This window comes from Micrococcus sp. KRD026 (assembly GCF_017168445.1).
GTDB classification, from domain to species: domain Bacteria; phylum Actinomycetota; class Actinomycetes; order Actinomycetales; family Micrococcaceae; genus Micrococcus; species Micrococcus luteus.
This window is the reverse complement of sequence record NZ_JABFBA010000009.1, coordinates 95,639-145,858: the sequence shown is the minus strand read 5'-3', so window position 1 is coordinate 145,858 and position 50,220 is coordinate 95,639. Positions and strand designations below refer to the sequence as shown.

The following is a 50,220-nucleotide window of genomic DNA, read 5'->3' as shown; positions in this document are numbered from 1 at the left end:
TCCATGTTCACGGTGTGCCCGGCCAGGGCGTCGTTGCGGCCGTACTCCGGGCCGGCCTCGACGATCTCGCGGGCCAGGGCGCCGGCCGAGGCCGCGTCCCTCACCCTGCTCGACGTCCGCGAGGACTGGGAGCGCCGCCTGCGCCGGGTCGAGGCCCCCGCGACGGTGGCCGATCGGCACGTCCCGCTCGAGGCCGTCCTCGCGGAGCCGGCGGCCCTCGCGCCCGGGCAGGACCGCGTCCTGGTGGTCTACTGCGCCGCCGGAGCCCGGTCGGCCCGGGCGCGGGACGCCGTCGTCGGGGCCGACCCGAGCGCCGGCGGGCGCGTCCTGTCCCTCGCCGGCGGCCTCGCCGCCTGGCCCGCCTGACCCCCACCCCGACGAACCCTGCGAGATGGCCCCCACCGCGGGCCGGAGGGGCCATCTCGCAGGGTTCGTTCGCACGCGCACGGGCGCGGCGGCCCTTCCGTAGACTTGCGCGGGTGAAGCCCGAAGACCTCTCCGCCCTGCTGTCCGCTGTCCTCACCGACGCCGTCGATGCCGGTGACCTCCCCGCCGCGCTGCGGGAGGAGATCACCCCCGCGCGCGTGAAGGTGGAGCGACCCCGCAGCCGCGAGCACGGCGACTGGGCCACCAACGTCGCCCTCCAGCTGGGCAAGAAGGCCGGGATGGCCCCGCGCGACCTCGCCGGGCTCGTAGCCGAGCGCCTGGCCGACAAGCCGGGCATCGCCGCCGTCGACGTCGCCGGCCCCGGCTTTCTCAACGTCACCCTGGACGCGGCCTCGGCCGGCGCCCTGGCCCGCGAGATCGTCGAGGCCGGCCCGGAGTACGGCCGCAACGACGCCCTGGCCGGGCACACCGTGAACATGGAGTTCGTCTCCGCCAACCCCACCGGCCCGCTGCACATCGGACACACCCGCTGGGCCGCGCTGGGCGACGCGATCGCCCGCCTCCTGCGCGCCTCCGGCGCGGACGTCACCGCCGAGTACTACGTCAACGACGCCGGCAACCAGATGAACGTGTTCGCCGACTCGGTCCTCGCCCGCCTGCACGGCCGCGACGTCCCCGCGGGCGGCTACCCGGGCGCGTACGTGCAGGAGCTGGCCGACGCCGTCGCCCTCGAGCACCCGGACGTGCGCGAGCTGACGGACGAGGCCGCCCGCCCGGTGGTCCGCGAGGCCGCGTACCGGCTCCAGATGCAGGACATTAAAAACACGCTCGCCGCCTTCGACGTGCACTTCGACGTGTTCACCTCGGAGCAGACGCTCCACGACTCCGGCGCGATCGAGCAGGCCGTGCAGCGGCTGCGCGCGCAGGGCCACGTCGAGGACCGCGAGGGCGCGGTGTGGCTCAAGACCACGGACTTCGGCGACGACAAGGACCGCGTGCTCATCCGCGCCAACGGCGAGCCCACCTACTTCGCCGCCGACGCCGCGTACTACCTCCACAAGCGCGACCGCGGCTTCGAGGAGAAGGTGTACCTGCTCGGCGCCGACCACCACGGCTACGTGAACCGCCTCAAGGCGATCGCCGCCGCCGCCGGCGACGACCCGGCGACGAACATCGAGATCCTCATCGGCCAGCTCATCTCGGTCAACGGCGCGAAGCTCTCCAAGCGCGCCGGCAACATCATCGAGCTCAAGGACCTCGTGGAGTGGCTCGGCCGCGACGCCCTGCGCTACGACCTGGCCCGCTACCCCGCGGACTCGCCCCTGACGATCGACCCCGAGCTGCTGCGCTCCACCACGAACGACAACCCCGTCTACTACGTGCAGTACGCCCACGCCCGCGCCTCCGGCGCGGCGCGCACCGCGCAGGCCCACGGCGTGGACCGCTCCGAGTTCGACGCCGCCCTGCTCACCCACGCCACCGAGTCGGAGCTGCTGGCCCAGCTGGCGGAGTTCCCGGCCGTCGTCGGCGCGGCGGCGCGCCTGCGCGAGCCCCACCGCGTGGCCCGACACCTCGAGGTGATCGCCGGGGCCTACCACTCGTGGTACGCCGCCTGCCGCATCGTGCCCATGCCCACCGACGACGGGACGCCGCGTCCCGTCGAGACCCTCAACCGCACCCGCCTGTGGCTCAACGACGCCACCGCCCAGGTGCTGGCCAACGGCCTCGGCCTGCTCGGCGTGACCGCCCCGGAGAAGATGTGAGCGCCCGGATGACGACGCCGCAGCCCGCCTGGCTCCCCGCGCCGGGGGACCCGGACGCGCTCGTGCCCGGCCTGTGGGCCGCCGGCGTGGACCGCGCCGCCGACGGCGAGCTCACCGTCCAGGGCCTGCGCGCGAGCGCGCTCGCCGCGGAGTTCGGCACGCCGCTGCTCGTGGTGGACGAGGACGACTTCCGCGCCCGCGCCCGCGCGTTCCGCGAGGGCTTCGACGCCGCGTTCGCCGACCTGTGCGGGGGAGCGGACGTCTACTACGCCGGCAAGTCCATGCTCACCCTCTCCACCGCCCGCTGGGCGGCCGAGGAGGGCCTGCGCGTGGACACCGCCTCCGGCGGCGAGCTGGCAATCGCGCTGGCCGCCGGCGTCGACCCGGCCCACATCGGCCTGCACGGCAACAACAAGTCGGACGCCGAGCTGCGCACCGCCCTCGAGGCGGGCGTGGGCCGGATCATCGTGGACTCGCTCGACGAGCTCACCCACCTGGCCGCGCTCGCGGCCGAGGCCGGCCGCCGCGCCCCCGTGATGCTCCGGCTGACCCCGGGCGTGCACGCGCACACCCACGACTTCATCGCCACCGCGCACGAGGACCAGAAGTTCGGCCTCTCCCTGGCCCCGGCCTCCACCGACCGGGACGGCAACGTGGCCGGCCGCTCGCCGGCCGCCGTCGCCGTGGCCGCGGCCCTGGCGGCCGAGTCGATCGACCTGCTGGGCGTGCACTGCCACATCGGGTCCCAGATCTTCGAGGCCGAGGGCTTCGGGCTGGCGGCCGGACGCGTGCTCGAGTTCCTCGCCGAGGTCAAGGCCGAGCACGGGGTGGAGCTGGCCGAGCTCGACCTCGGTGGCGGCCACGGCATCGCCTACACGGCGGTGGACGAGCCGCGCCCGGCCGCGGAGATCGCCGACGCCCTCGCCGACGACGTCCAGAAGACCGTCGAGCGCCTCGGCCTGACGTGCCCGCGCGTCTCCCTTGAGCCGGGGCGGGCCATCTCGGGCCCCGCGGGGCTGACCCTCTACACGGTCGGGGTGACCAAGACCGTGGACGCGGACGCCCCCGACGGCGGCACCGCGGCCCGCCGCTACGTCGCCGTGGACGGCGGCATGTCCGACAACCCGCGTCCCGTCCTCTACGACGCCGACTACACCGCCGTCTCCGCGCGCCGCACCTCGGAGGCCGAGCCGGTGCTCTCCCGCGTGGTGGGCAAGCACTGCGAGTCCGGCGACATCCTCGTCCGCGACGTGTACCTGCCGGCCGACCTGGGCCGCGGCGACCTGCTGGCCGTGCCGGCCACGGGCGCGTACACGCACGTGATGTCCTCGAACTACAACGCGCTGGCCCGCCCGGCCGTCGTCGCGGTCTCCGGCGGGCAGGCGCGGGTGATCATCCGTCGCGAGACGCAGGAGGACCTGTTCGCCCGCGAGGCCGATCCGCGCCTCGCCCGCTGAGGACGCGGGCGCGGCGCACCCGGCCGCCGGCCTCGAGCCCGGGTGGGTCCGTCCCGCTCTGCGGACACCGAGTGTCGCGCGGTGGGACGGGCCGGGGCGCCGCGCTAGATTCGAGGCCAGCCGGGCCGCGCGGTCGCGCGGGCCCGACCCACCCTGGATCACGGAGGACCATGCCCCAGCACACCGACGCCCCCACCGCACTCAAGGTCGCCCTGCTGGGCGGCGGGACCGTGGGGTCCCAGACCGCCCGGATCCTCACCGAGGACGCCGACATCCTGCGGGACCGCGTGGGCGCCGACCTCGAGCTCACGGGCATCGCGGTGCGGGACACGGGCGCGACGCGCGACTGGCAAGCGGACCCGGCGCTCTACACGACCGACGCCGAGGCGCTCGTGGACGGCGCGGACGTCGTCATCGAGCTGATGGGCGGCATCGAGCCGGCCCGCACCCTGATCCTGCGCGCCCTGGCCGCCGGCACGTCCGTGGTGACGGGCAACAAGGCGCTGCTGGCCCAGCACGGCGAGGAGCTGTACGCCGCGGCCGCCGCCACCGGCGCGCAGCTCAGCTTCGAGGCCGCCGTCGCCGGCGCCATCCCGATCCTGCGCCCGCTGCGCGACTCCCTGGGCGGCGACCGCGTCACCCGCGTGATGGGCATCGCCAACGGCACCACCAACTTCATCCTCGACCGGATGGACTCCGAGGGGGCGGACTTCGACGACGCCCTCGCCGAGGCCCAGCGGCTCGGCTACGCCGAGGCCGACCCGACCGCCGACGTCGAGGGCCACGACGCCGCCGCGAAGGCCGCGATCCTGGCGACCATCGCGTTCGGGGCGCCGTACACACTGGACCAGGTGGCCGTCGCGGGCATCACCGCGATCACGGCCGAGGACAACGCCGCCGCCGCGGAGGCGGGCTACGTCATCAAGCTGCTGGCGATCGCCGAGCGCGGCCGCGCCGCCGACGGCGCCGAGGGCGCGGTCCTGCGCGTGCACCCCACCCTGCTGCCGCGGGAGCACCCGCTGGCCTCCGTGCGCGGGGCGTTCAACGCCGTCTTCGTGGAGGCCGACAACGCCGGCGAGCTCATGTTCTACGGTCCCGGCGCCGGCGGCGCCCCCACCGCCTCCGCGGTGATGGGCGACGTCGTCTCGATCGCCCAGCGCATCGTGCGCGGCGGCCCGGCGCGCCTGCGCACCCCCGTCACCGCCCTGCCCGCCCTGGACCCGGCCGAGGCCCACACCTCCTTCATGGTCGTGCTGCGCGCGGCGGACCAGCCCGGTGTGCTGCGCCGCGTCGCCGGGGTGTTCGAGGAGCACGGCGTCTCCATCGAGACGCTGCGTCAGGTCCCATCTGAGCGCGAGGACGCCCCCGGCGCGTCCCTGCGGCTGATCACCCACCGTGCGCGGCAGCGCGACCTCGACGCCACCGTCGGGGCGCTCGCCGCCCTGGACGTCGTCCACGAGGTCGCGTCCGTCCTCCGAGTCGAAGGGAACTGACCCATGGCCCACCAGTGGCGCGGCGTCGTCCGCGAGTACGCCGACCGCCTGCCCGTCACCGAGGACACGCGCGTGATCACCCTCGGCGAGGGCGGCACCCCGCTCATCCACGCCCCCCACCTCTCCGAGCTGGTGCAGGGCACCGTGCACGTGAAGTTCGAGGGCATGAACCCGACCGGCTCCTTCAAGGACCGCGGCATGACCATGGCGATCACCGCCGCCGTCGCGGACGGCGCGAAGGCCGTCGTCTGCGCGTCCACCGGCAACACCTCCGCCTCGGCGGCGGCCTACGCCGCGCAGGCCGGGATCACGTGCGCCGTGCTCGTGCCCGAGGGGAAGATCTCGATGGGCAAGATGTCCCAGGCCGTGGCCCACGGCGCGGAGATCCTCCAGGTGCAGGGCAACTTCGACGACTGCCTCGAGGTGGCCCGCAAGCTGGCCGAGAACTACCCCGTGTTCCTCGTGAACTCCGTCAACCCGGCCCGCATCGAGGGGCAGAAGACCGGCGCGTTCGAGGTCGTGGACACCCTCGGCGACGCCCCGGACTACCACCTGCTGCCCGTGGGCAACGCGGGCAACATCACCGCGTACTGGAAGGGCTACCGCGAGTACGCCGCCCCCTACGTGAACCCGCACGAGGGCGCCTCGGACGCCGAGCTGCCCGCGGTGGCCACGAAGACCCCCGTGATGTGGGGCTTCCAGGCCGCGGGCGCCGCCCCGATCGTCCAGGGCCACCCCGTGACCGACCCGGACACGATCGCCACCGCCATCCGGATCGGCAACCCGGCCTCGTGGGAGCAGGCCGAGGCCGCCCGCGACGAGTCCGGCGGGATGATCGACTCCGTCACGGACGAGGAGATCCTCGAGGCCCACCGCTGGCTCTCCGCGAAGGAGGGCGTGTTCGTCGAGCCCGCCTCCGCCGCCGGCGTCGCCGGGCTGCTCAAGCACCACGCCGCCGGGAACGTGCCGGCCGGCAAGAGCTGGGTCATCACCGTCACCGGCCACGGCCTCAAGGACCCGCAGTGGGCCCTGCGCGGCGCCGACGGCGCCGACGTGACCCCGCGCTCGGTGCCGTTCGACGTGGTCACCGTCGCCCAGGCCCTCGGCCTGAGCTGAGCCATGGCCGCACCGCAGCCGCTGGCGCCCGGGACCGCCGCGTCCGTCTCCGTCCCCGCCACCTCCGCCAACCTCGGCCCCGGCTTCGACTCGATGGGCCTGGCCCTGGAGCTGCGCGACGAGGTGACGCTCACGGTCGTGGCGGGCCCCGACGTCGCGGAGGTCGTGGGGGAGGGGGAGGCCACCCTGCCGCGGGACGGCGCGCACCTGATCCTGCGCCTGGCGCACGAGCACCTGCGGGACCGCGGGTTCACCGCGCCGGGGCTGCACCTGCGCGCCGTGAACCGGATCCCGCACGCCCGCGGGCTCGGCTCGTCCGCGGCCGCCGTCGTCGCGGCCTACGCCGCGGCCGAGGCCCTGCTGCCGGCCGCGCTGCGCCGGGCGCCCGCGGACCTGCTCGAGGCGGCCACCCGCTTCGAGGGGCACCCGGACAACGTCGCCCCCGCGCTCGTGGGCGGGGCCACCGTCTCCTGGACCCGTGACGACGTCCCCGGCCCGGCCACGGCGCGGCTGCGGCTGCACGAGCGCGTGGTGCCGGTGGTCGCGATCCCGGACACCGAGCTGTCCACCCACGTCGCCCGGGGCGTGCTGCCCGCCGAGGTGCCCCACGCCGTGGCGGCGGCCCAGGCCGGCCGTGCCGCGCTGCTCGTCCACGCGCTGGCGGAGGACCCCGCGCTGCTGCCGGCCGCCACACGGGACTGGCTGCACCAGGAGCCGCGCGCCGTGACCATGCCGGCCAGCGCCGCACTGGTCGCGGGGCTGCGCGAGCGCGGCCACGCCGCCGTCGTCTCCGGCGCGGGTCCCACGGTGCTCGCGCTGTGCGACGGCGTCCAGGCGGCCGAGCACGCCGCGGAGGCGGCGCGTGCTCTGACGGCGGACGGGGCGGCCGCCTGGCGCGTGCTGGTGCCGTGCGTGGCCGTGGACGGTGTTAGGGTGGAATCACTCCACCACGGCTGACCCCACCGCCTCGCGCGGCCCGGGTCTCCGGTGCCCGGGCCTGCGACGGCCGGACGCACCGTGCGCCGTCGGCCGGAACCCCGCCGCGATCCATCCCGTGCTGCGCACGGCCGAATGCGGGACCCCCTCCGGCTCGGTCGAGTCCGGACGCCTCCGCCCCGTCACGCAGCGACTGCGCACGATCAGGGGAGGCGCCACTGCTGAGTTCACACCATGAAACCCGGTTTTCTGGGGCGCCGCTGCGCGGCCCGACCGGATGCACACCGCAGCCCGACGCGCCACGCGCCGCCGGGCCGCATTCGAGGGAGAAGGAACCTTCGTGACCGAATCCACGGAACAGACCACGCCGACGAACGGCGGTGGCCTGGCCTCGCTCAAGCTCGCCCAGCTCCAGGCCCTGGCCTCCCAGCTCGGCATCGCCGGCGGCTCGCGCATGCGCAAGGCCGACCTGGTGACCGCGATCTCCGACCACCAGCGCGGCGGCTCCGTGGCGGACCGCGACGCCGCCGAGCGCGCGGCCCAGGCCCCCGCGGCCCCCGCCGCCGAGGCCGTCCCGGCGGCCGCGTCCTCTCAGGACGCCGCCCCGGCCGCCGAGCGCCCGGCCCGCCGCCGCTCGCGCCGCGCCGACGCCGACACCTCCGCTCCGGCCGCCGTCGCCCAGGACGGGCAGCCCCAGGCCGAGGCCCGCGAGGCCCAGACCGAGCAGGGCCCCCGGGAGACCGCCTCGGACCAGGATCGGTCCGGGGGGTCCGAGACCCGCGACGAGGGCGAGGACCGCCCGCAGTCCGAGCGCCGTTCCCGCGGCCGCCGCCGCGCCGGCGACGACGACGCCCAGCAGGGTCAGGACCGTCGCTCCGACGGCGCCCAGGGCGAGGACGGCGCCGACGCGGACCGCCGCGGCGACCGGGAGGACCGTGATGACAACGGGCGCGAGAACGGCCGCGGCCGCAACGGCCGCAACGGGCGGGACCGCGACAACGGCCGCGACCGCGACAACGGCCGCGACCGCGAGAACGGCCGTGACGGCTCCCGCGAGCAGCGCGGCGACAAGTCCGAGGACGGCGGCCGGGGCGACGGCGGACGCGGGGACCGCAGCCGCCGCGACGACCGCGACGACGAGGGCGGCCGCAACCGTCGCAACCGCCGCAACCGCAACGAGCGCGGCCGCAACCGCCGTGGCCGCGGCGGCCCCGAGGTCGACGAGACCGAGCTGACCGAGGACGACGTCCTGCAGCCCGTGGCCGGCATCCTCGACGTGCTGGACAACTACGCGTTCGTCCGCACCTCCGGCTACCTGCCGGGCCCGAACGACGTCTACGTCTCCCTGGCCATGGTGAAGAAGTACGGTCTGCGCAAGGGCGACGCCGTCGTCGGCGCGATCCGCGCCCCGCGCGACGGCGAGAAGCAGCAGCACCACGGTGGCGGCTCCAACCGCCAGAAGTTCAACGCCCTGGTGAAGATCTCCTCGGTCAACGGTCAGCCCGCCGTCGAGCACCCGCAGCGCGTGGAGTTCGGCAAGCTCGTGCCCCTGTACCCGCAGGAGCGCCTGCGCCTGGAGACCGATCCCAAGCTGATCGGCCCCCGCGTGATCGATCTGGTCAGCCCCATCGGCAAGGGCCAGCGCGGCCTCATCGTCTCCCCGCCCAAGGCCGGCAAGACGATGATCCTGCAGTCGATCGCCAACGCGATCAAGACGAACAACCCCGAGGTCCACCTCATGATGGTGCTCGTCGACGAGCGCCCCGAGGAGGTCACCGACATGCAGCGGTCGGTGGACGGCGAGGTCATCGCCTCCACGTTCGACCGCCCGGCGGACGACCACACCACTCTCGCCGAGCTGGCCATCGAGCGCGCCAAGCGCCTCGTGGAGATGGGCCGCGACGTCGTCGTGCTGCTCGACTCCATGACCCGCCTGGGCCGCGCCTACAACCTGGCCGCCCCGGCCTCGGGCCGCATCCTCTCCGGCGGTGTGGACTCCTCGGCGCTGTACCCGCCGAAGAAGTTCTTCGGCGCCGCCCGCAACATCGAGAACGGCGGCTCGCTGACCATCCTGGCCACCGCGCTGGTCGAGACCGGCTCGCGCATGGACGAGGTGATCTTCGAGGAGTTCAAGGGCACCGGCAACATGGAGCTGCGCCTGTCCCGCCACCTCGCGGAGCGCCGCATCTTCCCGGCGGTGGACGTCAACGCGTCCGGCACCCGCCGCGAGGAGGCCCTGCTCTCGCAGGAGGAGGTCAAGATCATGTGGAAGCTGCGCCGGGTGCTCTCCGGCCTCGAGCAGCAGCAGGCCCTCGACCTGCTCACCAACAAGATCAAGGACACCGCGTCCAACGCCGAGTTCCTCATGCTGGTCTCCAAGACCACGCTGGGGTCCAAGGGCGACGACTGACCGTCCCGTCGCACGGCCCCGTCCCGCCCGGGGGAGCTCGTCTCCGCCGGACGGGGCGGGGCCGTCCGCGTCGGACAGCCCGGCCCCCTGAGGCCGGAGGAGGAGAGGCACGCACGTGTTCGATTCGGACCAGCGGCGCGAGGCCGTGGATCGGCTCCTGGCGGAGCATCGCGAGCTGACGGCGCGCCTGTCCGACCCGGCGGTGCACCAGGACCCGGCACTCGCCCGGCGGCTGAACCGGCGGTTCGCCGAGCTCGGCGCCGTGGTGACGGCCCACCGCGCCTGGTCGGCGGCCGCGGAGGAGCTGGCCGACGCGCGGGAGCTGGCCGCGGCCGGCGACGACGACGCGGCGGCCTTCGCGGCCGAGGTGCCCGGTCTGGAGGCGGCCGAGGCGGAGGCCGCCGAACGGCTGCGCCGGCTGCTGATCCCGCGCGACCCCGACGACGCCCGCGACGTGATCCTCGAGATCAAGGGCGGCGAGGGCGGCGAGGAGGCGGCCCTGTTCGCCGGCGACCTGCTGCGCATGTACCTGCGCTACGCCGAGTCCCGGGGCTGGAAGACGGAGATCCTCTCCGCCACGCACTCCGACCTGGGCGGCTACAAGGACGTCCACGTGGCGGTGCGGGGGAGCGCGGCCGACCCGGCCGACGGCGTCTACGCCCGGCTCAAGTTCGAGGGCGGCGTGCACCGCGTGCAGCGCGTGCCCGTCACCGAGTCCCAGGGCCGCATCCACACCTCCGCCGCCGGCGTGCTCGTGCTGCCCGAGGTGGACGCCCCGGACGAGGTCCACCTCGATCCGAACGACCTCAAAGTGGACGTCTTCCGCTCCTCCGGGCCGGGCGGCCAGTCCGTCAACACGACCGACTCCGCGGTGCGCCTGACGCACCTGCCCACGGGGATCGTCGTCTCCATGCAGAACGAGAAGTCCCAGATCCAGAACCGCGAGGCCGCGCTGCGCGTGCTGCGGTCGCGGCTGCTCGAGCGGCAGCGGGCGGAACAGGACGCCGAGAACTCCGCGGCGCGCGCCGCGCAGGTGCGCACCATGGACCGCTCGGAACGCATCCGCACCTACAACTTCCCGGAGAACCGGATCGCGGACCACCGCACCGGCTACAAGGCGCACAACCTCGACGCGGTCCTCGACGGCGACCTCGAGGCCGTGATCGCCTCCTGCCTCGCCCTCGACGAGGAGCGGCGGCTCGCCGCGCTGGGCGGGGACGCGTGAGCGCACCGGCCTGGTCCGCGCTGCTGCGCGACGCCGCCGCCCGCCTGACCGCGGTGGGCATCGACTCGCCGCGCGTGGACGCCGAGCTGCTGCTGGCCCACGTGCTCGGCCTCGACCGCGGCGCGCTGCTGGCCCGGGTGTTCGCCGGTGCCGTGGCCGAGCCCGCGCAGGCGGCGGCGTTCGAGGCGCTCGTGGGACGCCGCGCCGCCCGCGAGCCCGTCCAGCACCTGACCGGCGTCGCGCACTTCCACGGGCTCGACCTGGCGGTCGGCCCGGGCGTCTTCATCCCGCGGCCGGAGACCGAGCTGCTCGTGGAGACCGTCGTGGCCGACCTGGCCGCGCGGCCGGCGGCGGGCGTCGTGGTGGACCTGTGCACCGGCTCCGGCGCGATCGCTGCGGCCGTCGCGGCGTGGGGCGAGGCGCGGGGCCGCGCGCTCGCCGTCACCGCCGTCGAGCTCGACCCGGCGGCGGCCGACTGGGCCCGGCGGAACCTCGCCCCGCGCGGGGTCGACCTGCGACAAGGTGATGCCCTTGTCGCGTGCCCCGACCTCGAGGGCCGCGTGGACGTCGTCGTGAGCAACCCGCCCTATGTGCCCGAGGCCGAGGTGCCCGCCCAACCGGAGGCCCGACTGGACCCGGCGCGGGCGCTCTACGGCGGGGACACGCCCGGGCTGCGGATCCCGCGCGCCATCGCGCACCGGGCGGCGGACCTGCTCGCCCCGGGCGGCCTGTTCGCCATGGAGCACCACGAGACGCAGGGCCCGGCCCTCCTGTCCGCCCTCGGCGCGGACCGGCGGTTCACGGGCGAACGAGTCCACCAGGACCTCACCGGGCGAGATCGGTTCTTGACGGCGCGCCGGTCCGGCGAAGCCGCGGCGGGCGCGGAGGTGGAAGAATGACCGACGTGAGTGACTTCATCGACGTCTCGGATCCGGCCGCCCTCGAGAATGCCGTGGCCCGCGCCCGCGAGGTCCTCGCGGACCGCCGCTGCGTGGTCCTGCCCACGGACACCGTCTACGGCATCGGAGCGGACGCGTTCTCCCCGCTGGCCGTGGCCGTGCTGCTGGCCGCCAAGGGCCGTGGCCGCACCATGCCGCCGCCCGTGCTCATCGCGGACCGCCGCGTCATGGCCGGCCTCGCGTACGACGTGCCGGAGGAGGCCGAGGCCCTCGCCGAGCGCTTCTGGCCCGGCGCCCTCACGCTCATCCTCAAGTCCCAGCCCACGCTGACCTGGGACCTCGGCGAGACCCGCGGCACCGTCGCCCTGCGCGTGCCCGACGACGCGGTGGCCCGCGAACTGCTCTACGCCGTCGGCCCCATGGCCGTCTCCAGCGCGAACCGCACCGGCATGGACGCCGCCACCACCGCCGACGCCGCCCGCTCGATGCTGGGGGAGTCCGTGGCCCTCTACCTCGACGCCGGCCCCCGGGAGAGCCGGGATCCCTCGACGATCGTGGACTGCACCGTCACCCCGTTCCGCGTGGCCCGGCAGGGCTCCGTGCCCCTGGAGGAGCTGCGCGCGGTGGTGCCGGACCTGCTCGCCGAGGGCGAGGAGCCGCCGGTCGCCGCCGAGCGGATCGCGGCCGCCGACGACGCCGCCGCGGCGCGTCCCGCCGACCCGGAGGCCTGACCGGCCCCCATGCGCGCGTATCTCGTCCTGGTCGTGGTCACGGCCGTCGCCTGCGGGGCCCTGACGCCCCTCATGCGCCGGCTGGGGCTGCGCGCGCGCGTGTTCACCCCGCTGCGCCAGCGGGACGTGCACCGGCACCCCGTGCCGAAGCTGGGCGGCGTGGCCATGGCCGCAGCCGTGTTGGTGGGATTCGCCGTCGGGGGAGTCGTGCCGTTCCTCCAGGGGATCTACGCGGACGACGCCGCGATGCGCGGGCTCCTGGTCGCCGTCGCCGTCGTGCTCGTCGTGGGCATCGCCGACGACATGTGGGACCTGCGCTGGTGGGTGAAGATGGCCGGCCAGGTGCTGGCCGGACTCGCGGTGGCCCTGGGCGGGATCCGCATCGAGGCGATGCCGGTGGGCTGGATCCCGGTGGGGAACGAGACCACGCAGGTCATCCTCACGGTGTTCGCCGTGGTGCTGACGATGAACGCGATCAACTTCGTGGACGGCCTGGACGGCCTGGCGGCGGGCGTCGCGCTGATCGGCGGCTCGGCCTTCTTCGTCTACTCGTATCTGCTGACGCGGACCATCAACCAGTTCGACTACGCCAACCTCGCCACCCTGCTCATGGCCCTGCTCGTCGGCGCGTGCGTGGGCTTCCTGCCGTGGAACCTGGCCCCGGCCCGCATCTTCATGGGCGAGGTGGGGGCCATGCTCATCGGCCTGCTGATGGCCGCGGCCGCGGTCGCCGTGACCGCCGACGTCAACGCCCTGGACGGGATGCGCTTCCGCAACGTCCCCGCCTACATGCCGATCCTGCTGCCCGTAGCCGTCCTCGCCCTGCCGCTCGCGGACCTCGCCCTGGCCGTGCTGCGACGGACGGCCAAGGGCACCAGCCCCTTCTCGGCGGACCGCGGGCACCTGCACCACAAGCTCGTGGACGGCGGCTACACCCAGGCGCAGGCCGTCGCGCTGCTCTGGCTCTGGGCGTTCCTCGTGGCATGGGGTGCGGTGTCCCTGAACTTCGTGGACCCCATGATCGTCCTGCCCGTGCTCGCCGTGGCCCTGGCCGGAGCCGGCTACCTCACCCTGCATCCGATCGTGGAGCGCCGTCGCGCGGTCCGGAACGACGCCGCGGCCCACCCGGACGAGCGGGGGGACGCGTGACCGGGGCGGGAGGTCGCCGACGCCGGCGCCGCTGGGAGAACCGCCGCGGCTGGTGGGGGATCCTCGGGTGGTCCCTGGCCGCGGCGGGGGTTGCCCTGGCGATCACGTGCGCCGCGTGGCTGCTCTCCGTCGGCGGGGAGGCAGCCGGGAGCGCCCTGCTGGGCGGTGGCGCGGTGCTTGCGCTCTCGGCGCTCACCGGGGTGACGACGGCACTCGTCTGGGACCGGGCGCGCGAGGCGGCGCTGCCGGTCAGCGTGGGGCTGTTCGTGCTCAAGATCGCGGTGTTCGCGGTGCTGCTGGGGGTCCTGCCCCGCCCCGGCTGGGTCCGGGCGGACGCGGCGGCGATCGCCGCCCTCGTGACGATCCTCGTCTGGCAGGCCGCGGAGGTCCTCGTCTTCGCCCGGACCCGCCGCGGGATCTACGCCGACTGACCCGCCCGAGGGGCGAAGACACGGAGCCGCGGGCCATGCCGTGGGCCCCTTCTGCGGTACGGAGCACGGGTCACCGTTTGGTATCGTTGGCGGCGAACACTTCGACGGCGCCCATCTGCCGCCATCCGTGTCTCGCATCGCACCGGTACCCCCGCAATGTCGCGGCGCCCGCCTGTGGTCCGGGGACGAGGCTGCGGTCCCGTCGACTGCATCACTTCGGAGAGGAACCGCGTGCTGACCCTCGTGCTGGCCAACGCATCATTCGTGCCCCCCACCATCTCTGATGGTCACCTCCCGGAGATCTTCCCCTGGGGTGCGGAGTACGGCACCGGCTTCGGCAAGCAGATGCTGCTCGTCCTGCTCTCCGTGGTGCTCATCACCGCCTTCTTCGCGTGGGCCATGCGCCGTCCCCGGCTCGTGCCCGGCAAGGCCCAGTGGCTCGCCGAGTCCGGCTACTCCTTCGTCCGGAACGACATTGCGAAGGACATCCTGGGCGAGAAGAACTTCAAGCAGTGGGTCCCGCTGCTCTTCGCCATCTTCTTCTTCGTGCTGCTGAACAACCTGTTCGGCGCCATCCCGGTGCTGCAGCTGCCGACCTTCTCCCACGCGGGCGCCGCCTACGGCCTGGCCCTCATCGTCTACGCGATCTGGATCGGCGTCGGCATCAAGCGCCACGGCGTGCGCTACCTGAAGCTGGCCGTCGTGCCCTCCGGTGTGCCCGGTTGGATCCTGCCGCTGCTCGTGCCGCTGGAGATCATCTCCAACTTCATCGTGCGCCCGCTGACCCACTCCCTGCGTCTGATGGCCACCATGCTCTCCGGCCACATGATCGTGATGCTCGCCGGCGCCGGCGCCGCCTACCTGATCACGCAGACCGGCAGCCTGGCCCTGCAGGGCACCGGCATCCTGGTCATCCTCGGCTCGGTGGCCCTGTACTTCCTCGAGCTGCTGATCATGTACCTGCAGGCCTTCGTCTTCACGCTGCTGACCGCGATCTACATCCAGGGCGCGATCGACGCGAACGACCACTGATCTTCCGGGGCCGCCTCGGGCACGACCCAGGCGGCTGCGGTACGGCGGGAGAGCCCGCCACCAGTCTTCCCGGCCCTCCGCAGGAGGACCACCCGGGAGGCCGACCCTCCACAACCCGGCCGGACACCTCGGCCTCGTGAAAGGAACACCATGGAACTGCACGGTTCGCTCAACATGATCGGCTACGGCCTCGCCGCCATCGGCTCCGCCATCGGCGTGGGCCTGATCTTCGCCGCCTACATCAACGGCGTCGCCCGTCAGCCGGAGGCCCAGCGCATCCTGCAGCCGATCGCCCTCCTGGGCTTCGCGCTCGCCGAGGCCCTCGCCATCCTGGGCCTCGTCTTCGCCTTCGTCATCGGCGCCTGACGCGCCGCGTCCACGGAGCGCCCGCACGGTGAGACCGTCGGTGCTCCATCTCCACAGGACTCTTGACCGAAGGATGGTTGAAACATGATCAGCAACGGACTGATCCTCGCGGCGGCTGAGGGGGCCAACCCCCTGATCCCCAACCCGTGGGAGATCCTCGTCGTCGTGGTGGGCTTCGCCCTGCTCATGTTCATCGTCATCAAGTTCATCGTCCCGACCCTCGAGAAGTCCTACCAGGACCGTGTCGAGGCGATCGAGGGCGGTCTGGCCAAGGCTGAGAAGGCCCAGGCCGAGGCGAACGCGATGATGGCGGACTACGAGTCGCAGCTGGCGGACGCCCGCACCGAGGCGAACCGCATCCGCGAGGATGCCCGCACCGAGGCCGCCGAGATCGTGGCCGAGGCGCGCGAGCGCGCGACCGCCGAGGCGACGCGCATCTCCGAGCAGGCGCAGGCGCAGATCGCCGCCGAGCGTCAGCAGGCCGCCGCGCAGCTCAAGGGCGAGGTCGGTTCGCTGGCCACGACCCTGGCCAGCAAGATCGTGGGCGAGTCCCTCGAGGACGACGCCCGCTCGCAGCGCGTGGTCGACCGCTTCCTGGCTGACCTGGACCGTCACCAGAGCGCAGGTGTCGCCGAATGATGACGGGCGCATCGAGGGACTCCCTGGCCGCCTCCCTGGAGGCCGTCGGTCCGGTGCTGGACGAGGGCGGCGTGGCCCTGGCACGCGAGCTGTTCGGCGCGCTGGACGTGGTGGACGAGCACGGCGCCCTGCGCCGCGCCCTGACCGACCCCGCCTGGACCACCGAGCGCCGTCACGGCCTCGTCGACTCGCTGTTCGGCGCCCGGGTGACCCCCGGTGCACTGCAGGTCCTCAAGGACCTGGCCGGCCGCCGCTGGTCGGCGGAGCGCGATCTCGGGGACGCCCTCGAGACGGTGGCTGTGCACGCGGCCGCCGCGGAGGCCGCACGCGGCGGACACGCGGGCCTGGCCGCCCTCTTGGGCGAGCTGTTGGCCTTCAACCGCACGGTGGAGGACTCGCACGAGGTGCAGCGGGCGCTCACCGATCAGCACGCACCCCTCGAGGCACGGGCCGCTCTGGCCGGTCGTCTCCTGGGCGCGTCGGCCAGTCCGGCCGGCCGACTGCTGGTCGAGCGCGCCGTCTCGGCCCCGCGCGGCCTGAAGCCGTCCGCCGCTATCTGCAAGGCCGCGGACGTCGTCGCCGAGCGGCAGCGCCAGTGGATCGCCGAGGTGACCGTGGCCCGGCCGCTCGAGGCCGAGCAGCAGGAGCGGCTGGCCCTGGGCCTGCGCCGCGCCTTCGGCCGCGATCTCGTCATGGACGTGACGGTGGACCCCCACGTGGTGGGCGGCGTCCGCGTCCAGGTCGGCGACGACGTCGTCGACGGGTCCATGGCCTCGCGCCTCCACGACCTCCAGCGGCGGATGGCCGGCTGACGCCGGCTCCCGCCCGCATCCGGAACACCCACGAACGTAAGCATCATCGTCACGTCGATGATCACCAAGCACAGAGAGCAGGGACTGCAGATGGCCGAATTGACCATCAACGCTGACGATGTCCGCAATGCCTTGAACGATTTCGCGGCATCGTACGAACCGTCGGGCACCGATCGCACCGAGGTCGGCCGTGTCATCTCCGCGGCGGACGGCATCGCTCGTGTGGAGGGTCTGCCCTCCGTCATGGCGAACGAGCTGCTGCGCTTCGAGAACGGCATCCAGGGCCTGGCCCAGAACCTCGACACCCGCGAGATCGGTGTCGTCGTCCTCGGCGAGTTCCAGGAGATCCGCGAGGGCATGGAGGTGCAGCGCACCGGCGAGATCCTCTCCGTCCCGGTGGGCGACGCCTTCCTGGGCCGCGTGGTGGACCCGCTGGGCCAGCCCATCGACGACCTGGGCCCGATCGAGGCCGAGGGCCGCCGTGCCCTCGAGCTGCAGGCGCCGACCGTGACCGAGCGCAAGTCGGTCCACGAGCCGCTGCAGACCGGCATGAAGGCCATCGACGCCATGATCCCGATCGGCCGTGGCCAGCGTCAGCTGATCATCGGTGACCGCCAGACCGGCAAGACCGCGATCGCCGTCGACACGATCCTCAACCAGAAGGCCAACTGGGAGTCGGGCGACGTCGAGAAGCAGGTCCGCTGCGTCTACGTGGCCGTGGGCCAGAAGGCCTCCACCATCGCCGGCGTCCGCGCCACGCTGGAGGAGCACGGCGCCCTGGAGTACACCACCATCGTGGCCTCCCCGGCGTCCGACCCGGCCGGCTTCAAGTACCTCGCCCCCTACGCCGGCTCGGCCATCGGCCAGCACTGGATGTACGGCGGCAAGCACGTGCTGATCATCTTCGACGACCTGTCGAAGCAGGCCGAGGCCTACCGTGCCGTCTCCCTGCTGCTGCGCCGCCCGCCGGGCCGCGAGGCCTACCCGGGCGACGTCTTCTACCTGCACTCCCGGCTCCTCGAGCGCTGCGCCAAGCTCTCGGACGAGATGGGCGCGGGCTCGATGACCGGCCTGCCGATCATCGAGACCAAGGCGAACGACGTCTCGGCCTACATCCCGACCAACGTCATCTCCATCACCGACGGCCAGATCTTCCTGCAGTCGGACCTGTTCAACGCCAACCAGCGTCCCGCCGTGGACGTGGGCATCTCGGTGTCCCGCGTGGGCGGCGCCGCCCAGGTCAAGGCCATGAAGAAGGTCTCCGGCACGTTGAAGCTGGACCTGGCGCAGTACCGCGACCAGCAGGCGTTCTCCATGTTCGCCTCGGACCTGGACCCGGCCACCCGCCGCCAGCTCGCCCGCGGTGAGCGTCTCATGGAGCTGCTCAAGCAGCCGCAGTACTCGCCCTACCCGGTCGAGGAGCAGGTCGTGTCCATCTGGGCCGGCTCCAAGGGCCACCTCGACGAGGTGCCGGTGCAGGACGTGCTGCGCTTCGAGCGCGAGTTCATCGACCACCTGCGTCGCCACACCTCCGTCCTGACCGACATCGCCTCCACCGGCAAGCTCGAGGACGGCACCGTGTCCGCGCTCGAGTCGGCCGTCGCCGAGTTCTCCAAGGGCTTCCAGTCCTCCGAGGACGGCGGCGTGCAGGCCGGCCACGAGGAGCACCGCGCGATCGAGCAGGACCAGGTCGCGCAGGAGCAGATCACCAAGCAGAAGCGCTGACCGCCGGTCGGTGAGGGAGCGGTCCGGCGTCGGACCCCACGGGGACGACGCCGGGCCGCCCTCCCGCCAGGGAAAGGACCACCATGGGAGCCCAGATCCGGGTCTACCGTCAGAAGATCGCGTCGACGTCGTCGATGAAGAAGATCTTCAAGGCGATGGAGCTGATCGCCACGTCTCGCATCACCAAGGCACGTGAGCGCGTCAGCGCGTCGCTGCCCTACGCGAACGCGATCACCCGCGCCGTCTCGGCCGTGTCGAGCCAGCACGACATCGATCATGTCCTCACCACGGAGCCCGAGAACCCGACCCGGGCGGCCGTGCTCATCATGTCCTCGGACCGCGGCCTCGCCGGCGCGTACTCCGCGAACGTGCTGCGCAAGGCCGAGCAGCTCCTCACCCGCCTCGGCGAGGAGGGCAAGGACGTGGACGTGTACGTCGTCGGCCGCAAGGCGCAGACGTACTTCGACTTCCGCGGCCGCGGCTACAAGCAGCTGTGGACCGGTCAGACGGACGCCCCCGTCGCCGAGCGCGCCACCGAGATCGGCGAGGTGCTCGTGGACGCGTTCCTCACGGACACGGCGGACGGCGGCGTGGACGAGATCCACGTCGTGTTCACCGAGTTCGTCTCGCTCGTGAAGCAGAACCCCCACGTGGTGCGCCTGCTGCCCCTCGAGGTCGTCGAGGAGGAGGCCGCCACCGCCGAGGATGTGCTGCCGCTCTACGAGTACGAGCCGGACGCGGAGGAGGTCCTCGACGCGCTGCTGCCCAAGTACATCGAGTCGCGCATCTTCAACGCGATGCTGCAGTCGGCGGCCTCGGAGCTCGCCAACCGTCAGCGCGCCATGAAGTCGGCGGGCGACAACGCCACGAGCCTCATCAAGGACTACACGCTCCTGATGAACAACGCCCGTCAGGCCGAGATCACCCAGGAGCTCACCGAGCTCATCGCGGGCGCGGACGCGCTCAACAACTCCTGAGCCCGTTCGGGACTCACCAGACTCGCCATCCACACACGATAGAAGTGAGAGAGATGACTGCCACCATCACTGACCAGGGCACCGGGACCCCCACCGGCGGTGCCACCGGACGCGTGTCCCGCGTCATCGGCCCCGTGATCGACGCCGAGTTCCCGGCCAACGCGATGCCGGAGATCTACAACGCGCTGACCACCGAGATCGACCTCAACGGCCAGCGCCGCACGGTCACCTTCGAGGTCGCCCAGCACCTCGGCGACAACATGGTCCGCGCCATCTCCCTGCAGTCCACCGACGGCCTGGTGCGCGGCACCGACGTCGTGGACACCGGTGCCCCCATCTCGGTGCCGGTCGGTGACGCCGTGAAGGGCCACATCTTCAACGTGCTCGGCGAGACCCTGGACATGCCGACCTCGCAGCTGCAGGCCGAGGACCGCTGGCCGATCCACCGCCCGGCCCCGAACTTCGCGTCCCTCGAGGGCTCCACCGAGATGCTGGAGACCGGCATCAAGGTCATCGACCTGCTGACCCCCTACATCAAGGGCGGCAAGATCGGCCTGTTCGGCGGCGCCGGCGTGGGCAAGACCGTGCTCATCCAGGAGATGATCACCCGTGTGGCCCGCAACTTCGGCGGCACCTCCGTGTTCGCCGGCGTCGGCGAGCGCACCCGTGAGGGCAACGACCTCTGGGTCGAGATGGAGGAGGCGGACGTCCTCAAGGACACCGCCCTCGTGTTCGGCCAGATGGACGAGCCGCCGGGCACGCGTCTGCGCGTGGCCCTGTCCGCGCTGACCATGGCGGAGTACTTCCGCGATGTGCAGAACCAGGACGTGCTGCTGTTCATCGACAACATCTTCCGCTTCTCGCAGGCCGGTTCCGAGGTCTCCACGCTGCTGGGCCGCATGCCCTCCGCCGTGGGCTACCAGCCGAACCTGGCGGACGAGATGGGTGTGCTCCAGGAGCGCATCACCTCGACCCGCGGCCACTCCATCACCTCGATGCAGGCCGTGTACGTCCCCGCGGACGACTACACCGACCCGGCCCCGGCCAACGTGTTCGCGCACCTGGACGCGACCACCAACCTGACCCGTGACCTCGCGTCCCGTGGCCTGTACCCGGCCGTGGACCCGCTGGCCTCGACCTCGCGCATCCTCGACCCGCAGTACGTGGGCCAGGACCACTACGACGTGGCCATCCGCGTGAAGCAGATCCTGCAGAAGAACAAGGAGCTGCAGGACATCATCGCGATCCTCGGTGTGGACGAGCTCTCCGAGGAGGACAAGATCACCGTGGGCCGCGCCCGCAAGATCGAGCAGTTCCTCTCGCAGAACACCTACACCGCCAAGCAGTTCACCGGCGTCGAGGGCTCCACCGTGCCGGTCAAGGACACCGTCGAGGGCTTCAAGGCCATCGCCGACGGCGACCTGGACCACGTCGCGGAGCAGGCCTTCTACAACGTGGGCGGCCTGGACGACGTCGAGCGCGAGTGGGCCAAGATCCAGGCCGAGGGCTGATCGATCATGGCTGAGCTCAACGTCGAGATCGTCTCCGAGGAGCGGTCCATCTGGTCGGGCGCCGCGTCGGCCGTGTCGGCGCGCACCGTCAACGGTGAGATCGGCATCCTCCCGGGCCACACCCCGATGCTGGCCGTCCTCGGCGACGGCGAGGTCGTGGTGCGGACCACGGACGGCGGCACCGTGACCGCGCAGGCCCGCGGCGGCTTCTTCTCCGTGGACCACGACCGTGTCGTGATCGCCGCGACGTCCGCCCGGCTGGGCGACGCCGCGGCGGCCTGACGCGGCGCGGCAGGACCTGACGGTGGAGGGCCCGGTGCTCATCGCCTCGGCGACCGTGGTGGCAGTCATCGTGCTGTCGGCACTCGCCCTGGTGATGCGGCGCCGGGCCCTCGCCCGTGTCACGGCCGCCTTCCCGGCGGTCCTGGAGCGGGAGGGCCCGGGGCGTGAGCGCGTGATCGGCGTCTACGACGAGTCCCGCCTGCGCCTCACCGGGGGCTGGCGCCTCTCGCGGGAGCGCTGGAGCGCGGACCGGAGCCGCCTGCAGATCGACCGCCTCCCGGCGGACGAGGCCGGCCGGGCCGTCCTGGAGCTGAGCGCCGGCGCACGTCCGGTGCGCGTCGTCGTCGACCCCGACGACGCCGGCGCCCTGCGCGCCTGGAGCGAGGCGGGGCCGTCCGCGGCGTCGTCCTTCTGGCGTCGCTGAGCCCGCCCGGCGCCTCAGAACAGGCGGGACTCGGCGTCGTCCACGCCGCGCATCGCGTCGTAGTCGAGGGTGACGCAGCGGATGCCGCGGTCCTCGGCGAGGGTGCGGGCCTGGGGCTTGATCTGCTGGGCCGCGAACACGCCGCGCACGGGCGCCAGGAGCGGGTCCCGGTTCATCAGCTCGAGGTAGCGGGTGAGCTGCTCGACCCCGTCGATGTCCCCGCGGCGCTTGAGCTCGACCGCCACGGTGCCGCCGTCGGCGTCGCGGGCCAGGATGTCGACGGGGCCGATCGCCGTCATGTACTCGCGGCGCACGAGGGTGTGGCCGTCGCCGAGCAGGCTGATCTGCTCGGCCAGCAGACGCTGCAGATCCGCCTCCACGCCGTCCTTGACGAGGCCGGGGTCCACGCCGAGCTCGTGGGAGTCGTCCGCCAGGACCTCCTCGATGAGCACGATGAGTCGGTCGTCGGACTTCTTGGCCTGTACGCGCCAGACCTGCGTCACCCCCTGGTCGGCCTGATCGGGGGAGGGCTCCTCCACGTGCAGGGTCGCGGGCGGCGACATCCAGTTGAGGGGCTTGTAGGAACCGCCGTCGGAGTGCACCAGCACCGAGCCGTCCGCCTTCACCATGAGCAGGCGGGTGGCGGTGGGCAGGTGGGCGTTCAGGCGGCCCTCATAGGTCACGGAGCAGCGGGCAATGACGAGTCGCACCGGTCCATCCTAGGCGGACCGTGCCCACCCGCTCGTGTGTCAGCATGGGGACATGCCCCGTTCGAACCGTCCCCGCCGCTCGTCCGCGCCTCGGCGGAGCGAGCGCGGGGCCTCCGGCGTCTCCCGGCGGTCCCGGCCGTCGCCGGGGCGGTCCGACCCGCTCGAGGAGCTCCTCGGCCTGGACGCGGGCTACTCGCGCCAGTCCGGGTCCGACGGCGGATGGCACGTCCGGCAGATCCCCGCGTGGCGCGCGGTGAAGGACTACATGTGCCCTGGCTGCGGTCGGGTGATCCGGCAGGGCCAGGCGCACCTCGTGGCCTGGCGCGCGGACTGGATCATGGGGGACGAGGACGCGGGGGCGGACCGGCGGCACTGGCACCCGGTGTGCTGGCGCACCCGCCCGGGCCGCTGACCGCGACGGTCCGGGCCGCGCCGCCGTCGTGGGCCTACCGGGCGTCCTGGCGGGGGATGAAGACCTCGCGGACCAGCAGCAGCAGCGCGGCGGCGAGCGGGATCGCCATGAGGGCGCCGAGGACGCCGAGCAGCGCGCCTCCGGCGATCACCGCGATCACGGCCACGGCCGCCGGCACGGACACCGCGCGTGCCATGACGCGCGGCGAGATGACGTAGGCCTCGATCTGCAGGTAGACGAAGTAGATGGCCGCGAACACGGCGGCGGTCTGCCACGAGGTCAGCAGGCTCACGAGGGTCAGCAGCGTGCCGCCGATCGCGGCGCCCACCAGCGGGATGAACGCCATGAAGGCGGCGATCGCGGCGAGCAGGACGGCGAAGGGGGCGCCGGCGATGGCCAGCGCCGTGAACGCCACCGCGCCGTTGAGGGCGGCCACGAAGGACTGGCCCATCACGTAGTGGCCGACCGAGGAGGTGATCTGCTCGGACAGCGCCTCGATCCGGGGCCGGCGCGAACGCGGTGCGAGCCGGTAGGCCCAGTACTTCATGTGCGGCAGGGAGGAGAGGAAGTACAGCGTCAGCACGACCACCACGAGCACCGAGAAGACGGCGTTCAGCACGGTCTGGCCGAAGCCGAGGAGCCCGCCGAACAGGTCGGTGACGGCGACGCCGTCGGCGGCGAGGCGCTCGGTCTGGGCGCGAACGGCCTCCTGGAGGTGGAACTCCTCGTCGAGCTGCACGAACCACTCGGCGGTCATCACCCCGTCGATGATGGCCGGCAGGTCCTGGACCAGCTGCGTGGACTGCTCGATCACCGTGGGGACCAGGAGGGCGACGAACGCCCCGGCCACGGCGGCCAGGCCGAGCGCGGCCGTGAGCACGCCGACCCACCGGGGCGCGCCCCAGGACTCGACCCGGCGCACCAGCGGATCCAGGCCCAGGGCGATGAACAGGGCCGCGGCGATCCACACGATGAGCTGTCCGTTCGTGCGCAGCACCGAGACGACGCCGATGGCCAGGGCCACGCCCACCGCGAGCAGGAAGCCGGTCAGCACGGGGGACTCGAGAGCCACGGCCGCGACCGCCGGATCCTCGGCGCCGTCGACGGGGACCGACTCGGGGTCCACCCGGTCCTCCTCGAGGAAGGGTCGGCGCCGCCGCAGGACGGAGCCCAGGCGGGGCAGTCGACGACGCCCGGCGGGCGTCGGCCCGTGCGACGGCGGCGCGGCGGCCACCCCGACCGGCTCCACGGGGACGCCGGCCACGGGCGGCTGCTCGGCGCCCTCGGGCTCGGCCGGGCCACGGACGTCGGCGACGCCGGTGGCATCCGGGCCGGATGCGGTCTCCTTCTCCTCCACGCGCTCAGCGTACGTCAGGGCCCCGGCCTGACCGCGCCGCGCCCGGGAGGCTACCGTGGGGCCCAGTGACAACGCCCCTCGCCCCGGCGACGGGGCGGCCCCGGACCGGAAGGATCGTGACCGACGTGACCGCCCAGCCCCCCTCCGACGCCCCGTCCCACCTGCGCGGCGCCGTCGACCTGTCCTCGCTCGGCACCCCGGCCCCGGCCGGGCGCACCGCGCCGGGGGCCGACGCCGGCGCCGGCGGCGGCTCGTGGGTGATCGCGGACGCCGACCAGGGTCTGCTGCAGCAGCTGGTCCAGCTCTCCGCCCAGGTGCCGGTGCTGCTGCACCTGCACGTGCCCGGGGACGCGGCGAGCGAGGCGCTCTACCGGCAGTTCGCGGACGCGGTCGACGCCCAGGCGGGACGGCTCGTGCTCGCGCGTCTGGACGTGGCGAAGGAGCCCGCCGTGCTGCAGGCGCTGGGCCTGGGGGCCGGCCCCGCGGTCATGGCCGTGGTGGCGGGGCAGCCGGTGCCGCTGGTCAATCAGGAGGTGCCGGAGGAGACGCTGCGCCAGCTCATGGGGGAGATCCTCGAGGTGGCCCGTCAGAACGGCGTCGCCGGCACCGTGCCCCCCGTCGCCCCGGCGCGCCAGGACGCCGACGCCGCGGCTGCGGAGGCTCCGCCCGTGCCGCCGCTGCACCGGGCCGCCCATGAGGCCCTCGCCGCCGACGACCTGCCCGGGGCCGTCTCGGCGTGGGAGGCGGCGCTGGCCGACAGCCCCGCGGACGCCGTGGCCCAGCAGGGCCTGTCCGCGGCCCGCCTCATGCTGCGCACCCGTGACGCCGACGCTGCGGCGGTGCGCGCGGCCGCCGCGGACGGCCCGGACGACGTCGCCGCCCAGCTCGCCGTCGCCGACCTGGACGTGCTCGGTGGCCACGTGGAGGACGCCTTCGCCCGGCTCGTGCGGTTCATCGCCCTCCACCCCGGCGACGACCGGGAGACGGCGCGCGCCCACCTCGTGGACCTCTACACCGTGGTGGGCACGGACGACCCCCGTGTGCAGGCCTCGCGGCGTCGGCTGGCCGCAGCGCTGTTCTGAGGGACCCTCAGTTCATCCCTGAGGAGGACGCCGTGTCCGCCTGACGGTGGGTAAGGTCCCAGGCATGTCTCCGCATGCGCCCGAGCCTGCCCCCGCCCACCTGGCGGCCGCCGCCCGTCGGCGCGCGGCCGACGCCCCCGATCCGGACCTCGCCCTCGTCACGCGCGGGCTGACCCAGCGGTTCGGGGACAAGCTGGCGCTGGACGCGCTGGACCTGGACGTCCCGGCCGGATCGTTCTTCGGGGTGGTCGGGCCCAACGGGGCGGGCAAGACCACGGCCCTGTCGATGGCCACCGGGCTGCTGCGCCCGGACCACGGCCGCGCCTGGATCCACGGCGTCGACGTGTGGGAGCAGCCCCTCGAGGCCAAGCGACGGGTCGGCGTGCTCGCCGACGGCGTGCGCACCTTCGACCGCCTCACGGGCACGCAGCTCATGACCTACGCCGGGCTGCTGCATGGCCTCGACGCGGACACCGTGGCCGAGCGGACCGCGGACCTGCTGCGGGTGATGGACCTGGAGGACGCCGGCCGCAAGCTCGTGGCCGACTACTCCGCCGGCATGACCAAGAAGGTGTCCCTGGCGGCCGCCATGGTCCACGCCCCGGACCTGCTCGTCCTGGACGAGCCGTTCGAGGCCGTGGACCCGGTCTCCGCCGCGAACATCCGGGACATCCTGCACTCGTACGTGGAGCGGGGCGGCACCGTGATCGTCTCGAGCCACGTGATGGACCTCGTCCAGCGCATGTGCACCCACGTCGCCGTGATCGCGGCCGGGACGCTGCGGGCCGCCGGCACGCTCGAGGAGGTCCGGGACGGGCACGACCTCGAGGACCGCTTCGTGGACCTCGTCGGCGGCCGCCACGGCTCGGAGGGGCTGGCATGGCTCTGACGCTCGTCCGACTGCGCTGGACGCTGACCCTGAACCAGTGGCGGCGGTCCCCGTTCACCCTGGTGATGAGCGTGCTCGGCGCGCTGTACGTGCTCGGCATGGCCGCCGTGGCGGTGACGCTGCTCGTCACGGGCCTGCCCGCCCTGCCGGACGAGGCCCGCGGCGCCACGACCGTGCTGGCCGCCGCCGTCGTGGTGCTCGCCTGGCTCGTCATCCCGCCGTTCGTCACGGGCGTGGACGCCACCCTCGACCCGCACAGCTTCGTGCTCTTCCCCGTCCCGGCCCGCACCCTCATCGCCGGGCTGGTCCTGAGCGCCTTCACGACGCCGGTCGGGCTCGCCACGCTGACCGTGCTGGTGGGCCTGGGGGCCAGCTGGTGGGACCGGCCGGCCGCGCTGGCGGCAGGCCTGGCCGGGGGCGCGCTCACCGCGGTGACCGCCGTGGCGATCGGCTCCGGCCTCGCCGGCCTCCTGGCCGCCTACGCGAGCCGGCGTCGGGTGCGGGACGTCGTCTCCGTCCTGCTGTTCATCCCGCTCATGCTCGGCGGCGTCGCCCTCTCGCAGGCCATCGCATCGTTCGAGGACTTCCTGGCGATCGCGCCCCAGATCGCCCGCGGCGCGGCGTGGACCCCGTTCGGGGCGGGCCCCGCCGCGGCGTGGGCGGCCGCCGAGGGCCGCGGCGCCGCCGTCGCGCTCCACCTCGCGGTGGCGGCCGCCTGGTGCCTGGCCGCCCTGGCCCTGTGGCACCTGGCCGTGCGCCGCACCGTGGAGCCGGTGGCCGTGGGCGGCGGTCGGTCCCGCCGCGTCGCCGCGGGCGCGGACCCGACGCCGCTGCGCTGGCTGGGCCGACCGGCCACGGGCCCGCGCACCGCGATCGCGGCCCGCGCCCAGCGCTACTGGCTGGCCGACCCGCGGTACGCGGCCGGGCTCATCATCATCCCGCTCATGGCCGTCCTGCTGTGGTTCACCGGGGGCATGGCCGCGGAGGGGGGTCCCGGACTGGGCCTGCTGCTGATCCTCGGGCCGATCACCGCCTGGTCCCTGGCCTACTCGATCTCCGCGGACATCGCCTACGACCACACGGCGTTCCACCTGCACGTCGTCTCAGGCGTGCGGGGCGTGGACGACCGCTGGGGCCGGGTCCTGGGCCTGGCGGGCTGGGGCGTGCCGATGATCCTGCTCGTGACGACGGCGACGGTGGCGGCGGCGGGTGACTGGTCCCTGCTGGCGCCGATGCTGGGCCTGGCCCTCGGCCTGTTCGGGACGACCGCCGGGCTGTCCGCGTTCGTCTCCGCCCGCTTCGTCTACCCGGTCCCGAAGCCGGGGGACAGCCCGTTCGCGACGCCGCAGGGCGCGGCCATGCGCACGATGCTCGTCCAGGGCGCCGCGATGCTGGTCAGCCTGGCGCTCGCGGTGCCGTTCCTGGTGCCCTTCGTCGTCCGGCTCGTCACCGGGGCCGCCGTGTGGGGGTGGGTGACGGTGGCGCTCGGGCTCGCGTGGGGCGCCGTCGCGCTGTGGCTGGGTGTGCGCCTGGGGGCGCGCTGGTACGACCGCGCGCAGGCTGAGACCTACCAGGCCGTGGCCGCCTTCTGAGGGGCGCGGCTAGACTGGCCCGCATGAGTGTGACCGGCGAACCCGACCTGAACGACCCCTTCGCGCCCGCCGGCGGCGGCACGTCCGTCCTCGAGCGTGAGGAGCTGCGCCAGGAGATCGAGCCGGGCGACCACGAGCGCTTCGCCCACTACGTCCGCAAGGAGAAGATCACGGAGTCCGCCGTCACCGGTGCCCCCGTGATCGCCCTGTGCGGCAAGGTGTGGGTGCCGGGCCGGGACCCGAACAAGTTCCCCGTGTGCCCCACGTGCAAGGAGATCTACGAGGGCCTGCGCGAGCCGCAGGACGGCGGCGACGGCGACGGCGGCGGCAAGCGCGGTGGCTGGTTCGGAGGCCGCGGCCGTGGCTGACGGCCGCTCCCTGACGAGCGGCACCCCGGACGGCAGCGTCCAGCACGACCTGTTCCACATCGGCGAGGACCTTCCCCCCGCCATGCCCGAGCGCGCGGCGTGGGGGACGGCCCCCAAGCTGCGCCAGTGGCAGCAGGAGGCGCTGGAGCGCTACCTCCAGACCGCCCCGCAGGACTTCCTGACGGTCGCGACCCCCGGCGCGGGCAAGACCACGTTCGCGCTGCGCGTGGCCAAGATCCTGATGGACTCCGGCGTCGTGCAGCGGCTGACCGTCGTCGCGCCCACGGACCACCTCAAGCGCCAGTGGGCGGACAACGCCGCGCGCGTCGGCATCGCCATCGACCCGAACTTCAAGAACGCCGACGGGCGGCACGGCGCCGAGTACCGCGGGGTGGCGCTGACGTACGCCCAGGTGGCGAACAAGCCCGTCCTGCACCGCAACCGCACCGAGGCCGCCAAGACGCTGGTGATCCTGGACGAGATCCACCACGGCGGCGACGCCCTGAGCTGGGGCGAGGGCATCCGTGAGGCGTTCGAGCCGGCCACGCGGCGTCTGTCCCTGACCGGCACGCCGTTCCGCTCCGACACCGCCTCCATCCCCTTCGTCCGCTACGAACTCGGTGCGGACGGCATCGAGCGGTCGAAGGCGGACTACACGTACGGCTACGGGCCGGCGCTGCGGGACCACGTGGTGCGCCCGGTGATCTTCATGGCCTACTCCGGGCAGATGCGCTGGAAGACCTCCACCGGCGAGGTCATGGAGGCTCAGCTCGGCGAGGCCGCCACGAAGGACATCACCGCCTCCGCCTGGCGCACCGCGCTGGACCCGGCGGGCGAGTGGATCCCGTCCGTGCTGCGCGCGGCCGACCGGCGGCTCAGCGAGGTGCGCCGCAACGTGCCCGACGCCGGCGGCCTCGTGATCGCCTCGGACCACCAGGACGCGCGCGCGTACGCCGCGCAGCTCGAGGCGCTGACCGGCCAGCGGCCGGCCGTGATCCTCTCGGACGACAAGGGCGCCTCGGATCGCATCGAGGAGTTCGCCGCGTCGGACGAGCGGTGGATGGTGGCGGTGCGCATGGTGTCCGAGGGCGTGGACGTGCCCCGCCTGTGCGTGGGCGTGTACGCCACGTCCACGTCCACGCCCCTGTTCTTCGCCCAGGCCGTGGGCCGCTTCGTGCGCTCCCGCCGGCGTGGGGAGACCGCCTCGGTGTTCCTGCCGTCCGTGCCCGCGCTCATGCTGCTGGCCAACGAGATGGAGCTCGAGCGGGACCACGCGCTGGACCGCAAGGAGGGCGCCGTCGACGTCGAGGACCTCGAGGACGCCCCCGAGGAGGACCTCATCGCGGAGGCCAACCGGGCCGAGAGCGGCTCGGACGCGCTGACGCGGGAGAAGTTCGAGGCCCTCGAGTCCCGGGCGAGCTTCGACAAGGTGCTCTTCGACGGCGGCGAGTTCGGCCTCGGCGGTGCCGTCGGCTCGGAGGAGGAGCAGGACTTCCTCGGCATCCCGGGCCTGCTGGACGCCGAGCAGGTCTCCGCCCTGCTGCGGCAGCGGCAGGCCGAGCAGATCCAGCGCCGGCCGCGTGCGCAGGCGGCCGAGCCCGCCGACGTCGTGGACCACCGGCGGATGAAGGAGCTGCGCTCCGAGCTGTCCAAGACGGTGTCCGCCTGGGCGGCCCGTTCCGGCCAGCCGCACGGGGTGATCCACAACCGCCTGCGGGAGATCTCCGGCGGCCCCGCCGTGGCCCAGGCCTCCCGCGAGCAGCTGGAGAAGCGGCTGAGCACCCTGCGCGGGTGGTTCGTCGGCCGGACCTGAGGTCCGTCGGGAGCGCGGCGGGCGCCCGCGGGCCGTGCCGACCTGAGCGCCGGGTTCAGCCGTCCCGGGACTGGAAGCGCACGAAGGCGCGCAGCTCGTCGCCCTCCACGTCACGGGACTCACGGAATCCATGGGCCTCGTAGAAGGCGCGCTGGCGCTCCTCGGTGTCCGTGAGCAGCACGTGCTGACGCACATGGCCGAACCGGGCGAAGATGCGGCGCAGCAGCTCGGAGGCGATGCCGCGGCGCTGGTGCCCCGGATCCACGAGGATGTCCTGCAGGTAGGCGATGGTGTGGCCGTCGGAGACCACGCGGGCCAGACCGACCAGACGGCCGCCGTCGGCGGCGGGGATCACCCCGGAGAGGTAGCGGATGCCGTCCCGGTCTGCGGCGATGGGGGAGTCGGTCATGGCTGCTCTCCTCGTCTGCGTCGGGCACCGGCTCCGGCACGCCCGCCGGGGCCGCGTGCCTCCATCATGCCGCATCGAGTGACATTCGTCACTGTCTCGGCGTGCGGCGCCTCAGAGGCGACGCCGGTGCCGCTCGGGGCCGAACCCGCTCACGAGGTCGCCAGGATGGCCCCGGCGGCCTCCATCTCGTGGAGCGCGGCCTGGGCGGCCGCCTCGTCGACGCCGGCCACCAGGTCGGTCAGCACGGTGACCTCGTAGCCGGCGTCGAGGGCGTCGAGCACGGTGGCGCGCACGCAGTGGTCCGTGGCGATGCCCACCACGGTGATCGCGTCCACGCCCTGCTCGCGGAGCCACTCGTCGAGGCCGGGGGCGCCGGACTCGACGGCGGCCGCGGCCACGGCGGTGGCCCCGTACGGGCCGACGGTCCCGGAGGGGCGCTCGCCCGCGGCCCCGGTCGGGACGGCGTCGGGCTCGCCGAGGGCGCCGTCGAAGCCGGAGTAGGCGTCCGTGTGCAGGCCCTTGAGGAACTCGGCGTCGAGGTGCTCGGCGTCCAGGTCGGGATGCAGCTCGGCGCCGGCGGTGCCGGCCACACAGTGCACCGGCCAGGTGGTGCGGAAATCCGGCTCGGCGCCGGTGGCCGCGGCGAAGTGCGTGCCCGGGTCGACGTGCCAGTCGCGCGTGGCGGCCACGGCCGCGTAGGCGTCCGCGTGCTCGGCCAGGTGCTCGCTGACCCCGGCCGCGACGGCGGCGCCGCCGGTCACGCCGAGGGCGCCGCCCTCGCAGAAGTCGTTCTGCACGTCCACGATCACCAGGGCGCGGTTCAGGTTCTCCATGGGTCAGTCCTCCAGGAAGATGGTCGGGATGGCGGGGTCGCCCGGCTGCAGGCGGCCCACCGAGGCGGGCAGCTCGCGCAGGGAGGCGGCGTGCCGCTCGGCGGCGCGGGTGACGGCCTCGGGGCCGGTCCAGCCCTCGGCCAGCTCGCCGGTGTGCACGAAACGGTGCAGCAGGGGACGGTCGTCGGCGTCGGGCGCGGCGCTGCGGTTGACGCCGATCACCTCGGCGGTGGCCCGGCCCCGCGGGTCGCGGCGGCGCGCGGCCTCCTTGCGGCCGCCCCGGCTGGCCTTGCCGGAACTGGCCTTGGCCACGTCCACCCACGTGCCGTCGTCGTCCTGGCGGGCCACGAGCTTGTAGACCATGGAGGCGGTGGGCGCGCCGGACCCGGTGACCAGGCGCGTGCCCACGCCGTACGAGCTGACGGGGGCGGAGCGCAGGGCGGCGATCGCGTACTCGTCCAGGTCCGAGGTGACCATGATCCCGGTCTCGGTGTTGCCCAGCTCGTCGAGCAGCTCGCGCACGCGGTGGGCCTGGATCACGAGGTCGCCGGAGTCGACCCGGACGTTCCGCAGGGCCGGGCCGGCCACCTCGACCGCGGTGCGCACGCCCTGCTCCACGTCATACGTGTCCACGAGGAGGGTGGTGTCCGCCCCGAGCGCGGCGACCTGGGCCTCGAAGGCGGCGCGCTCCGAGTCGTGCAGCAGGGTGAAGGAGTGGGCGGCGGTGCCGACGGTCGGGATGCCGTACCGGCGGCCCGCCTCGAGGTTCGAGGTGGCGGTGAAGCCCGCGATGGCCGCGGCGCGGGCGGCGGCCACGGCGGACTCCTCGTGCGTGCGGCGCGAGCCCATCTCGGCGCACGGGCGGCCGTCCGCGACGGCCGTCATGCGGGAGGCGGCGGAGGCCACGGCGGAGTCGTAGTTGTAGATGGAGAGCAGGTAGGTCTCCAGGATGCACGCCTCGGCGAACGTCGACTCCACCTGCAGGAGGGGGGAGTGCGGGAAGTAGGCCTCGCCCTCGGCGTAGCCCACGATGTCGCCCGTGAACTCGTAGTCGGCGAGCCAGGCCAGCGTGGCGTCGTCGAGGGCGGTGGTGTCCGCGAGGAAGTCGAGCTCGGGCGTGTCGAACCGGAAGCGGGACAGGCCCTCCAGCGCGCGGCCCACGCCGGCCACCACGCCGTAGCGGCGGCCGCTGGGCAGGCGTCGGGTGAACAGCTCGAAGCGGGAGCGGCGGTGCGCGGTGCCGGCCTTCAGCGCGGCCTGGAGCATGGTCAGCTCGTAGTGGTCGGTCATCAGCGCCGTGGGGATCTGCCAGTCGTCGGCGGTCCGCGGGGCGCTGGGCACGGGGTTCTGGCTCACGCGCCCACCCTAGTGGACCGTGGCGGGGCCGGTCCTGGCCCGCCCGCCTCGTACACTGGGGCGCATGTCCGTGCTGACCCGCCACGATCCGTCCGCGCCGCGCGCCGTGCGTCCGGCGCCGGGTGAGTCCGTCCCCGCCGGCGCCACCGACACCGCCCTGCTGGAGCGGCCTCACGAGGACACGGCCCGGGACCGGCCGTGGAACGTCGTGGTGTGGAACGATCCGGTGAACCTGATGAGCTACGTCGCCTACGTGTTCCGCACCCACTTCGGCTACTCCGCCGCCAAGGCGCAGCGGCTCATGCTCGAGGTCCACGAGCGGGGCCGGTCCGTGGTGGCGACGGGCACCAAGGAGAAGGCCGAGCTGCACGTGGGCGCGATGCACGGCTACGGTCTGTGGGCCACGCTGGAGCAGGCGGAGGACTGAGGAGGGGCATGGCAGAACGGTTCCGCTGGACGCGGCGGGGGTACACGGCGCAGCTGGAGCTGCCGGAGGTGCGCCTGCTGCGCGGGCTGGTCAGGGACGTCGTCGCCCTGCTCGAGGGCCGACGCGCGGACGTGCGCCCCGCCGAGGCGGACCCCGCCGAGGCCCCGGCCGCCGAGGACGGCGTCGACACGCCCGAAGATCCCCCGGCGGCGCCGCCGTCCGTGTCCGCCGCGCAGGACGCGGGCCCCGTGGCCGGGCTGGACGCGTCCGACGCCGCGTTCTGGGGGCTGGTCTCCGGCCTGCACCTGAGCCAGGACCCGGAGCCGCAGCGCTCGGCCCCCACCGACCCGGCCGTCGCACGCCTCCTGCCGGATGCGATGCCCCAGGCCGGCGCCGCCGAACAGGGCGCCCACCGGGCCCTGACCGAGGACGCCCTGTCGGAGGGGAAGCTCGCGGACGCGCGCCTGGCCCTCGAGCTGCTGCGCTCGACGCGCGTGGAGGTGCCGCACGACCAGGCGCCGGCCTTCGGCCGCGCGCTCAACGACGTGCGCCTCGTCCTGGCCGCCCGCCTGGGCGTCGAGACCGAGGAGGACGCCGCCCGCGTGCACGCCGTGGACGACTGGCGCAGCGCGGAGGACGTCGAGTCCACCATGGCCCTGCTCTACAACTTCACCTCGTGGCTGCTGGAGACGCTCATGACGGAGATGCTCAGCGAGCTGCCCGAGGGCTCGGACGAGTCCGCGCCGGGCGCCGGGGACGCGGAGGGCGAGCAGTGAGCGGCCAGCGCGCCGCCGTGGACGCCGCGGCGCCGATCGGCGTGTTCGACTCGGGCGTGGGCGGGCTGACCGTGGCCCGGGCGATCATGGACCAGCTGCCCCACGAGTCCATCCTCTACGTGGGCGACACGGAGCACTCGCCGTACGGCCCGCGGCCCATCGCCGAGGTACGGGCCCTCGCCCTGGCGATCATGGACGAGCTCGTCGCGCGCGGCGTCAAGGCGCTCGTGATCGCGTGCAACTCCGCGTCGGCCGCCGTGCTGCGCGACGCCCGCGAGCGCTACACGGGAGGCCACGGCATCCCCGTGATCGAGGTGATCCAGCCCGCCGTGCGCCGCGCCGTGGCCGCCACCCGCACGGGCCGGATCGGCGTGATCGGCACCGAGGCGACCGTCGGGTCCCGCGCCTACGAGGACTCGTTCTCGGCCGCCCCGCACCTCGAGATCACCTCGGTCGCGTGCCCGCGGTTCGTGGAGTTCGTGGAGGCCGGCATCACCACCGGCCCCGAACTGCTGGAGACCGCCCGGGAGTACACGGCCCCGCTGCGCGCGGCGGGCGTGGACACCCTCGTGCTGGGATGCACCCACTACCCGCTGCTGACCGGCGCCCTCTCGCTCGTGATGGGGGAGGACGTCACGCTCGTCTCCTCCGCGGAGGAGACCGCCAAGGACCTCTACCGGGAACTGGTCCGCCTCGGCCTCGAGCACCCCCACTCGGCCGCGGGCTCCGGCCAGGCCACCCGCCACCGCTTCGCCGCCACCGGCGACCCCGACCACTTCCAGGCCCTCGCGCGCCGCTTCCTCGGACCCGAGGTCGAGTCCGTGCGCCGCCTGGAGACGATCGGCGCGCCCCGCCCCGCGGCCGCGCCGGTCCCGACGCGCTCGACGGCCTTCGTGCGGCTGGGCGCCGAGCAGGAGGGTGTGACGTGAAGCTGACCATCATCGGGGCCTCCGGGTCCTTCCCCGGCCCGGGCTCACCCGCCTCGTGCTACCTCCTCACCGCCGAGGGCGTGGCCGAGGACGGCGTCACCCCGCGCACATGGCGGATCCTGCTGGACCTCGGCAACGGCGCCCTCGGCGTGCTGCAGCGCTACGTCGAGCTCGAGGACCTGGACGGCATCCTGCTCTCCCACCTGCACCCGGACCACTTCATGGACCTGTGCGGGATGCACGTGGCCATCCGCTGGAACCCGGCCGGCTGGGACCGCGGCCGGCTGCCCGTCTACGGACCCGCCGGCACCGCCGACCGCATCGCCGAGGCGTACGGGATGGACCCCGAGCCGGGGATGCACCAGGACTTCGAGTTCCGGTGCTGGGCCGCCGGCCGCACCGAGCGGCTCGGTCCGTTCCGGTTCACCCCGGTCCCCGTGCGCCATCCCATCGACGAGGCCTACGCGATCCGGGTCGAGGTGGACCGCGTCGACGACGACGGCGACGTCACCACCCGCGTGCTCACCTACTCCGGGGACACCGACGCGTGTGAGGGGCTCGTCGAGGCCGCGCGGGACGCGGACGTGTTCCTGTGCGAGGCCGCCTTCCACGAGGGCCGGGACGACGGCATCGACGGCGTCCACCTGACCGGCCGACGGGCCGGCGAGACGGCGGCGCAGGCCGGGGCGCGGAAGCTGCTGCTCACGCACCTGCCGGTGTGGAACGATCCGCAGCGCGCCGTCCAGGAGGCCCGCGCGGTGTACGACGGCCCGCTGGCCGTCGCCGTCTCGGGGCTGAGCTACGGCGTCTGAGGGCGTGCCTAGACTGGAGGCCATGAGCTCTCCCGCCCCCACCGCCCCCCCCCCCGCCCGGACGGCCGCGCCGTCGACGAGCTGCGCCCCATCACCATCACCCGGGGCTGGTCCCGGCAGGCGGAGGGCTCGGCCCTGATCGAGTTCGGGAACACCCGCGTGCTGTGCACCGCCTCCTTCACCGAGGGCGTGCCGCGCTGGCTCAAGGGCGAGGGGACCGGCTGGGTCACCGCCGAGTACGCGATGCTCCCGCGGGCCACCAACGAGCGCAGCCAGCGCGAGTCCGTCAAGGGCCGGATCGGCGGGCGCACCCACGAGATCTCCCGCCTGATCGGCCGGTCCCTGCGCGCCGTCATCGACCTGTCCGCCCTGGGGGAGAACACCATCGTCCTGGACTGCGACGTCCTCGACGCCGACGGCGGCACCCGCACCGCCGCCATCACGGGCGCCTACGTCGCCCTCGCCGAGGCGGTGGCCTGGGCGCGGCGCGAGGGGATCCTCGCCAAGGGCGCCGCCGTCCTCAAGGACTCCGTCGCCGCGGTGTCCGTGGGCATCGTGGACGGGGTGCCCGTCCTCGACCTGCCGTACGTGGAGGACGTGAAGGCGGAGACGGACATGAACGTGGTCGTCACCGGGGCCGGGGAGTTCGTGGAGGTGCAGGGCACCGCCGAGGGCGCGCCGTTCACCCGCGCCGAGCTGGACACCCTGCTGGACCTGGCCCTGATCGGCACGGGTGAGCTGGCCCGCATCCAGGCCGAGACCCTGGCCGCCGCCACGGAGGACCGGGCGTGAGCGCGCCCGCCTCCTCGTCGGCGGGCCTGCCGGAGGGCGCCCGCATCGTGCTCGCCACGCACAACGCGGGCAAGGTGCGCGAGCTGCGGCAGCTGCTCGCCGGCGCCGTGCCCGGCCTCGACGTGGAGGCCGCGGTGGTGGACGCGGGCGCCGTGGGCGCCCCGGACGTCGTCGAGGACGGCGTCACGTTCGCCCAGAACGCGCTGAAGAAGGCCCGCGCCGTGGCCGCGCACACGGGGCTGATCGCCGTCGCGGACGACTCCGGTCTGGCCGTGGACGTGCTGCACGGCGCCCCCGGGATCTTCTCGGCCCGCTGGGCCGGGCGCCACGGGGACGACCGTGCCAACCTCGAGCTGCTGCTGGCCCAGCTGGCCGACGTGCCGGACGAGCATCGGGGTGCCCAGTTCGTGTGCGCCGCCGCGCTCGCGGTCCCCAGCGGCCCGGACGCCGCGGGCGCCCGGGCCATCCACGTCGAGCACGTCGAGCACGGCCGCCTGCCCGGCACCCTGCTGCGCGAGCCCGTGGGGGACGGCGGCTTCGGCTACGACCCGATCCTGCGCCCCGAGGGCCGGGACGTGTCCACCGCGCAGCTGAGCCCCGAGGACAAGAACGCGATCAGCCACCGGGGGCACGCCTTCCGCGCCCTGCTGCCCTACCTGGTGGACGCGCTCGACGCGCGCCCGTGAGCGGCGGGCGCGCCCCCGTGCCGGGGCTGGACTTCACCGCGATCGACTTCGAGACCGCCAACGGCTTCCGCGGCTCCCCGTGTGCCGTGGGCGCCGTCCGGGTGCGGGACGGGGTCATGGTGGACCGTGCGGAGTGGCTGATCCGTCCGCCCGTCGGCTTCGACCGGTTCGATCCCCGCAACGTGCGCATCCACGGCATCACCGAGGACCGCGTCCTGGACGCCCCCCGGTTCGCGCAGGTGTACGACGAGCTCGCGGACTTCGTGGGGACGGACGTGCTCGCGGCGCACAACGCGGGCTTCGACGTCGGCGTCATCGAGTCCGGCCTCGAGGTCTCCGGCCGGGACGTGCCGGGCCTGGAGTTCGTGTGCACCCTGGTGCTGGCGCGCCGCGTCTACGACCTGCCCTCGTACGCCCTGCCCTCCGCGGCGCGCGAGGCCGGGTTCACCCCGGGACGCCACCACGACGCACTGGCCGACGCCGAGGCCTGCGCGGCCATCCTCGTGGACATCGGCCGGCGCGTGCTGGGGGCGCCGCCGGCCGACGCGGAGATTCTGCCCGGGCTGACCGACGCGCCGGCCGGCCGCGGCGTCGACCGCCTGATGCGGGCCCAGGGGCTGGGCGTCAGCGTCCTCGCCCCCCGGGCGGCGGGATCGGGCGCCGAGTCGAAGGCCACCCGCCAGGCCCGGCGCACTGAGGGCGTCTTCGACGCGCGGGTCCCGCTGCGGGACGAACGCGCCATGCCCGACTTCATGCGCTGGCCGGACGAGGGCGTCAATCCGCCCCCGAACCCGACCGCCGACCCGGGTCACCCCCTGTTCGGCCAGACCGTGGTGTTCACGGGCGGCATCGGCATGTCGCGTCAGAGTGCCAAGACGCGCGCGGCCGCGCACGGCGCGCAGACCGCGAACCGGGTGGGCGCGGCCACCACGATGCTCGTCGTGGGGGACGGCTTCGAGGCCGCGGACCTGCACCGCCCGCGCGCCGAGGACGGGGCACCGCAGGCCGTGACCACGGCGCTGGCGCACCGCAAGACGCGGGACGCCCTGCGCCGGCGGGACCGTGGGCAGGCCATCGCCCTGGTCTCCGAGGGGGAGTTCCTGCAGATGCTCGACGGGAACTGGCCGGACGCCGCGCGCTGAACCGCTCAGGTGGTCGCGGCGCTCCAGCGCCGGGCCGCCTCCAGGACGACCTCGCGCTCGGCGATCCACCCCGGGACGGAGGCCTCGGCCGCGGCGCGGTCCGCGGGGTCGTGCGCATCGAACACGGCGGTGCCGTGCGCCGCGCCGAGCACCTGCCCGGCCAGCGAGGCCGTGGAGTCGGAGTCGCCGTCGTGGTTCACGCCGATCCGCAGCGCCAGGGCGAGCGCCGCCGCCGGATCGGCCGGGTGCGCCGCCTGCGCGGTGAGCGCGGCATACAGCGCGATGGCCAGGGCCTCCTCCGCGACCCAGCCCTCGCCGAGCGCGGTGGGGAGGGCGCCGGGGGCGCCGGGGTCGGCGTCGACGGTGCCGGCCAGGTCGACCGCCGCGGTGACGGCGGCGCGGGTCTCCTCGGCCTCCTCGCCCAGGGTGTCGAGCCACGCGCGGGCGTGCGCGACCGCGGCGGCCAGGTCCAGGCCGCGCAGCAGGGCCGCGATGACGAGGGCGTACGCGGCCGCCGCGACCCACGCGGTGGGGTGGCCGTGCGTGAGGACGGCCCCCTGGCGGGCAAGGGACACGACGTGCGGGTCCTCGAGCCCCGGCACCATTCCGTACGGGGCCGAGCGCATGACCGTCCCGCAGCCCTTCGAACCCGGGTTGTGCGGGTCGCCCGGCAGGCCCATCCCCGGTTCGGCGAGCCCGCTCAGGCACGCGGTGCCCGGCGCGCGGCGCACCTTCAGCTCCGCGTGCGCGTCGATCCAGCGGGGCGGGGCCGGGGGAGCGCCCTCGGGCAGCGCGCCGTCCTGCGTGGCGAACCAGCGCAGGCACGCGAGCCACACGCACGCCGCAGGATCGGCCGGGACGCCGTCGTTCTGCCACTCGATCCACTCGAGCAGGCCGTCGAGCACGTACAGGGTCAGCTGCGTGTCGTCGGTGATCGGCAGGGCGTGGGCGCCCTGCTGGGCGAGCAGGTCCGCGGCGTCGGTGACGCCGGCGGGGCCGTGCACCGCCGCGATCCCCGACGCGGGGGTGAACTCGACGACGCCGCCCAGCGCGTCCCCGGCGGCACCGGCCGCGAGGAGGGCCAGGACCCGGTCGGCGTGCTCGGGGCCGGGCAGGGGCGTGGACGAGGAGGCGGTGGGCTCGGGCGCGGTGGCGGACATGCCGCCATCGTACGAGCTGCACCGCGTCGTGCTTATCCCGTCCACACCCTCCCTAGAGTGGGCCGCATGATCCTGCTGCACACCTCGGACTGGCATCTGGGCCGGTCGTTCCACGGCACCGGGCTGCTCGAGGCCCAGGAGGAGGTCCTGGACGCCCTCGTCGCGACCGTGACGGAGCGCGGCGTGGACGCCGTCCTGCTGGCCGGGGACGTGTACGACCGCGCGCTGCCGCCGGCGGACGCCGTCCGGCTGCTGGACCGGACGCTCACCCGGCTGCACGCGGCCGGCGCCCAGGTGGTGCTCACGAGCGGCAACCACGACTCGGCGGTGCGCCTCGGCTTCGGCGGCGGACTCCTGGCGGCCGCGGGCGTGCACGTGCGCGCGGACGCGGCGGAGCTGGACCGCCCCGTGCTGCTCACCGAGCCCGGGGTCGACGGCGGCGCGGGCCAGACCGTGGCCGTCTACGGCATCCCCTACCTCGAACCGCGCCACCAGGGACCGGCCTGGGGCGTGGAGCCCCACCACACGGCCGTGCTGACGGAGGCGGTCCGCCGCGTCCACGCCGATCTGGCCGCCCGCCGCGCCGAGACGCCGGAGCCGGTGGCCGCCGTCGTGCTGGCCCACCTGTTCGCGGCCGGGGGCCACGGCTCCGAGTCCGAACGGGACATCGGCGAGGGCGAGCACGTCGAGCCGGACGCCCCGCCCGAGATGCTGGTGGGCACGCTGGGGCAGGTGCCGGTCTCCGTGTTCGACGGGCTCGACTACGCGGCCCTGGGCCACCTGCACGGCCGCCAGCGGCTGGCAGAGCACGTGCGGTACTCCGGCTCACCGCTGCCGTACTCCTTCTCCGAGGCGGGCCACCGCAAGGGCGGCTGGCTCGTCCACGTCACGGGCGGGGCCGTCACCGACGTCGAGGCCGTGGACTGGGACGCCGGACGGCGCCTGGCGGTGCTGTCCGGGCCGATCGAGGACCTGCTGGAGTCCCCGGAGTTCGCGTGGGCGGAGCAGTGCTGGGTGCAGGTCACCGTCACCGACGACGAACGCCCCGAGCGGGCCCTGGAGCGCCTGAAGACCCGGTTCCCCTCCGTGCTCGTCTTCCGCCACGAACCGGCCGGCGGGAGGCGGGCCCGGGAGCGGACCTACGCCCAGGTCCTGCGGCAGGCACCCTCGGACCACGCGCTCGCGGTCGGTTTCGTGGACCACGTCCGGCAGCGGCCGGCCAGCGGGGCCGAGCAGGACCTGCTGCGGGACGCCCTCGAGGCCGCTCGCGCGGGGGAGGTGCGCGCATGAGGATCCATCGGATGCGCCTGGAGGGGCTCGGGCCCTACGCCCAGGCGCAGGACGTCGACTTCGACCGGCTCAACGCGGGCGGCCTGTTCCTGCTGGACGGGCCCACCGGCGCGGGCAAGTCCACGGTGCTGGCCGCGCTGTGCTTCGCCCTCTACGGGACCGTGCCGGGCGGACGGTCGGCCGAGTCGCTCGTGACCACGCTGCGCGAGCCCGGCGCGGTGATCCCCGAGGTGCAGGTCGAGTTCACCGTGCAGGGCCGGCGCTTCGAGGTGGTCCGCTCGCCCAAGCACGAGCGGCCCCGCCGGAGACGCAGCGCGGCGGGCGGCGCCACCGTCACCACGCAGGCCACGGTCTCCCTGCGGGAACGCGTGGACGGGGAATGGACGGCGCCGCTCACCCGGGCGGACGAGGTCGGCCAGCAGATCGCGGCCGTCCTGCACCTGGACGCCGAGCAGTTCATGCAGGTGGTCCTGCTGCCTCAGGGACAGTTCGCCCAGTTCCTCACCGCGAAGTCGGATGAGCGCCGCGTCCTGCTGCGGCGGCTCTTCGGCACGCAGCGCTTCGACGGCGTCGAGGAGCACCTGCGCGTCGAGACGGCCCGGCTGGACACCGCGGTGGCCGTGGACGCGGACGTGGCCCGGACCGCGCGGGCACAGCTGGCCGAGGCGCTCCACGAGGCGCTCGGCCCGGACTGGCATGCGCCGGAGCCGTCACCGGACACGGACGACCGGCTGCTCGCCCTCGCCGCCGAGCGCGCAGGTCGCGCCCACGAGGACGCGCGGGCCGACCTCGCCACGGCCCGCGCCGCCGAGCAGCAGGCTCGGGTGACGGCGCGTGAGCTGGAGACCCGCGGGCGGGACCTGGCCGCGGCCGAGGCGTGGGGGCGCCGTCGACGCGACCACGACGCCGAGGCCGAGACCGCCGCCGCGCGGCGCCGCGCCGTCGACGCCCATGAGCGCGCCGGGCGGGTGCTCACCGCCGCGCAGCGGGCCACCGCGGCGGCGGACGCCGCCGGCACCGCGTCGGAGACGGTGACGGAGGCCCTGGCGCACGTCGAGGACGAGCCGACCGCGGCGGCGTGGCTCGCCGCCGCCCGGGCGGACGGGGCCGCCGACACGCCCGCCTCCCGCCAGGCGCTGGGGGAGGCCGAGCGCGCCGCGGAGGCGGTGGCACGCGCCGTCCAGGACCGTGCCCGGATGGGCGAGCTGGAGCAGGAGGCGGCCGCCGCGGCGGAGCGTCGGGCCGAGATCGGCCGCGACCGCGCCGCCCTGGTCGAGTCCCGCCCCGAGCGTGAGGCGGCCGTCGCGGCACACCGCGCGGCCGTCGAACGCGGCACCGAGCGTCTCGGCGCCCGGGAGGCCGTGGACCGCGCCGTGTCCGAGGCCGCCGCTCGCCGCACGGCCGCCGAGGCCGCGGCCGCCCGCGCCGTCGAGGCAGAGACCGCGGCCCGGGCCCACCGGGAGGCACAGGAGCGGCGACGCGAGGCCGCCGAACGGCACGTCGGTCTGCTGCGTGCCCGGTACGAGCAGGCCGCCTCCGAACTGGCGGAGCGGCTCGTGCCCGGCGAGCCGTGCGCCGTGTGCGGCTCGCCCGAGCACCCGGCCCCGGCCGCCACCGCGGACACCACGGTGACCGAGGCGGACGTGCGGGACGCCGAGCAGGCCCGGACCGCGGCCGACCGGGCCGCGACCGACGCCGAGACCGCCCTGCGCGCCGCCGAGCAGACCCTCCGCACGGCGCGCGAGGCCGCCGCCGGGCTCGCACCCGAGGCCGCGCGAGAGGCGCTCGAGCGCGCCGAGGCCGAACGGGCCGCGCTGGACCAGGCGGCGAAGGACCTCGCCGCGGACCGCCGGCGGCTGACCGCCGCCGAGAAGACGCTCGCCGGGGCCGACGAGACCGCCGCCGCGCTCGCGGCCGAGGACGGTCGGCTCGCCGAGGCCGCCGCCCACCGTGCCGCCCGGCTGACCGAGCTGCGGGACGCCGTCGAGGCCGCCCGCGGTGACGCCGAGACCCTCGACGCCCGCCGCGACCAGGTCACCGCCGCACGCCGGGTCCTGGCCGCCCTCGCTGCGGCGCAGGACGAGGACGCGCGCGCCCGGGCGGTCGCCGACGAGACCGACCAGGCGCTCACCGCCGCGCTGGCCGAACAGCACTTCGACGACGTCGACGCGGCGCGCGCGGCCCGCCTCGAGGAGACGGAGGCCGCCGCGCGCACGGCCGCCGTGCAGGAGTGGCACGCCGAACGGGCCCGCCTCGCCGAGCTCGAGGCGAGCGAGCCCGTCCGCCGGGGCCGCGCCCTCGCCGAGGCGGGCGTCGAGCCGCCGACCGAGGAGCAGACCCGCGCCGCCGCCGAGGCGCTCGCCGCGGCCGAGGCCGCGAGCTCGTCCCGGGCGACGGCGGTCGGGCGACTCGATTCACTCGTCGCCACGGTGCGCCGCCAGTCAGCCGCCCTGACCGAGGTCCTGGAGCGGTCCGCCGGGCTCATCGCCGAGCACACGCGGGTGCGGGGGCTGCTCGACCTCGTCCGCGGCGGCGGGGAGAACCTGCTCAAGATGCCCCTGACGAGCTACGTCCTCGCCGGGCGGCTCGAGGAGGTCGCCGCCGCGGCCACCGAGCGTCTGCTCGCCATGACGGACCAGCGGTATTCGATCGAGTACTCCGACGCCGTGGGCGGGCGCGGGAACAAGGGCCTCGAACTCGTCATCCGGGACCACTACGTGGACGAGACGCGCCACCCGGCCACGCTCTCGGGCGGCGAGACCTTCATGGCCTCCCTCGCCCTCGCCCTGGGGCTCGCGGACACCGTGCAGGCCGAAGCCGGCGGCATCGAACTGGACACGCTCTTCGTGGACGAGGGCTTCGGCTCGCTCGACGCGGACACCCTCGACGACGTCCTGGACGTCGTGGACACCCTGCGGACCGGTGGCCGGACCGTGGGCCTCGTCTCCCACGTCGAACGGATGAGGCAGGAGATCGGCGTGCGCCTCGAGGTGCGCAAGGACCGGCGCGGCTCGAGCCTCGCGGTGCACGACGGCGCCTGAGCGACGGGGGTGCGCCCCGCCGCCCCGGCCCGCGCCACGCGTGAGGTCAGGCCCGGCGCCACCGCCGGCGGAGGCGCTGCCGGAGTCGGCCGAGGCGTCCGGCGTCGAGCTCGGACGGGGCCGCCCAACGCTCCTCAGCCCGGCGCGCCTGCTCGGCCGCGCGCTCGGCCGCGACGCGCTGCGCCTCCCGCTCGGCCGCGACACGGCGCTCCTCCTGCAGGCGGCGCTCCCCGCGGACCTCGGTGAGCCGGTACAGCACGGGCACGAGCACGAGCGTGAGCAGGGTGGAGGACACCAGGCCGCCCACCACGGCCACCGCGAGGGGCTGGGAGATGAACCCCGCGTGTCCCGTGACGCCCAGGGCCATCGGGGTCATGGCCAGGACGGTGGCCAGGGCCGTCATCACCACCGGGCGCACGCGGTTGAGCGCGCCCACCTCGATCGCCTCGTCCAAGGTCATGCCGCGGTCGCGGCGGTACTGGTTGATCAGGTCGATCAGCACGATCGCGTTCGTCACCACGATGCCCACCAGCATGAGCAGCCCGATCATCGTGGACAGTCCCAGCGGCGTGCCGGTGGCCAGCAGCGCCAGGAACACGCCCGTGGCGGCGAAGGGGATCGACACGAGCAGCACGAGCGGCTGGCGCAGCGAGTTGAACGTCGCCACCATCACGACGTACACGGTCGCCACGGCGGCCAGCAGCGCCAGCCCGAGGTCCCGGAACGTCTGCGCCTGCTGCTCCGCCGCGCCGCCCACGGCCGCGGTGACGCCCTCGGGCAGGTCCAGCTCCGCCACGGCCTGCGTGACCCGGCGCGAGACGGCCCCGAGGTCCTCGTCGTCCGGGGTCACCGTGACGACGGCGGTCCGCTCGCCGTTCGAGGACGTCACCCGGGCAGGTACGGACACCCGCGAGACCTCGGCGAGGTCCCCCAGCGGCACGGACCCCTCGGCCGTCTCCACGGGCACCTGGCGCAGGGCGTCGAGGGACTCGACCGGCTCCGGGTCACCCAGCTGCACCGCGAAGCTCTCGAACCCGAAGCGGACGTCGCCCACGGGCGCGGCCTGCAGGGCGGCGGCGGCCTGGCCGGCCACCGCCTCCTCGGTCAGGCCGAGCCGGGCGGCGGCGACGGTGTCCACGTCCACCTGGAACGTCGGGCGCAGGTCCGAGGCCGGCGTCGTCACCTCGCGGGCACCCTCGACGGGCCGCAGCGCCTCGGCGACCTGATCGGCGGCCGCGGTGAGGGCCTGCGGGTCGGGGGCGGAGACGGACACCTCGATGTCCTGGCCGCCGCTCGGCCCCTGCTGCGTGGAGACGGACACGTCGCCCACGCCGTCGAGACCGGTGAGCTCGGCGCGCACCCCGTCCTGAAGGGCCACCTGGTCCGCATCCGGGTCGGTCACCACCGTGAACCGCGCCCGGTCCGCCGAGGAGCCGCCGAAGGCCCCCATCGGACCGGCGGCGGTGCCGGCCGTCCACTGGACCGTCTCGACGCCGTCGGTGTCCAGCAGCACCCGCTCGATGCGCTCGGCGGCGGCGGCCGTGGTCTCCAGCGACGTCCCCGGCTCCTGCTCCGCCGTGACGACGAACGAGTTCTGTCCCGAGTCGCCCAGGAGGTTCGTGGGGATCAGCGGGACCAGCGCGGCCGTGCCGGCCAGCAGCGCCAGGGCGGCAGCGAGGGTGACCACGGTGTGCCGCTGCGTCCAGCGCAGCACCGGGCGGTAGGCCCGGGTGAGCCATCCGCCGGCCGCCACGGGCCGGTCGCCGGGGACGGCGGGCGCGGCCGTGGTCTCGGCCCCGCGCCGCGGGGCGCGCAGGAACCACCAGCACAGCACCGGCACGATCGTCAGGGCGACGACGAGGGAGGCCAGCAGGGCGACCGTGGCGGTCACGGCGAAGGGCCGGAACAGCTCGCCGGCCAGGCCGCCCACGAAGGCGATGGGCAGGAACACGGCCACGGAGACCAGGGTGGAGGCGGTGATCGCGGTGGCGACCTCGCGCGTGCCGTCCAGGATCGCGGAGCGCCGGTCGGCGCCCAGGCCGAGGTGCCGGCGGATGTTCTCCACCACCACGATCGCGTCGTCCACGACCCGGCCGATCGAGATCGTCAGCGCCCCGAGCGTCAGCGTGTTGAGGGAGTAGCCGAAGGCCGCCACCCCGATGAGGGCGGCCAGCAGGGACAGCGGAATGGACACGGCGGTGACGAGGGTGGAGCGCACCGAGAGCAGGAACACGGCGATCACCAGCACGGCGAACGCCAGGCCCAGCAGGCCCTCCTGGAACAGCGTGTCGATGGACTGCTGGATGAACGGGGCCTGGTCGAACACCACGGTCAGGTCCGCGCCGCCGCCCACCAGGGACGCCAGCTCCGGCAGGGCGTCGCGCACGGCCTGAGAGACCGCCACGAGGTCGGCGTCCGGGGTCGCGGTCACGGAGACGGACAGCGTCGGCACCCCGTCGGTGCGGGTCAGGGAGGTGGGGGCCGCGGCCACGAGGGTGACGTCGGCGACCTCGTCCAGGGTGCGCGGTTCGCCGTCGCCGGAGGGAGCGACGACGATCCCGCGCAGGCCCTCGAGGTCCTCGACGGCGGCGCCCGCCTGGACGGGATAGGTGGTCGCGCCCTCGGTGACCTGGCCGACGGGGAAGAGGCCGGCGTTCTCCTCGAGCGCGTCGGTGATGTCGGAGGTGGTCAGCCCGGCGGCGGCGAGCGCGGCCGGGTCCGGGACCACGGAGACGTTCTCGTCCGTGCCGCCGAGCACGTCGGCGCCGCGGACGCCGTCGATCTTCTGCAGCCGCGGGGCCAGGACGTCCTCGGCGCGGCGGCGCAGGGTGTTGAGGTCCTCGTCCCCGGACAGGGCGAGGAAGACCACCGGGAAGTCGGAGACGGAGCCCGCGAAGGACGAGGTCTCCGCCTCCTCCGGCAGCTGCGGCCCGAGGTTGGCGACCACCCGGTCCACCTGGGACCGGGCCCGGTTCAGGTCTGTGCCGTAGGCGAACTCCAGCTGGACCGCGTTGAAGCCGGACTGCGACGTGGACCGCGAGGATTCGAGCCCCTCCACGGCCTGCAGGGCCGTCTCGAGGGGCTCTCCCACCTGCGCGTCCACGACCTCGGGGGACGCCCCCGGGTAGAGCGTCGACACGGAGATGACGGGCAGCTCGAGCGGGGGGATCAGCTCCCGCTTGAGCTGCCCGGCGGAGAGGACGCCGAACACCGCGATGAACACGGTGACGAGCGCCACGAGCGCCCGCCGGCCGAGTGAGAACCGTGCGAGCGCTCCCATCGCGGCGTCAGGCCAGCTTCAGTGCGGCGTCGGTGACGGTGCGGACCTCGTCCAGCAGCGCCGGGTCGTCGTTGAGCGTGTGGCCCAGGGACGGGATGAGCTCCTTGAGCGTGCCGTCCCAGCCGGCCATCTTCGCGGGGAAGCAGCGCTCGAGCAGCTTCACCATGATGGGGGCCGCGGTGGAGGCGCCCGGGGAGGCGCCGAGCAGGCCGCCGAGCGAGCCGTCCGCGTGCGTGACGACCTCGGTGCCGAACTGCAGGACGCCGCCGAAGCGGCCCTTGCGCTTCATCACCTGCACGCGCTGGCCCGCGGTGATCAGCTCCCACTCGCCGCCGTCGGCCTCCGGGTAGAACTCGTGCAGCGCGTCGATCTTCTTGTCCCGGGACTTCAGCACCTCGGTCACGAGGTACTTGGTCAGGTCCATGTTGTCCTTGGCCACGTCCAGCATCGTGCTGAGGTTGTGCGGGCGCACGGACAGCGGCAGGTCCAGGTAGGAACCGGTCTTGAGGAAGTTCGTGGAGAACCCGGCGTAGGGGCCGAACAGCAGGGACCGCTTGCCGTTCACGAAGCGGGTGTCCAGGTGGGGCACGGACATCGGCGGGGCGCCGACGGCGGCCTGGCCGTACACCTTGGCCATGTGCTGGTTGACCACGGACTCGTCCGTGCAGCGCAGGAACTGGCCGGAGACGGGGAAGCCGCCGAAGCCCTTGGCCTCGGGGATGCCGGACTTCTGCAGCAGGGGCAGGGCGCCGCCGCCGGCACCGACGAAGACGAAGCGGGCGCGGTCCACGAGCTCGGAGCCGGCGGCCTTGTTCTTGACCTTGACCTCCCAGCGGCCGTCCGTGCCGCGGGTGAGGCCGGTGACCTTGTGACCGAAGCGCACCTCGGCGCCGGCGCCGGCCATGGCCGTGATGAGCTGGCGGGTGAGGGAGCCGAAGTCCACGTCGGTGCCGCCGGTGTTGCGGGACGCCGCCAGGCGCTGGCCCGGCTCACGGCCCTCGATCAGCAGCGGGGCCCAGGCGCGGATCTGCTCCGGGTCCTCGCTGTGCTCCATGCCGGCGAACAGCGGCTGGGCGGACATGGCCTCGTAGCGGGCGCGGAGGTAGTCCGCGTGGTCGTCACCCCACACGAAGGACATGTGCGGCAGCGGGTTGATGAAGGACTTGGGGTCCTTGAGCGTGCCGTCCGCCACCAGGGAGGACCAGAACTGGCGGGTGGTCCAGAACTGCTCGTTGATGCCCAGCGCCTTGGTGACGTCCACCCGGCCGTTCTTGTCCATGGGCGAGTAGTTCAGCTCGCAGAGGGCGGCGTGGCCGGTGCCCGCGTTGTTCCACGGGTCGGAGGACTCCAGGCCGGCCTGGTCGAGGCTCTCGTACAGGGCGATGGACCAGGTGGGCTCGAGCTTCTGCAGCAGCACGCCCAGGGTGGCGCTCATGATGCCGCCGCCGATCAGGACGACGTCGTGGGTGGCGGTGGACGAGGTGGTGGGCACGGTCAACTCCTGAAGCAGAACGACGGCGGGTGGGCGCAGTGGAACCGGGCCGAGCAGAGGCGGTCGGGCCGAGCGCCGTGATCTCCCACTGTACTACCGGTGGGTTCAGCCTTCGGTCAGCCTGACGCGCGAGAAGGGCTCGTCCAGCTGCGGCGACGTCGGGTAGGAGGCCACGCGCGGGCCGGTGGCCAGGGCGGAGATCGGGTAGACCAGCGGCAGCGCCGGCAGGTCGAGGGCCATGGCCCGGACGACACGGCGGAACAGGCCGCGGCGCGCGTCGTCGTCGTTCTCGGCCGCCGCCGCGTCCACGTCCTCGACGACGCGCGGGTTGCGGTAGCCGGTCTCGGCGCGGCCCGAGCGCGCGAAGGGCTCGAGGAACGCGTGCGGGTCGCGGTAGTCGCCGGTGCGGCCCATCAGGTGCAGGGCTCGGGTGGGCCGGGAGACGACGGCGTGCAGGTAGTCCTGGTCCTCCGGCACGGGCACGGGCACGATGTGCATCCCCACCGCGCCGAGGTCGTGGGCGACCATCGCGTAGACCCGCTCCGGCTCGGGCAGGGAGGGGCGGGCCGTGCCGGCCGGGTAGAGGAACTCCAACGGCTCCCCGTCGTATCCCGCCAGGCCGAGGAACTCGCGGGCCCGGCCCGGGTTGACGTCGTAGCGCCGCGCCTCCTCGTCGCCGACGCCGAGGGAGGGGGGGACGAGGTCGTGGGCCAGGCGGGTGCCCTCGAGGAAGACGTCGCTGCCGGCGATGCGCGGGCGGTCCACCGCGTACGCGATCGCCTGGCGCAGGTACTGCGAGCGCACGCTCGGGTGGTCCAGGTTCATGCCCACGTAGAGCACGCCCAGGGGGTCCCGGGGCAGCACCTGGGTGCCGGCCTCGACGAGGGGGCGCAGCTGGCCGGGGGCGACGACGTCGATCACGTCCGCCGTGCCGCGCCGCAGCTCCCGCAGGCGCACGGAGGCCCGACCCCACGCCTGCACGGCCACCGGGTACGCCGCCGGATCGGAGCCGCGGTGGCCGGCGCTGGGGACCAGGATCGTCGCGCCCGAGGCGCCCGGGTGGGCGCGCGTGAGCTCGGCGGTCTCCGCGGCGTCGGCCCAGCGGTAGGGGCCGGTGCCGGCGGGGGTGGTGACCTCGGAGCCGTCCACGTCGACCGTGCGGTCCCACGAGGCCGGCGAGGAGATCGCGAAGGCCGGCGAGGCCAGGGCGGCCGCGAGGTGACGGCGGGGGGAGTGCAGGCGCAGCCGCACCTCGAGCTCGCCGTGGGCCTCGACGCCGGCGAAGGCGGAGTCCGCGTCGCCGGCGTATCCGCCGAAGGCCGAGACGAACGAGGAGGGCGGGGCGACGGTCCCGTCCACGGGCGCGGGGGCGGCGGCCCACCGCTCGATGTTCGCGACCACGGCGGCGGCGTCGCACGGCTCGCCGTCGTCGAACACCACCCCGGAGACCAGGTGGAACGTGTGGAGGCGGCCGCCGTCGGACTCCTCATGCCGCTCGGCGAGGCGGGGCGTGGGGGCGCCGGTGTCCGCGTCCACGCCGAGCAGCGTCTCGAAGACCTGGCGGACCAGACGGAAGGACTCGACGTCCAGCGCGCGGGCCGGGTCCCGCGTCAGCGCCCGCGCCGGGGCGCCGACCACGAGCAGCCGGCCCGGGCCCGAGGAGCTCGGGGCGGCGGAGGACGGCGCCGCGGGCGACGTCGCGCAGCCGGCCACGCCCAGGCCGAGCAGGCCCAGGCCCCCGCCGAGGAAGGCGCGGCGAGTGGGCTGCATGGCGGCCTCCTCTGGCGGGTGACGTCGGGGTCGGGCG

At 74.4% G+C, this 50,220-nt stretch carries 45 protein-coding genes; 36 read left to right on the top strand and 9 right to left on the bottom strand.

The genetic code is table 11. From position 1 onward, the window contains the following. The first annotated feature begins 63 nt into the window (after nucleotides 1–63). The 21 genes from J1M40_RS03760 to J1M40_RS03660 all read left to right on the top strand — a co-directional run bounded on the left by J1M40_RS03760 (nucleotide 64) and on the right by J1M40_RS03660 (nucleotide 21,765). A complete protein-coding gene (locus J1M40_RS03760) occupies nucleotides 64–366 on the top strand; it encodes a rhodanese-like domain-containing protein (protein WP_342356881.1) in 303 nt (100 codons plus the stop codon). Nucleotides 367–479: 113 nt separating this feature from the next. Further along, entirely contained in the window at nucleotides 480–2,150 is a 1,671-nt protein-coding gene (argS, locus tag J1M40_RS03755) for an arginine--tRNA ligase (protein ID WP_144819454.1), read from the top strand. An 8-nt stretch (nucleotides 2,151–2,158) separates the two neighbouring features. Continuing rightward, nucleotides 2,159–3,607 (top strand): diaminopimelate decarboxylase, encoded by a 1,449-nt coding sequence (lysA, locus tag J1M40_RS03750; RefSeq protein ID WP_206450482.1) that lies wholly within the window; start codon nucleotides 2,159–2,161, stop codon nucleotides 3,605–3,607. 170 nt (nucleotides 3,608–3,777) lie between these two features. Further along, entirely contained in the window at nucleotides 3,778–5,100 is a 1,323-nt protein-coding gene (locus J1M40_RS03745) for a homoserine dehydrogenase (RefSeq protein WP_049147165.1), read from the top strand. Between the two features lie 3 nt (nucleotides 5,101–5,103). Further along, entirely contained in the window at nucleotides 5,104–6,216 is a 1,113-nt protein-coding gene (thrC, locus tag J1M40_RS03740; protein ID WP_036313078.1) for a threonine synthase, read from the top strand. Nucleotides 6,217–6,219: 3 nt separating this feature from the next. After that, complete coding sequence (gene thrB, locus J1M40_RS03735; protein ID WP_069942035.1) at nucleotides 6,220–7,173, top strand: homoserine kinase; 954 nt, start codon at nucleotides 6,220–6,222, stop codon at nucleotides 7,171–7,173. 319 nt (nucleotides 7,174–7,492) lie between these two features. Further along, nucleotides 7,493–9,562 (top strand): transcription termination factor Rho, encoded by a 2,070-nt coding sequence (gene rho, locus J1M40_RS03730; RefSeq protein ID WP_144819456.1) that lies wholly within the window; start codon nucleotides 7,493–7,495, stop codon nucleotides 9,560–9,562. Nucleotides 9,563–9,677: 115 nt separating this feature from the next. Beyond that, nucleotides 9,678–10,787: a peptide chain release factor 1 gene (gene prfA / locus J1M40_RS03725; protein WP_113913906.1), complete on the top strand. Its 1,110-nt coding sequence runs from the start codon at nucleotides 9,678–9,680 to the stop codon at nucleotides 10,785–10,787. Beyond that, entirely contained in the window at nucleotides 10,784–11,686 is a 903-nt protein-coding gene (gene prmC / locus J1M40_RS03720; protein ID WP_073115743.1) for a peptide chain release factor N(5)-glutamine methyltransferase, read from the top strand. The genes prfA and prmC overlap by 4 nt, the downstream gene beginning before the upstream one ends. Further along, nucleotides 11,683–12,417 (top strand): L-threonylcarbamoyladenylate synthase, encoded by a 735-nt coding sequence (locus J1M40_RS03715; RefSeq protein WP_049147160.1) that lies wholly within the window; start codon nucleotides 11,683–11,685, stop codon nucleotides 12,415–12,417. Before prmC ends, J1M40_RS03715 begins: the two co-directional genes overlap by 4 nt. A gap of 9 nt (nucleotides 12,418–12,426) precedes the next feature. Continuing rightward, entirely contained in the window at nucleotides 12,427–13,566 is a 1,140-nt protein-coding gene (locus tag J1M40_RS03710) for an MraY family glycosyltransferase (RefSeq protein WP_049147157.1), read from the top strand. Then, nucleotides 13,563–13,997, top strand: a complete 435-nt coding sequence (locus J1M40_RS03705; protein ID WP_036313059.1) for a hypothetical protein — start codon at nucleotides 13,563–13,565, stop codon at nucleotides 13,995–13,997. Before J1M40_RS03710 ends, J1M40_RS03705 begins: the two co-directional genes overlap by 4 nt. Nucleotides 13,998–14,228: 231 nt before the next feature. Further along, the gene (gene atpB, locus J1M40_RS03700; RefSeq protein WP_002857266.1) at nucleotides 14,229–15,029 is read left to right on the top strand and encodes a F0F1 ATP synthase subunit A; all 801 of its coding nucleotides are present in this window, start codon (nucleotides 14,229–14,231) and stop codon (nucleotides 15,027–15,029) included. A 150-nt stretch (nucleotides 15,030–15,179) separates the two neighbouring features. Beyond that, nucleotides 15,180–15,395, top strand: a complete 216-nt coding sequence (locus J1M40_RS03695) for an ATP synthase subunit C (RefSeq protein ID WP_002857264.1) — start codon at nucleotides 15,180–15,182, stop codon at nucleotides 15,393–15,395. An 84-nt stretch (nucleotides 15,396–15,479) separates the two neighbouring features. Next, on the top strand, nucleotides 15,480–16,034 hold the full coding sequence (locus J1M40_RS03690) for a F0F1 ATP synthase subunit B (RefSeq protein ID WP_070708776.1): 555 nt from the start codon (nucleotides 15,480–15,482) through the stop codon (nucleotides 16,032–16,034). After that, a complete protein-coding gene (locus J1M40_RS03685; RefSeq protein WP_144819457.1) occupies nucleotides 16,031–16,846 on the top strand; it encodes a F0F1 ATP synthase subunit delta in 816 nt (271 codons plus the stop codon). Before J1M40_RS03690 ends, J1M40_RS03685 begins: the two co-directional genes overlap by 4 nt. A gap of 90 nt (nucleotides 16,847–16,936) precedes the next feature. Continuing rightward, nucleotides 16,937–18,571, top strand: a complete 1,635-nt coding sequence (gene atpA, locus J1M40_RS03680) for a F0F1 ATP synthase subunit alpha (RefSeq protein WP_036334989.1) — start codon at nucleotides 16,937–16,939, stop codon at nucleotides 18,569–18,571. A gap of 83 nt (nucleotides 18,572–18,654) precedes the next feature. Then, entirely contained in the window at nucleotides 18,655–19,548 is an 894-nt protein-coding gene (locus J1M40_RS03675) for a F0F1 ATP synthase subunit gamma (RefSeq protein ID WP_144819458.1), read from the top strand. Nucleotides 19,549–19,601: 53 nt separating this feature from the next. Then, complete coding sequence (atpD, locus tag J1M40_RS03670) at nucleotides 19,602–21,059, top strand: F0F1 ATP synthase subunit beta (RefSeq protein ID WP_070708778.1); 1,458 nt, start codon at nucleotides 19,602–19,604, stop codon at nucleotides 21,057–21,059. Nucleotides 21,060–21,065: 6 nt separating this feature from the next. Then, nucleotides 21,066–21,341 carry a F0F1 ATP synthase subunit epsilon gene (locus J1M40_RS03665; RefSeq protein ID WP_036313044.1) on the top strand — a complete coding sequence of 92 codons (276 nt, stop codon included), beginning with the start codon at nucleotides 21,066–21,068 and terminating at the stop codon, nucleotides 21,339–21,341. 22 nt (nucleotides 21,342–21,363) lie between these two features. After that, nucleotides 21,364–21,765, top strand: coding sequence for a DUF2550 family protein (locus J1M40_RS03660; RefSeq protein WP_036313041.1), 402 nt, complete (start codon nucleotides 21,364–21,366; stop codon nucleotides 21,763–21,765). A gap of 14 nt (nucleotides 21,766–21,779) precedes the next feature. On the opposite strand, the gene nucS is transcribed toward J1M40_RS03660, so the two are convergent. Beyond that, nucleotides 21,780–22,475 carry an endonuclease NucS gene (nucS, locus tag J1M40_RS03655; RefSeq protein ID WP_002857250.1) on the bottom strand — a complete coding sequence of 232 codons (696 nt, stop codon included), beginning with the start codon at nucleotides 22,473–22,475 and terminating at the stop codon, nucleotides 21,780–21,782. A 52-nt stretch (nucleotides 22,476–22,527) separates the two neighbouring features. Between nucS and J1M40_RS03650 the strand changes: the two genes are divergently transcribed. Beyond that, a complete protein-coding gene (locus J1M40_RS03650) occupies nucleotides 22,528–22,887 on the top strand; it encodes a hypothetical protein (RefSeq protein ID WP_036313038.1) in 360 nt (119 codons plus the stop codon). Nucleotides 22,888–22,921: 34 nt separating this feature from the next. On the opposite strand, the gene J1M40_RS03645 is transcribed toward J1M40_RS03650, so the two are convergent. Beyond that, the gene (locus tag J1M40_RS03645) at nucleotides 22,922–24,244 is read right to left on the bottom strand and encodes an AI-2E family transporter (RefSeq protein ID WP_119217404.1); all 1,323 of its coding nucleotides are present in this window, start codon (nucleotides 24,242–24,244) and stop codon (nucleotides 22,922–22,924) included. Nucleotides 24,245–24,369: 125 nt separating this feature from the next. On the opposite strand from J1M40_RS03645, the gene J1M40_RS03640 reads away from it, so the two are divergent. From J1M40_RS03640 to J1M40_RS03620, 5 genes are all read left to right on the top strand, one after another. Then, nucleotides 24,370–25,326, top strand: a complete 957-nt coding sequence (locus J1M40_RS03640) for a co-chaperone YbbN (RefSeq protein WP_225348405.1) — start codon at nucleotides 24,370–24,372, stop codon at nucleotides 25,324–25,326. A gap of 64 nt (nucleotides 25,327–25,390) precedes the next feature. Further along, nucleotides 25,391–26,215 carry an ABC transporter ATP-binding protein gene (locus J1M40_RS03635; RefSeq protein WP_044659201.1) on the top strand — a complete coding sequence of 275 codons (825 nt, stop codon included), beginning with the start codon at nucleotides 25,391–25,393 and terminating at the stop codon, nucleotides 26,213–26,215. Continuing rightward, nucleotides 26,206–27,807, top strand: a complete 1,602-nt coding sequence (locus J1M40_RS03630) for a Tat (twin-arginine translocation) pathway signal sequence (RefSeq protein ID WP_144819459.1) — start codon at nucleotides 26,206–26,208, stop codon at nucleotides 27,805–27,807. The genes J1M40_RS03635 and J1M40_RS03630 overlap by 10 nt, the downstream gene beginning before the upstream one ends. Nucleotides 27,808–27,830: 23 nt before the next feature. Further along, on the top strand, nucleotides 27,831–28,175 hold the full coding sequence (locus J1M40_RS03625) for a DUF3039 domain-containing protein (RefSeq protein ID WP_010079007.1): 345 nt from the start codon (nucleotides 27,831–27,833) through the stop codon (nucleotides 28,173–28,175). Continuing rightward, nucleotides 28,168–29,988 carry a DEAD/DEAH box helicase gene (locus tag J1M40_RS03620; RefSeq protein WP_080981680.1) on the top strand — a complete coding sequence of 607 codons (1,821 nt, stop codon included), beginning with the start codon at nucleotides 28,168–28,170 and terminating at the stop codon, nucleotides 29,986–29,988. The genes J1M40_RS03625 and J1M40_RS03620 overlap by 8 nt, the downstream gene beginning before the upstream one ends. Before the next feature lie 55 nt (nucleotides 29,989–30,043). On the opposite strand, the gene J1M40_RS03615 is transcribed toward J1M40_RS03620, so the two are convergent. The 3 genes from J1M40_RS03615 to J1M40_RS03605 form a co-directional block, all read right to left on the bottom strand. Next, complete coding sequence (locus J1M40_RS03615; RefSeq protein WP_060973990.1) at nucleotides 30,044–30,397, bottom strand: GNAT family N-acetyltransferase; 354 nt, start codon at nucleotides 30,395–30,397, stop codon at nucleotides 30,044–30,046. A 149-nt stretch (nucleotides 30,398–30,546) separates the two neighbouring features. After that, complete coding sequence (locus J1M40_RS03610; protein ID WP_036382159.1) at nucleotides 30,547–31,230, bottom strand: isochorismatase family protein; 684 nt, start codon at nucleotides 31,228–31,230, stop codon at nucleotides 30,547–30,549. Nucleotides 31,231–31,233: 3 nt separating this feature from the next. Continuing rightward, nucleotides 31,234–32,586, bottom strand: a complete 1,353-nt coding sequence (locus J1M40_RS03605) for a nicotinate phosphoribosyltransferase (RefSeq protein ID WP_036341309.1) — start codon at nucleotides 32,584–32,586, stop codon at nucleotides 31,234–31,236. Nucleotides 32,587–32,650: 64 nt separating this feature from the next. On the opposite strand from J1M40_RS03605, the gene clpS reads away from it, so the two are divergent. The 7 genes from clpS (at nucleotide 32,651) to J1M40_RS03570 (ending at nucleotide 38,150) form a co-directional block, all read left to right on the top strand. Next, nucleotides 32,651–33,013, top strand: coding sequence for an ATP-dependent Clp protease adapter ClpS (clpS, locus tag J1M40_RS03600; RefSeq protein ID WP_002857236.1), 363 nt, complete (start codon nucleotides 32,651–32,653; stop codon nucleotides 33,011–33,013). Nucleotides 33,014–33,021: 8 nt separating this feature from the next. Then, the gene (locus J1M40_RS03595) at nucleotides 33,022–33,789 is read left to right on the top strand and encodes a DUF2017 family protein (RefSeq protein WP_036313009.1); all 768 of its coding nucleotides are present in this window, start codon (nucleotides 33,022–33,024) and stop codon (nucleotides 33,787–33,789) included. Beyond that, a complete protein-coding gene (gene murI / locus J1M40_RS03590; protein WP_049145229.1) occupies nucleotides 33,786–34,718 on the top strand; it encodes a glutamate racemase in 933 nt (310 codons plus the stop codon). The genes J1M40_RS03595 and murI overlap by 4 nt, the downstream gene beginning before the upstream one ends. Then, on the top strand, nucleotides 34,715–35,530 hold the full coding sequence (locus tag J1M40_RS03585; RefSeq protein WP_069941944.1) for an MBL fold metallo-hydrolase: 816 nt from the start codon (nucleotides 34,715–34,717) through the stop codon (nucleotides 35,528–35,530). Before murI ends, J1M40_RS03585 begins: the two co-directional genes overlap by 4 nt. An 81-nt stretch (nucleotides 35,531–35,611) precedes the next feature. Then, a complete protein-coding gene (gene rph, locus J1M40_RS03580) occupies nucleotides 35,612–36,322 on the top strand; it encodes a ribonuclease PH (protein ID WP_159228244.1) in 711 nt (236 codons plus the stop codon). Then, on the top strand, nucleotides 36,319–37,008 hold the full coding sequence (locus tag J1M40_RS03575) for a non-canonical purine NTP pyrophosphatase (protein WP_044659188.1): 690 nt from the start codon (nucleotides 36,319–36,321) through the stop codon (nucleotides 37,006–37,008). Before rph ends, J1M40_RS03575 begins: the two co-directional genes overlap by 4 nt. Then, nucleotides 37,005–38,150 carry an exonuclease domain-containing protein gene (locus J1M40_RS03570; RefSeq protein WP_036312995.1) on the top strand — a complete coding sequence of 382 codons (1,146 nt, stop codon included), beginning with the start codon at nucleotides 37,005–37,007 and terminating at the stop codon, nucleotides 38,148–38,150. The genes J1M40_RS03575 and J1M40_RS03570 overlap by 4 nt, the downstream gene beginning before the upstream one ends. A gap of 5 nt (nucleotides 38,151–38,155) precedes the next feature. Here the strand turns inward: J1M40_RS03570 and J1M40_RS03565 are convergent, their stop codons facing one another. Continuing rightward, a complete protein-coding gene (locus J1M40_RS03565; RefSeq protein WP_144819460.1) occupies nucleotides 38,156–39,310 on the bottom strand; it encodes an ADP-ribosylglycohydrolase family protein in 1,155 nt (384 codons plus the stop codon). Nucleotides 39,311–39,376: 66 nt separating this feature from the next. Here J1M40_RS03565 and J1M40_RS03560 point away from each other — a divergent pair, with 66 nt between their 5' ends. Together J1M40_RS03560 and J1M40_RS03555 are read left to right on the top strand one after the other, a co-directional pair. Then, a complete protein-coding gene (locus J1M40_RS03560; protein ID WP_069941941.1) occupies nucleotides 39,377–40,600 on the top strand; it encodes an exonuclease SbcCD subunit D in 1,224 nt (407 codons plus the stop codon). Nucleotides 40,601–40,611: 11 nt separating this feature from the next. Continuing rightward, nucleotides 40,612–43,641 carry an AAA family ATPase gene (locus J1M40_RS03555; RefSeq protein ID WP_206450481.1) on the top strand — a complete coding sequence of 1,010 codons (3,030 nt, stop codon included), beginning with the start codon at nucleotides 40,612–40,614 and terminating at the stop codon, nucleotides 43,639–43,641. 46 nt (nucleotides 43,642–43,687) lie between these two features. On the opposite strand, the gene J1M40_RS03550 is transcribed toward J1M40_RS03555, so the two are convergent. The 3 genes from J1M40_RS03550 to J1M40_RS03540 all read right to left on the bottom strand — a co-directional run bounded on the left by J1M40_RS03550 (nucleotide 43,688) and on the right by J1M40_RS03540 (nucleotide 50,183). Further along, a complete protein-coding gene (locus tag J1M40_RS03550) occupies nucleotides 43,688–46,921 on the bottom strand; it encodes an efflux RND transporter permease subunit (protein ID WP_144819462.1) in 3,234 nt (1,077 codons plus the stop codon). A 7-nt stretch (nucleotides 46,922–46,928) separates the two neighbouring features. Next, nucleotides 46,929–48,413: a malate:quinone oxidoreductase gene (locus tag J1M40_RS03545; protein ID WP_070708809.1), complete on the bottom strand. Its 1,485-nt coding sequence runs from the start codon at nucleotides 48,411–48,413 to the stop codon at nucleotides 46,929–46,931. A 105-nt stretch (nucleotides 48,414–48,518) separates the two neighbouring features. Then, nucleotides 48,519–50,183: an ABC transporter substrate-binding protein gene (locus tag J1M40_RS03540; RefSeq protein ID WP_102708338.1), complete on the bottom strand. Its 1,665-nt coding sequence runs from the start codon at nucleotides 50,181–50,183 to the stop codon at nucleotides 48,519–48,521. Nucleotides 50,184–50,220 lie beyond the last annotated feature (37 nt).

Bases quoted from the DNA above. Each gene is read 5' to 3' on its own strand.
- J1M40_RS03540 (WP_102708338.1), bottom strand. From the start codon at position 50,183: ATGCAGCCCACTCGCCGCGCCTTCCTCGGCGGGGGCCTGGGCCTGCTC.
- J1M40_RS03555 (WP_206450481.1), top strand. From the start codon at position 40,612: ATGCGCCTGGAGGGGCTCGGGCCCTACGCCCAGGCGCAGGACGTCGAC.
- J1M40_RS03650 (WP_036313038.1), top strand. From the start codon at position 22,528: ATGCCCCGTTCGAACCGTCCCCGCCGCTCGTCCGCGCCTCGGCGGAGC.
- J1M40_RS03675 (WP_144819458.1), top strand. From the start codon at position 18,655: ATGGGAGCCCAGATCCGGGTCTACCGTCAGAAGATCGCGTCGACGTCG.
- J1M40_RS03565 (WP_144819460.1), bottom strand. From the start codon at position 39,310: ATGTCCGCCACCGCGCCCGAGCCCACCGCCTCCTCGTCCACGCCCCTG.
- clpS (WP_002857236.1), top strand. From the start codon at position 32,651: ATGTCCGTGCTGACCCGCCACGATCCGTCCGCGCCGCGCGCCGTGCGT.
- J1M40_RS03695 (WP_002857264.1), top strand. From the start codon at position 15,180: ATGGAACTGCACGGTTCGCTCAACATGATCGGCTACGGCCTCGCCGCC.
- J1M40_RS03685 (WP_144819457.1), top strand. From the start codon at position 16,031: ATGATGACGGGCGCATCGAGGGACTCCCTGGCCGCCTCCCTGGAGGCC.
- thrB (WP_069942035.1), top strand. From the start codon at position 6,220: ATGGCCGCACCGCAGCCGCTGGCGCCCGGGACCGCCGCGTCCGTCTCC.
- J1M40_RS03690 (WP_070708776.1), top strand. From the start codon at position 15,480: ATGATCAGCAACGGACTGATCCTCGCGGCGGCTGAGGGGGCCAACCCC.
- J1M40_RS03625 (WP_010079007.1), top strand. From the start codon at position 27,831: ATGAGTGTGACCGGCGAACCCGACCTGAACGACCCCTTCGCGCCCGCC.
- J1M40_RS03710 (WP_049147157.1), top strand. From the start codon at position 12,427: ATGCGCGCGTATCTCGTCCTGGTCGTGGTCACGGCCGTCGCCTGCGGG.
- J1M40_RS03550 (WP_144819462.1), bottom strand. From the start codon at position 46,921: ATGGGAGCGCTCGCACGGTTCTCACTCGGCCGGCGGGCGCTCGTGGCG.
- J1M40_RS03635 (WP_044659201.1), top strand. From the start codon at position 25,391: ATGTCTCCGCATGCGCCCGAGCCTGCCCCCGCCCACCTGGCGGCCGCC.
- atpD (WP_070708778.1), top strand. From the start codon at position 19,602: ATGACTGCCACCATCACTGACCAGGGCACCGGGACCCCCACCGGCGGT.
- J1M40_RS03595 (WP_036313009.1), top strand. From the start codon at position 33,022: ATGGCAGAACGGTTCCGCTGGACGCGGCGGGGGTACACGGCGCAGCTG.
- J1M40_RS03665 (WP_036313044.1), top strand. From the start codon at position 21,066: ATGGCTGAGCTCAACGTCGAGATCGTCTCCGAGGAGCGGTCCATCTGG.
- lysA (WP_206450482.1), top strand. From the start codon at position 2,159: ATGACGACGCCGCAGCCCGCCTGGCTCCCCGCGCCGGGGGACCCGGAC.
- J1M40_RS03715 (WP_049147160.1), top strand. From the start codon at position 11,683: ATGACCGACGTGAGTGACTTCATCGACGTCTCGGATCCGGCCGCCCTC.
- J1M40_RS03615 (WP_060973990.1), bottom strand. From the start codon at position 30,397: ATGACCGACTCCCCCATCGCCGCAGACCGGGACGGCATCCGCTACCTC.
- thrC (WP_036313078.1), top strand. From the start codon at position 5,104: ATGGCCCACCAGTGGCGCGGCGTCGTCCGCGAGTACGCCGACCGCCTG.
- J1M40_RS03630 (WP_144819459.1), top strand. From the start codon at position 26,206: ATGGCTCTGACGCTCGTCCGACTGCGCTGGACGCTGACCCTGAACCAG.
- J1M40_RS03745 (WP_049147165.1), top strand. From the start codon at position 3,778: ATGCCCCAGCACACCGACGCCCCCACCGCACTCAAGGTCGCCCTGCTG.
- J1M40_RS03610 (WP_036382159.1), bottom strand. From the start codon at position 31,230: ATGGAGAACCTGAACCGCGCCCTGGTGATCGTGGACGTGCAGAACGAC.
- J1M40_RS03560 (WP_069941941.1), top strand. From the start codon at position 39,377: ATGATCCTGCTGCACACCTCGGACTGGCATCTGGGCCGGTCGTTCCAC.
- atpA (WP_036334989.1), top strand. From the start codon at position 16,937: ATGGCCGAATTGACCATCAACGCTGACGATGTCCGCAATGCCTTGAAC.